This window comes from Enterococcus canis NBRC 100695, from assembly GCF_001544375.1.
Classification (GTDB): Bacteria; Bacillota; Bacilli; order Lactobacillales; family Enterococcaceae; genus Enterococcus_H; species Enterococcus_H canis.
Window position 1 is genome coordinate 1 of sequence record NZ_BCQJ01000002.1, and the last position, 57,671, is coordinate 57,671.

The window sequence follows — 57,671 nt, forward strand, 5'->3', positions numbered from 1 at the left end:
ACAACTCTTAAATCTTATCATTTAAGCAAGTGTCTGTCAACAACTCTTTTAAATTTTATTTAAGAATGTTTTTTTGCGCTTTTCGATATTTCTCAATTAGCGACCTCTTAAGGTTACCAGATTGATTGTTATTTGTCAACAACTTTTTTATTGATTTTTTCAATGTTATCAAGCAGTTGAGCGTTTGTCTCGTTCAGCGACTTTGTTATAATATCACGAGTAGTCACAGCCGTCAATACTTTTTTTCAAAGTTTTTTTCAGCTGTTCTTTCGTAAGAACAAATAATAATATAGCAATACTTCTAGGAAAAATCAACCAAAAAACCATATAAAAATTCACAAGAAATAATGCCGAACATTGTCGCGGTTTTAAGCCGGATTTCGTTCATTTTAAACTTCTTATCCTGACTATTTCACCATATAGTATTCGGAATGTTAACAAAAAAAGTAGCCGCTCAAAAGCGACTACTCTTCTGCTTCAATCATTTTAGGTGCAATCGGGATAAAGATTCGGAAAATAGTCCCTTGACCAACGACACTTTCCGCTTGAATTCGCCCCTTATAATTCTCTACTAGTTGTTTCGCAATAGATAATCCTAGACCGTTCCCACCCTTCGTACGGGCTCGGGCTTTATCAACACGGTAAAAACGATGGAAAATTCGATCAAGATCCTCTGGTGGGATTCCCTCACCGAAATCCTGGATGGCTATCTCAAATTCCTTTAGAGAAGTCGAGATTGAAATGTGCACTTCTTTTCTATTAGTAGAATACTTAACAGCATTATCCAAGATGATGATAATCAATTGTTCAAAATGATTACGATAAATGCTCAATTCTACTTCTTCAGAAATGTCATCATCTAAAGTGATCACAAAATCAGGATAGAGCAATTTAAAGTTGTTATAAACTTGATACACAACTTCTTTCGCTTTACTTGTTTTGTTAGAGTATTGCACATCTACTTGTTCCGCCCGGGAAAGGTCGAGCATTTCTTGTACGAGACTCTTCATTCGATTGATTTCCTGCAGACTAGCAGACAACGATTCATCTAAAACTTCCGGATCGTCTTTCCCCCATCTAGTTAACAGGTTTAAATGCCCTTCAATTATGGCAACTGGCGTTCGCAACTCATGAGAAACATCCTCTACAAATTGCTCCTGCTGCTCAATATAGCGGCGCATACGGTCCAGCATTTCGTTGAAGATTTCCGCCAAATCAGCCAATTCATCATTGGTATTGATTTCTGGCATATGGATCGTTGATTGCGGATCTTTACGGATAGTGTCCATCGTATCCCGTAGAATTTTCAATGGTTTTAGGAAATAGGCGGATAGGAAGAAGCCTAACACGCTACTTAGGATCAGTGACACAATTTCCAAGACAATTAGAGTCAATAATAGCTTACTACGGATATCATAAAAAGAAGATAACTCATAAAAGGCTTGGACATAACCAATCAAATTGCGATTCTCCCGAGAATATACCTCTTGAATGGCTAAAAAACCGGCTTTATTGTTCAGGGTAATGATAGCTGGTGCTTGGTTCTTTCGTTCTAGCAAATCAGCACCTTGCTTGCGTGTTTCAAAAACAAGCTGTCCTTCTGCGTTATACACAAAGAGACTCAAGGCTGGTTGTCCTAATTCTGACACAAAATTATCCATCTGGAGCATACTAGCTTCTAATGAGCTTTCATTAGAATTAGTTTCGCTGTTACCCGTGGACTCCGTTAGATTGTGGATCGTATTGAGGAGTGTCAGCTCACCTTCTGCTTTGGTCAGGCGGCTGGTTACTTCAGAAATCGTGGTTTCTAAATTTTCTCGCTCCTTGGCCACAATCAAGTTGACGGAGGATTTATAGGTAATAACTGCAAAGATGGTAAAAACGACAAATATAAAGAAAGAACTTGCAAAGGCCCACTTTACAGTTAAAGAAGGCCCCTTAAGTTCTCTACGCTCTGTTTTCTTTTGTTGGATCGATTTCACGAGCGCATCACATAACCAGTTCCGCGGACAGTTTGGATATAGCTTTCTTCCCCTGGAACGTCGATTTTATTGCGGAGGTAACGGATGTATACATCCACGACATTAGTTTCCACTTCTGTCTCGTAACCCCAAACTTTGTTAAGTAATACGTCACGCGCTAAGACAACATTGACGTTTTCCATCAAAGTCAACAGCAATTCATATTCACGTTTCGTTAATTCGATCACTTCGCTACCACGACGAACAACACGGTTCTCTTTTTCAATCGTTAAGTCGCGATAAGTAATAGTTGTTTGTTTTGCTACGTTTTTGTCGCCTTCGATGTCGATTCGGCGTAATAAAGCACGCAAACGCGCCAATAGTTCTTCGATAGCAAATGGTTTCACGATATAGTCATCGGCACCATGGTCCAAGCCAGAAACGCGGTCAATAACAGAATCCCGCGCAGTCATCATGATAATTGGGGTATTCTTAGATTGACGAACGCGACGGCAAACTTCCAAACCGTTCAATTCAGGCAACATCAAATCTAGCAAAATTGCATCCCACTCGTTATTTAATGCTGCTTCTAAGCCAGTACGGCCATTATAATGCACTTCAGTTGTATAACCTTCGTGCTTCAATTCTAATTCAACAAAGCGAGCTAAGTTCTTTTCATCTTCAATAATTAGAATATTACTCATTTATTTTGTCCTTTCTCTCGTAAAAGCGTTCTGGAAACTCCTCTATTATACAAATAAACCCGTTAAAAAGCTACAAATTATTAAAATTTGTCTCATTTCTAAAAAAAGGTCCCCGAAGAGACCTCTTTGTTATTCTTCATGATACCAACTGTAATGGAAGATACCTTCGCGATCTGTCCGTTCATACGTATGGGCACCGAAGTAATCCCGTTGTGCTTGGATCAGATTTGCTGGTAAACGTTCAGCGCGGTAAGAATCATAGTAAGCAATAGCTGAAGAGAAGGTTGGCACTGGTACACCCGCCTGAACAGCTAACCCAACGATATCACGAACAGATTGTTGATATTTCGCCGCAATATCCATAAAGTATTCATCTAAGACTAAATTATCAATGTTAGCATCTTTTTCGTAAGCGTCCGTGATTTTTTGCAAGAAACGCGCACGAATGATACAACCAGCACGCCAAATCTTAGCGATATCGCCAAATGGTAGGTTCCAATCAAATTCAGCCGATGCAGATTTCAATTGAGCAAAACCTTGTGCGTAGCTCATGATTTTACTGAAGTATAGGGCTTGGCGAATCTTTTCTTCTAATTCCTTTTTATCGCCATCGTAATTGAAGGCTGCCGGTTTAGGCAAGACTTTACTTGCTGCTACACGTTCGTCTTTGTAGGCAGAAATAAAACGTGCAAAGACAGATTCAGTAATCAATGGTAGCGGAACACCTAGGTCAAGCGCGCTTTGGCTTGTCCATTTCCCAGTACCTTTATTACCAGCAGCATCTAAAATCACATCCACGATTGGCTTACCAGAATCTAAATCATCTTTACGAGTTAAGATATCCGCTGTGATTTCGATTAAGTAGCTGTCTAATTCGCCTTCGTTCCATTCCTTAAAGACATCCGCCATTTCAGGAACAGGCAGACCTAAGATGTTTTGCATCAAGTCATAAGACTCCGCAATCAACTGCATATCGCCATATTCGATCCCGTTATGCACCATTTTTACATAGTGGCCAGCACCATTTGGTCCGATATAGGTTACACATGGTTCGCCATCTTCCGCTTTCGCAGCGATTTGTTCAAAAATCGGCGCAACTAAATCGTAAGCTTCTTTTTGACCACCCGGCATCATAGAAGGACCTTCTAAAGCGCCTTTTTCACCGCCGGAAACACCAGTACCGATAAAGTTGATACCAGAGTTGGCTAATTCTTCACTGCGGCGCATAGTATCTCTAAAGAAGGTATTTCCACCATCAATCAAGATATCGCCTTTGTCTAGGTGTGGTAATAGCTCTTGAATAGTAGCATCAGTTGCTGGTCCAGCTTTCACCATCAACATGATCCGACGTGGTTTTTCGATTGCATCAACAAATTCTTCGATCGTATAAGTTGCTTGGAATTTTTTATCTGGGTGTTCTTCCACTACTTCTTTCGTTTTAGAGCCCGTACGGTTGAATAACGCCACGGAATAGCCGCGGCTTTCAATATTCAGTGCGAGGTTTTTCCCCATGACTGCCATGCCGACAACGCCAAATTGTTGTTTTGTCATCTTATATCCTCCCATTTACTGAGAAATCATTCGTGAAATTTCTCATTTCTAATCTCTCTCATTATAACGTAAGCCCGTAAGAATGAAAACCAAATAGTGTTCACAGATTGCGCAAACCATAGGAACTACCTGTTTTCCGTTAAATTTACCTTTATTCGAATAAAAAAAGAAACCCATAGGCTCCATGGTTAGCCTATGGGTTATCACTACATTTTCTCTATTTAAAATGTAATTATGCTTCTTTAGCCATTACGTCTTTACCATCATAGTAACCACAGTTTGCACATACGTGGTGGCTTTTTTTCATTTCGCCACAGTTTGGACATTCGTTCAAACCATTGATGCTCAATTTGTAGTGAGTACGGCGTTTTGCTTTTTTCGCTTTAGAAGTCCTTCTAGCTGGTACTGCCATTGGTGTTACACCTCCTTGTTAAAAATTGCGTATTAAACGCAATATATTCCAATCCTACGCATTATCGTTTTCTTCATTGAAGAGCTCAGATAATTTTGCAAGACGAGGATCCATTGTTTCAGCTGCCGCTTGCCGGGCTAAGTGTTCTTCCTCTGTCACGACTTCCCAATCATTTCCTTTTGGTAATGATTCACTGTCACGTTCTGCTTCCGTCAATACCTGTAAAGGAATTGCCAACAGAATATTATCTGCAACAGATTCGTCGAGATCCAGTAGACCTTTTTCCAAGAGAATAATCTCTTCAGCGGCGACCATTTCATCGCGACGAGCAAATTGTTCTTCCGTCATAAAAACTTCATCAACTTGAAGTTTCATAGGAACTTGAACAGGCTCCAACGAGCGACTGGATGGTAATGTAATTGTATACTCAGCGAGATAATGGAGCAGATAGTCATTTTTTTCTACACTCAGAATCCCACTGACCGTGATGTTCGACAGATCCAAAATTTGCGGATCACGTTTTTGTAGCTCTTTTTTAAGATCTAACTGTACGTCTAGGTCGATCGTTTCATCGCGGCGTTTATTTAATTCTAATAATGACCACTTCATTTTCATCACCTCTAAGCAACAAAAGCAATTATACAAGGCAGAAAAACCTTTGTCAATGAAATTTTCTTGACAGTCTTTCAATAGTTATTGAATCGTGGTTTTTTAGGCTATTTTCTCTATCCGTTTATAAAAGCGGTGAGGCAGCAATATAATAGTAGGCTAACTCAAAAAAGCAGAAAACAGAGATTACCAGAAAGCCCCATGAAAGAAACTGAATTTCTTTGATGCCCTCTTTTTCATTGGCAGCATGGTTCACATGGCTTATCCAGAAACAAACAATAGATAATATGGGAAAAATCAATAAATGCAGGTTGTCCATCGCTACTCCTCCTTGACCTTAGTATAAGGCGGGAAGAAGGAGAAACCCACTAACAGATTCGTAAGTCCCGTAAGGCAAAACCATTAAAGTCGCTCACGTGCTTGGTAGATATGCACGCCAGCATAGAGGATAGGCAAGTAATTAAAGAAGAAGCTCACTCGTTGCCACAATCCTAGCTGACTGAAAACCGTTGTGTGTGCCAAGGCTGGTATGCGGGCGAGACCGTAAAGAATAGCCGTCAAGATACTAGCTGCTAAGAAGAGCCAATAGACGCGTCCCTCACGCGTTTTCCCCACTAATTGATAGACAAGTGCTACTACCGCTGGAAACAGCAGAAAACCCGCATAACCGACACCTGAGCCAATATTATGAACCCATGTTGAAAACGTCCAGCTGGCAGCTTCTTGGTCAATACTAAATAATCCTGTAAACATACAGTCACAAATACCATACAACGCAATACATAAGGCCGGTAGCCAACCAAACCGCGGGGCTATTTTGCGGAAGAAGGCATATAGAGCGGGAACAGCCAAAACGAAAAGGATGCCTGAAACCACTGACCAGATTTTAAATGCCTCCCGCACAGGACTGTTAACGTCGCCAAAGATGCTAATGACCATCGTCCCTTGATTCATACCAGGATAAAACAAGCCTAGTCCATAAGGTGTTAAAAAATCACTCAAAGCGCCTAAGATCAAAAAAACAGCGCCATATTTTTTCAAAAATTTCATATTGACCCCTCCTCTCTACTATTTTAATGGTTTCACCAAGGAGTTGTCTGCTTTAAACCCCTACAAAAAAAGCGAGACCTTTAACAGATCTCGCTTTTTCGCTATTAACCTTGTTCTATTAGCCGACCAACTCGTCGAATTGTGAGTTATACAATGCTGCATAGTAGCCGCCTTTAGCCAACAATTCTTCGTGAGTCCCTTGTTCTTTGATATCGCCATCTTGCATATAAAGGATCTTATCTGCATCTTTAATAGTAGAAAGACGGTGAGCGATAACGAACGAAGTACGTCCTTGCATCAAGTTGTTCATGGCATTTTGGATTTGAACTTCTGTCCGTGTATCGACAGATGAAGTTGCTTCATCCAAAATCAAGATCGGTTTATCCGCCAAGATTGCCCGTGCAATCGTCAGCAATTGTTTTTGACCTTGAGAAATATTGGAAGATTCTTCATTCAGTTCCATATTATAGCCACCAGGCAAGGTTTCAATAAAGTGATGCACGTGAGCGGCTTTCGCTGCGGCATAGACTTCTTCGTCAGTCGCATCTAAACGACCATAGCGTAAGTTGTCCATAATAGTTCCTTTGAACAACCAAGTATCTTGCAATACCATCCCGATGTTTTGTCGCAAATCCGCACGGTTAAAGTCTTTAATATTGTAACCGTCGATTTTGATTGCGCCAGAGTTAACATCATAGAAACGCATCAATAATTTAACCATGGTGGTCTTACCAGCACCAGTTGGTCCAACAATGGCCACCATTTGACCTGGATCCACATGGGTACTGAAGTCGTTAATAACGATTTTGTCTGGTGTATAACCAAAGTGTACATGTTCAAAGTCCACTTCACCTTTGACTTTGCCAATCTTCACAGGGTTTTCAACTGTTTGTGCTTCTTCTTCTTCACCAAGGAATTCAAAGACCCGTTCAGCTGCTGCTGCCATGGATTGTAGCATGTTGGATACTTGTGCTAATTGGGCGATTGGTTGCGTCAAGTTCCGAACATATTGAATGAAGGCTTGGATGTCCCCAACGGTAATTGTACCGTTATAAGCCAAGATCCCACCAATGATCGCTACTGCTACGTAACCTAAGTTACCAACAAAGTTCATGATAGGTTGCATCAAACCTGATAGAAATTGTGATTTCCAAGCTGATTTGAACAAAACATCATTTTGCTTTTTAAATTCTTTTAAGGCATTTTCTTCGTCATTGAAGAGATGCACGATGTTGTAACCACCAACAGTTTCTTCTACTTGACCATTGATTTTACCTAAATATTTTTGTTGCGTTGCAAAGTATTTTTGTGAGAACTTCACAACAATCATGATCAGAATAAAGGAAATCGGTACGATTAGAACGGAGATTCCCGTCATTTGAACCGAGATGGAAAGCATCATAATGATAACCCCGATAATCGTAAAGACCGAAGTAATCAATTGAGTCACTGATTGGTTCAATGATTGTCCTAAAGTATCCACATCATTTGTGATACGCGACAAAACTTCACCCGTTGTGCGGCTTTCAAAATAGTTCATTGGCATCCGGTTGATTTTTTCAGAAATCTCTTTCCGCATGCGGTACGTTACTTTTTGTGTCACCGTAGACATAATCCAACCTTGGATTACGCCGAACAGTGAGGCTACGAGATAAAGTCCTAGCATGAACAATAAAATCTGACCGATTTTATCGAAGTCAATGCCGCCAGTTCCTTGATACTTTTTAATCAAGCCGTTAAATAGCTCAGTAATCGCTTTTGATAAGATTTTTGGTCCCCAGATATTGAAGACAGTGGACGCTGCCGCAAAAATCATTACGAATAGAACGGCGATCTTATAATTTGCCATGTAGGAAACAAGTTTTTTGATAGTGCCTTTAAAGTCTTTGGCTTTTTCACCGGCACCCATGCCGCCTCCCATTGGGCCATGCCCGCCACGAGGACGTGCTTGTGGTTGTTTGTTGTCTGCCATGTTCTTTTCGCCTCCTAATCTTCTTCTATGCCAAGTTCGGCATTACTTAATTGTGAAGAAGCAATTTCTTGATAAACGGCAGATGTTGCCATCAGTTCTTCATGTGTTCCTTGGGCCACGATACGACCTTCGTTCAAGACGATGATGTTGTCCGCATGAAGGATTGTCGAGATTTTTTGCGCTACGATGATTTGAGTGATACCCTTGACATTTTCTGCCAAAGCCCGACGTAACGCCACATCAGTTTTATTATCCAAAGCAGATAGTGAATCATCGAAAATCAGAATCTTCGGATCTTTTGCCAAAGCTCGGGCGATGGATAACCGTTGTTTTTGTCCGCCGGAAACGTTGGTCCCACCTTGTGAAATGGCACGTTCATAACCTTGTTCGTTGGAATCAATGAATTCTTCCGCTTGGGCAATCATGGCAGCTTTCTTCATTTGTTCATCCGAAATACCGTCAACATTCCCAAACTTGATATTAGATTCAATATCACCAGAGAACAATACGCCTTTTTGCGGTACAAACCCAATTAAATCATGCAGCTTATGCAAGCTCATTTGACGAATATCGACACCATCAATGGTGATGCGGCCAGTACTTACGTCAAACAAACGAGGAATCAAGTTAACAACGGTTGATTTACCAGAACCAGTTGAACCAATCAGCGCCGTTGTTTGACCTGGTTTAGCCGTAAAATTGATATGGTGCAACACATCTTCACCAGCATCTGGATAGTGGAAAGTTACGCCTTCAAATTTCACTTCACCCTTGAAGTCATGGTCGTCTTCTGGTTTTTCTGGATCAATGATGGTTGGTGTTGTTTCTAATACTTCATCCACACGGCCTGCAGATACATTGGCACGTGGCAAGATGATGGAAACCATGGACAGCATCATGAAGGCCATGACGATTTGCATGGTGTACGTAATGAAGGCCATCATATCCCCAACTTGTAATTGACCGGCGTCCATATTATGACCACCAACCCATACGATCAAGACCGAAATACCGTTCATCAATAACATCATAACGGGCATCATAATCGACATTGCCCGGTTAACAAACATTTGGGTTTTCATTAAATCAGTGTTGGCCACGTCAAACCGTTTTTCTTCGTATTTTTCACGAGAGAATGCACGGATAACAGGAAGACCTGTGATGATTTCCCGAGAAACTAAGTTGACCCGGTCGACTAATTTTTGCAAACTCTTGAACTTCGGCATCGTGAAACCTAATAAGGTTAAAACTAAAATCAAGACTAGTCCCACAGCGACTCCGATAATCCAACCCATGCCGGTACCTGTTTTATATACCTCGTAGACGCCCCCGATACCTAAGATCGGTGCATACAAGACCATCCGAATCGTCATAACCAGACCCATTTGGATTTGTTGAATGTCGTTGGTACTACGAGTAATCAAAGAGGCAGGTGAGAATTTTTCCATCTCGGTATTCGAGAATTTCAGAATTTGGTCAAATTGACCCACACGTAAATTCTTACCAACTGAAGAGGAAACTAATGAAGCAATCAAACCAACTAGGATAGCTGCTACTGCTGAGATCAAAGTCAGCGTCAGCATTTCTGATCCTTTTTTGAACATATAATCGGTTTGAATCTTCTTCGTATCTTTCTTCAAGGCTTTGTATTCGCCTAGTGTCAATTGAATGCCCACAGTCTTCATGGAATCTTCGCCCATATCGCCTAATTCAGCTTTGGTTTCTTTACGCGCTTCTTCCAATTTAGCCGGCATTTCATCATTGGTTTTCTTAATATCGTCGCCAATTTGTTGCGCTTCAGCACCCTTAGCTTGGGCTTCTTCCCCTAGTTGTGTGGCTTCCGCACCTTTGCTTTGAGCAGTCGCCATATCACCAGTAGCTGCGGCAGCTTGGGCCTCAGCACCAGCTTCTTTGGCTTGTTCTCCTAATTGTTGGGCTTCTTCACCCAATTTTTTAGCTTTGTCGCCATCTGTGCCCATCTTTTGATAGGTGTCCAAGATCTCTTTAGCTGCACTAGCATCCTTAGAGTCTTTCGCTTGCGAAGAAGCTAGCATCATCATTGGCAAGCTGAAAATGTTGCCGAGCTTTTCTTTTGTCATGCCATTTTTTAAGTGTAATTCATAGACATCGACTTTTTTACCATCCACTGTTTGGGTGGCCTCTTTGTAATTTTCTTTGATCGTGTCCTTTTCCTCATCGGTCATGAACAGCTCGATCGCCGATAGAGTCGATTTACGGATCGTATCTGGCGTAGCTGTTTCTAGCCCGCCTTGTTGGATCCCTACGTCAACGATATCTGACGTAATACTTGGCAATGTCAAATCGCTGTGCGCTTGTACTACTAACAATACTAACGCCGCTAAGATGGCATACCAATATTTTCCTAGGTATTTGAATAATTTCACGGCTGCAACCTTCCTTATCGCTTATTTTTTACATATTTTCTTTTGGGGGCTTGGCAGCACCACTCTTGAGCCAATTCAGTTTCAAAGAAAAATCCTGCAAGACTTCTTCTACATCAAAATCTTCTTCTCCCATCAACTGACGATACCCTTCAGCAACAGTCGAGAACACGATATGCATCAACATTTTGACTAGTATCTTTAGTTCCTCCTGATTCGCCACTTTTAAAGCTGACAGATCGACCATGTCATAGAATTCGCGCATGCTCTCATGATGGGCTGGGTCTTTATGCATATGAGCATGATGTTGTTTCCCCATATGAGGCGCGACCTTATGAAACGAACGGTAGTCCATATTCATAAAAAGATTCCGATAAAACGCGGCGTCCGTCCCTTGCAAAACTTCCCTGACCATCTTTGTAAAATACAATTCAAAGCCGTCAAATAAGTTTCCTGAAGCTTGCTTGAGCGCCTCATTCAATTCTTGCTGGCTATCCCGACGCATACTTTGAAAATAGTAGAAATACAAATCTTCTTTATCTTCAAAATATTGGTAAAAACTACCTCGTGGAATCTCCGCATCCTTGATGATTTGAGCGATGGAAGCTTCTCCTAATGGCACTCTGGAAAATTCTTTTTTCGCGGCTTTCATAATCCGCTTTTGCTTCTCTTGCGACAAGTGAAAAAAGGTTTCCTTCGGCATGATGTCTCCTCCTTACTTTAAAAATTTCGCGGTCCAAAACAAATGACGCAATGTCATACGACACTGCGTCATTATACGCCCTTCTCCAGCAATTGCAAGCATTTTGACTGAATCTCTTTTTAAAAAACGGACTGTATTTTATTGTAATTCATTGCTATTTTTCACAAAGCCTTTTCTTGCAGCAATGGTAAGGATTACAAAAATATCTTGTGAAGGTCATCTTTTAATAGAAAGAATTTGCGGGACAAAATTTCCCAAAAAAGTAGTCGTAATTTTAGACCTCATCAACTAATTGCGTTTTGTTCTTCTCCATTACCTTGAAGAACGGATAGTAGATAACCACACTTAATCCAATCAAGAAAATGCAGAAGAGGACATTACGCCAATCCATACTAGATAGGTAGGCTTGTGCAAAGAGCGGTGTGAAGGATGGATCAACGATAAACCCTAAGCCAATCAAGCCAATTTTTTGAGCAAAGTAGGTCAATAAGAGAGAAACGATTGGTGTAATAATAAACGGAATCGCTAGTATAGGATTAAATACGATTGGCATACCGAAAATGACCGGTTCATTAATAGAGCAAATGCCAGGAATCAAGGACAATTTACCCAGTGTTCGGTATTCGCGAACCTTACTACACATCATTAAGATCACTAATCCTAATGTTCCACCGGCACCCCCTAAAACCGAAATACGAAACATTTGCAAATTCATCAAATGAGTCATTGCTTCGCCACTTGCGACTTGTTCAGCGTTTAAGCCTGTTTGAGCCATGCCGAGAGTAAAGACGATTGGAAAAATGATGGACGAGCCATTAATCCCGAAAAGCCATAAGATATTTCCTAAAGTAACGATTAATAGAAAACCGCCGAGACTTCCAGCAATATTAGTAGCTGGTGTTAGCACTTGCATAACCGCTTCAGGGAAGATTTTATTGGTTGTTACTAAGAAAACCACATTAATTCCGTAAAAGATAATAATATTAGTCAGTAAAGGAAACAATGTATTGATGAAAGTAGCGACCATTGGTGGCACACTATCAGGTAGTTTTAACTTAATTTCTTTTACTTCAAAAACTCTTGAAATTTCAACAACTAACAGACCCACTAGAATTGCTACAAACAAGCCGTTGGTTCCTAAATAGTCTAACGAAATTTTCCCCTCCACAACGGGTGTACAGATCATTAAGTAGACCACAGTTGCTACCATACCGTTCATTGAGGGATTCATTTTGTACTCACTAGCAAGGGCATAGGCAATGCCAAAGACACTAATCAACCCTACTACACCCATCGTTAAACTGTATGGTGCCGTAATCAAATCATAATTAGTCGTTGCAAAATCTTTCCAACCTGCCATAAATTGCATGAAAAAATTAGCAGTTTGTGGATTATACTGTTCCATATTGATGGGTGGATTAGCAAAAATCAGAAAGAATGAACCAATGACAATAAAAGGTAAACCAAACATCATCCCGCTTGAGATGGCTTTTAAATGTCGCTGATTGCCTATTTTGGCTGCCAACGGACTCAAAATATCATTAAGTTTTGTGATAATTGTCGGATTCTCCATGTCCTTCCCTCCTATACTTGCCATGGATTAAAAGTAAAGGCACTGTCAACTGTTTCATTAGGATCGTACTTTTTAATAATTTCTGCGTAAATGTCCTTATAATTATTTTCAACAGCTGCTTGTGGGACAACTTTACTTGCTTCATGTAAAAAGTGTTCTGAGCCACGTCCCATCGCTTGACCTCGAACGGTGTGCTTGTCCAAAGCAATGTCTGGAATTTCCGGAACATAGCCCATAGCAAAGCTCTTGATGACGATATTTTTCAGAAGATCTGAGGACCGGTCCTTTTCAGATTGGCAGAGATAACGAATTGCATGGATAAAATACATCGCCCGGTCTGATTCATTGTATTGAAACTGTTGACGCATCATATTTAAGTTATTGATCATGATAGCCGCCAGCGGATTTCCCATACCAATGTCTTCCACTGAGATTGCAAGCAAGCGGCGCCACAGCTTTTCTTCAAACTGGGGCGAGGTAATATACATCTCATAAGCAAACTCACAGGCAGCTTGCTCATTGCCACGGCGAATCGATTTTTGCAAAGCGGAGATTACTTCATCCCCTGCTAAATTGTTACGTGTCTTCATTTTTGCCCATGGATCTTGGATAAATTCTTTTTCTGACATGATATAATGCTCCTAACATAGTTTATTTGAGGTGAATATTTTGGATGTTGAATTTTTAATAGATAAATACCAGCTTAATGATTCTGAGTCACAGATCTTACGCTATATGGCTTTGAATCAAGACAATTTAAAAAAATTAGGGGTTCGCAAAGTAGCTAGTGATTTGTTTGTCTCGACTGCGACGATTGTGAATATGGCAAAAAAAATCGGTTTTTCTGGTTATAGCGAATTAGTCTTTGCATTCCAGAAAGATTTTACCGTTGACGCCTCCCCAGCCAGTTATAATCAAGAAGAGCAAACTGCCTTCATTCAGCTTATTTCCAAACATCGTCGACACCCTATTATGGTTTTAGGCTCTGGATTTTCTCAAAATCTTGCCAATTATTTTTCAGAGTATCTAAACTTATACGGCTTTCGTGCCACAGCCAATAGTCATTTGGAATTTTTGAGACAGTCGGCGGGAGAAGATATTCTGATTATGGTTATTTCCAATTCTGGCGATACGGTAAGACTGGCAGAGCTTACAACAATGGCTCAAGAACACGGTCATGACGTGATTGCCTTTGTAGGCTCAACCGAGTCCAAAATTGCCAAACTTGCAACATTAACGATCAGCACACAAACGTATAAATCTCAAAACTTCCGTGAATTTGCGCCCAATCTTTTCTATGGCAGTATTTTAAATCAATTTGAACTATTGATGAGCGCTTCATTAAAAACACTCTTCTAATAGAAGAACGATGCGGCCGCTGTTTCTTCATGTCTTAGTATAAAGAATTATTCAAATTAATTAAGCGTTTTCGCTACTTTCTAAACATGTTTACCTAAGTAAAAACATGTTTTTGATAAGATCAAATTTCTTTACGCTCTCACATAAAAAGGCCTCTAGGCAGTCAGATTATTCTGATTTCCTAGAGGTATTTTGTAGCATACAGCTAGCTTTATTTCTTCGGTTTGTCCTTGTCCTTGTTTTTTTGATTCCGACAATTGCCAGCAGATGTAAAAAAACTGTTAGATGATGATTCACACAAAACACTATTCGTGTATACTTAGATAGGCTATTTTGATTGCTCAGCAATGCTAAAACAAGGAGAGGTAGAATGAATAGACTATTATCATCCCATGATCGCAAAATGCTCATTCTTTTAGAGAAATTGTATGAGCAAAAAACTGAAGCCTTGATTTCTACTTTAAGTGAGGAACTTGAGATACCAGTTCGGACGATTTCTTCCTATATACAGGAGTTCAATCAATTTTCGTCTCCCATCACGATTATATCCAACAACCGCGGCGTCAAGCTCTACATCCCTGAGCGACTATCATTTAGATATGTTTACCGTATCATTTATGAACACAGTTTAGAATTTAACCTTCTAGAGCAGATTTTTCTCAAAGAAAATCAAACACTTGAATCACTGGCTTTCCAAAATTTTGTGAGCTTTTCAACCATTAAAAGAACGCTAAGTCGCATGAAAAAGGACTTGGCCAGAGACGGAATTGAACTCTGTACAGCACCGCTTTCTCTTGTAGGAAATGAAGAGCAAGTCCGGCAACTTATAAATTTTATTTTTGCGGAAAAATATGTAGCGTTAGAGTTTATTGCAGAGAAAGAACGGTTAATTTTAGAGCAGTTGATCACGCAGGTGTTCCATGCAAGAGGAATGACTCTTTATTTCAATCAAACTAGCAAGTATATTCGCTGGATATATTTGAATGTGAACCGATTGCTTCACGGCCATTCAGTCGCCTTAAAGGAACAAAAATTTTCAATTTTGCCAACCAAGGAATTCCAGAAAACCGGCAACTTGTTTCAAGAAGAATTCGGCATTCCCCTAACAGCTGCTGTTTTAAACGACATGTTTTACCAGCTGAACAATAATTATTATTTTTATTCCTATTCACAATTGGTCCAAATACTAGTAGAAGATCCGCCTCTTGAAAAGCTATTTGATAGGGTAACGCGGTGCATCCACACCATTGCCGCTGAGCTGAATATAGCACTTGAAACCACGCGAGAGCAGAGGCTAGTTTTAGACTTTGTCAATATTTTACAAATGAAAAGCGCACGAAACTTCGCTCTGTATGACCGACGAAAGATATTTATTCGTCATTTGGCGGAGAAATTCCCTTATATTGAAACCTACCTCGCCTCTCACTTAGCACAATTATCTGATGAACCGTTATCAGAGGGCTGGTTGAATGAGTTAACCTATATCTTAATCACCCATTGGGCTGAACTATACGATCAGTTGTCAAAAATCAAAGATTGTATCCATATCTATATTCGCGTGGATACAGACATTGAGCATGCGCTTTTTATCAAACAAGATATTGAAAAATACTGTCGCTATAATATCCGCTGTCAAATTCTCATGCAAAATACGGCTTCAGAGATTCCCGACGACGCCCTGTTACTTACGACCTTGTCCCTCGCCCCAGAAAATGCCAAACATTGTATTTGTTTTTCAGAATATCTTACAAATCAAGACTGGCTCGCTTTATATCAACAGTTAGATTTAATTCTATCAGAGAAAAAACAACAAGAAGGCCTTGATAACCCCCTTTAGCTTTTTCATATAAAATTCCGCCCACCAAAGGTTAGGTCACAACACTAACATTTGGTGGGCGGATGTCATGTATTCGAATAGCCTTGGCTATTTAGCGCTTAATTCTTTCTCATAGGCCATTTTATCTGCAATCTTGAAAAATAGCAGATAGACGAAATAGCTAAGAATCATCATTAACAATTGGAAAACAGCCCATTTCCAACCGCCGCCTAACAACCCACTAATAATAATTGGTGTTCCCAGTGGTGTCGACACCCCCGTTAAATAAGGCAGAATTCCTGTAACTAGTCCAATATATGCAATCAACAAGGTCAAAAGCGGCATGATAATGAATGGAATAGCCAAGGTAAAATTCATAATGATTGGTAAACCGAAAAGAACCGGTTCGTTAATCCCAAACAAATTGGGGATAATCGCTAATTTTCCTAACACGCGATGCTGGTCAGCCTTACCTCGTATCATTAATACAACCAAGCCTACAGTTCCACCGGCTCCCATAAATAGCACCATTGCGAACAAACTCATTGATACCAAATTAGGAATTGGTTCATTTGCATTAAATGCGGCTAAGTTCGCCATTTGCAATGGGTACCAGATACCTGCAAAAACACTGTAAATAACCATCGTCCCATGAACACCACAAATCCAAAGAATATGTGCCACCAAAATTGCAATAAACATTGCAACAATACTGCCACCTAGATTCGCCAATGGCGCAGCAATGATTTTGAAAATAGCTGCATGAATCGAGCCAAACGGTGTTAGGAGCATTACGAAGCGCAGCGCCAACGCACAAAAGCCAATTACAATACCTGGAACCAGGCTAGAGAAGGATTTCGATACGGTTGGCGGAACACCATCAGGCATTTTGATAGTCCAACCTTTTTGCTTGAAAGTAACATAAATTTTGGCGGTAGAAAGGGCGACGATAAAAGCACTGAATAAACCAGCGGCCCCTAGCCACTCTAACGGTAAAAAGTCAGATCCAGTTGGTACAACTCCCTCTGCTAAGGTAATATTATTGCTAGAAATGAAGGCTGAAATTGACTCAGCAACATTTCCTAAAGGCGTAATAATCAAAAAACTCATCAAAGCTAGTAGGCCCGCTGGCACGCCATCTGTTTTATGTGCTTCCGCAAATTTCATTGCAATTAAAAAAACAACATATAAGGCTAATAAGTTCGTGGTAACCATTGTTAAAATTGGTGTAACCTCTTTCAATCTTGTTGCTACTAAAAAGTCTTGGTAGCCCTGGATTGGTAGTGCGTTCAAAATCCCCCCTATCGCTCCTACGATACTAACAGGTAATGCAGCGATTAACCCGTTTGTAATAGCTGAGATATACTTGTTTTCTTGTACTTTTGATGCAATTCCTTGTAGCTTTTCTTGAATAGCTTCCGATTTTTTCATCTTTGTTCTCCCTTATTATTTTATTTAAACCAAGTTACTTGGTTTCAACCTTTTTTATTCTCTTCAACTAGGCCCTTTTCAGGCCAATTTGAGATTTTCAAAATCGCTTAATCATTCCTTATTTGTAAGCGTTTATTACTATCCTAGTTTCACGTATGTCTCCTGCTTGTTCAAGTTCACAAGGCGCATACTACTATGCAGAAATTGATCAACTTTTCGTGAAGGTATTCAGGCAGCTATTCGGACAGTCGTTATTTAAAAAGCTGCTGTTAAAGAAATTTTCAAGCTAACCGTTTTGTGACACCAACTTTCCTTTTCTTGCTTAACAGAATTAGACAATAACGAGCTAAGTGAAAAATGAATACAAAAAATAGGCCTCTAACTCTCTCCTTACAAGGTCAAGATGCCTAGCCTATTTGTGTAATACTACTTATGCTGATGAATCGAAAAATGATTCATCAACCCTCTTTTCTGCTATAACAAATATATCGTTCTCTAGCATGACTGAATCACGACAAAACTACTTGCACAGAGAACGTTGTGCTACCTGTATCCCCCCGTTTCTTCGGTTTGTCTTCATCTCATATTGATTATTGAACTTCCTTCAATAAACATTTCTTACAAATATTTTCAAATCAATTTTTTCTAAGAAGCTTTTATAGTAAATGCTATTCTAAATCCATAGTAAAGAACGAATCTTTTTTCTATTTCTCAAATTCTCTTTTTGAAATCCGTCTTATATTCAATCCTACATGGTGATTTTGGCACTCCTATGATTAAAGGCCCCCATACAGTTTTAAAAAAGCTTTGAGTCTATCCGCATCCCATAAGACTTATTACTAAATCTTAAGTTGAAATAGTATTAATATAGTAAATATAGATAATACTCGTTTTGAAATCGAACATACGAATTAAATTTGGAGGGGTTTAGGATGAAAAAATTTTGCAAATTTGGGAAATTACAAGCAACTTTGGGAAATGGGGAAAAGCTATTAAAAATACTCCTGAAAGCGTCTGAACAATTAAAAACCGTTGACTCCTGCTTTTGTTATATCGTAGGGATGAATGAAGATGAACCTGATGCTGTGTATGTCTATGAGGTATGGGAAAATAAAGAGGCGCATGCGGACTCTTTAAAGCTTGATATCGTGAAAGAATTGATTATAGAGGCTGGCCCAATATTAGCACCGTCTAAATCGGCTAATTTTCCTGACTTAACTATTTTTGGAGGAAAAGCATCTTTGTAGCTTTTAAAGTATAATTCTGACTTTCTACGTTTATATTCCAACTTGCAAATTAAAAACTCCTTTCATTGTAAAAACGTCTAAAGGACCGTTCAACATGAAAGAAGTTTTTTATTATATTCAATTAATTAGTTTCCGTTGCTAGTTAATATGTCTCTAAAATGGCGATTTATTCGATGGCTTCTATTAGTAACACCAAGCCAGCCGACATTGAAAACCAGAATTGTCCCCACCTAAATATACTGAAAATCGCTCTATCCTTTCAGTCAACTGAATGTATTAGCTCAGTAGGGAGCACATAATCAATTTTAACGCGAGCATGGACATTAATTTCAACGCTTAATTCAAAGACTGCTAATAGGATAAATTCGCTAGCATAAAATATTTTGTGTAAATGAATGGAAAAATTTGATTTAATAGGGTTTTGCACTAGAAAAAAAGTTATTTTTTCGGTTCAAGCTCATCCATTTTGGAACGGCCATGAATATGTTCACGTGACGAAAAAAATGCGAACTGAAGCTGTCGATATTTTCGCCCAACGAATAAAGAAATCTTCTATGCAATAGCTTCGTTTTCATAAAAATATCCGCCCTATTTTTTTCTAGGGCGGACATAGGGCGGACAAAGTTATGAAAGCAGTTGCTCTATTTCAATTGTTTTCAAAAGTTCCTTGCTATTTCTTCGGTTCATCCTCATCCATTTTCAGAACAGCCATGAAGGCTTCTTGAGGGACTTCCACTGAACCAATTTGTTTCATGCGTTTTTTCCCTTCTTTTTGCTTTTCAAGCAATTTCCGTTTTCGGGAAACATCCCCGCCGTAACACTTAGCCAAAACGTTTTTACGCAAAGCCTTGATATCAGAACGGGCCACGATTTTCTGACCGATAGCCGCTTGAATCGGCACTTCGAATTGTTGACGCGGAATCAATTTTCGTAATTTTTCTACGATGGCTTTCCCGCGTTCATAAGCAAAATCACGGTGAACGATAAAGCTCAAGGCATCGACTTTTTCAGCGTTCAGCAAGATATCCATCTTGACCAGCTTGCTTGTGCGGTAGCCAGCCATTTCATAATCTAACGAAGCATAGCCTTTGGTGCTGGATTTTAACTTATCAAAAAAGTCAAAGACGATTTCAGATAGCGGAATTTCGTATACCACATTGACCCGGTAATCATCCAAATAATCCATCGTAATGAACTCGCCACGTTTCCGTTGTGAAAGATCCATCACTGCACCCACATAGTCATTAGGCACCATGATTTGGGCTTTTACGTAAGGTTCTTCAACACTTTGGATCGAAACAGGTTCTGGAAAATCAGCTGGATTATCGACAACAACAACAGAGCCATCGGTTTTATTTACATGATAGATAACGGATGGTGCTGTGGTGATTAATTCAAGGTTGAATTCTCGTTCCAAACGTTCTTGGACCACGTCCATGTGCAGTAAGCCTAAGAAACCACAGCGGAAACCAAATCCTAAGGCTTGTGAAGTTTCCGGTTCAAACTGTAAAGCTGCATCATTTAATTGTAATTTTTCTAGTGCTTCCCGCAAATCATTATAGCGGGACGTATCAATTGGATATAACCCACAATAAACCATTGGATTCATTTTACGATAGCCTGGTAAGGCCTCAGTAGCTGGATTGCTGGCTAAAGTCACAGTGTCCCCGACCCGGGTATCCTGGACAGTCTTGATGCTGGCTGTGATATATCCAACATCCCCGACCATCAAGAAGTCACGCGCGATGGCTTTTGGTGAGAAGACCCCTACTTCGGTTACTTCAAAGGTTTTGCCGTTGCTCATCAATTGGATTTTATCACCAGGTTTTACAACTCCATCCATCACCCGGACGTTTAGCACAACACCGCGATAGCTGTCATAGATTGAGTCAAAAATTAGGGCTTTTAAAGGTGCATCTAAATCACCCGCTGGTGCTGGCACGTACTCAACGATTTGCTCCAAAATATCTTCGATACCAATTCCCGCTTTGGCGCTGGCTAAGACTGCTTCGCTGGCGTCGATACCAATCACGTCTTCGATTTCTTTGCGAACGCGCTCTGGATCAGCAGCTGGCAAATCAATTTTATTGATGACTGGTAAAATTTCCAGGTCATTATCAAGGGCTAAATAAACGTTGGCTAGCGTTTGCGCTTCGATTCCCTGAGCCGCATCGACTACTAGAACAGCCCCTTCACAGGCAGCTAAACTACGAGATACCTCATAAGTAAAATCGACGTGTCCTGGCGTATCAATTAAGTGGAAAATATACGTTTCTCCGTTTTTCGCTGTGTAGTTCAGCTCAACAGCATTCAATTTGATGGTGATGCCCCGTTCCCGTTCTAAATCCATCGAGTCTAGCAACTGATCTTGCATTTCCCGACTGGTCACGGTATGGGTTTGTTCTAAAATTCGATCGGCAAGGGTAGATTTCCCGTGGTCGATATGGGCGATGATTGAAAAATTACGAATCATCTCCTGCCGTTTTTTCATGTCATTTATATTCATTTGTTCTCCTACCTTTCGATTCAGCACTTCCCATTATAACAACCTTCTAGACCATTGAAAAGCACTTATTCAAAAGGTTCACTTCCGCTTTTCACCTTGGTAGCTGACCCATCCAGGTGTGTAACCGGCACCGATACCGATCTTTAGTGAAGGAATGTTACTGGACCAGGTAGAATAAAAAGGTAAAAAGCCGCGCCGTTCAATTTCCGAAGTCAGGCTGCGCACTAAATATGCCCCTAATCCCTTGCCACGATAAGGCTCATAAGTATCGACCCCCACCTTCCAAAGCTTGCCTTGATTATTAGCTCCAGCAACAGCTGCCAACTCATCGCGATAAAAAGCAGCATAAGCCAGTTGATCATGATGACGGTCTAAAGAATAGTCCAAGCCTGAGTATTCATAAAGGTCCGTGATATCCTCTTCAAAATAACGGAAATAATACCCCTGTTTTGTATAACTCTGAGCAATTTGTCCTAAGGGATTGGGGTGAATCAGGTGCATATTTTCACCGGTTAATACGCCGCCTGCCTCCACTAACATATCGCTGATTTTCCGCAAAATTGACCCGTGCATCAGTTCAGAGGATGGCGTCCCTTCGAAGATTTTCATTTTATCTAAAAGCGGCGCTTCACCAAAAAAAGCCGTCCCGCGGCCAAAGGTGACCATTTCAAAAAAGCGAGTATCACTTTCGATAAAGTGGTGCTCTTGACTACTGAAAACAGTTGGCTCTACCTCGTAAATTTTTGCAAGTTCTGTTTGGATCGCTTGTAGTTTATTTTTCATGGCGTTCCCTCCCCTTTTTATAATAAACGAGCGGCCTTGAAGGTACCAGTAGAAACACTTTTGCCAGAATCTGCTATACTAAACTAAAGGAGTGAAACTATGACATCAGATAAAATTCGTCAAGAATTAGTCTTGCGTCCGGTGGAAGAAAAGGACGTGAAACAATTCAATGAACTGCTGACGTATGTCTTTCAATTTACTGAACAAGACTTGGAAGAAAGCGGCTATGAGAGCAAACGGGAACTAATCAAATCAAAACAACCTATTTTAGAATTATCCGAGGTTTTTGGCTGGTTCCATCAAGACCAGCTGGTTTCGCAAATTGCCATTTATCCATGCGAGGTCAACATCCACGGCAGCCTTTATAAAATGGGGGGCGTCACCGGTGTTGGGACTTATCCTGAATATGCCAACATGGGCTTAATGAATGACTTAATCAAGCGGGCTTTAGCGAAGATGCGGGACAGCCAACAATGGATCTCTTATCTTTATCCTTACAGTATTCCCTACTACCGCCGCAAAGGTTGGGAGATCATGTCGGACAAGCTTTCCTTTAAAATCCGCGACACGCAATTACCAAAAACGGTGGAAGTTGGCGGCATGGTGGAACGTCAACCGGTCGATCACGAAGACGTCTTTACCGTTTATGCTAAATTTGCCCGGGAAAATCATGGTGCTTTGATTCGCAGTGAGTTTAATTGGGAGGAATATTGGCGTTTTGAAAATGAAGAAGAACGAACCGCTGCCATTTATTACGACCAAAAGGGTGTACCCCAAGGCGTATTGTTTTATTGGGTTGCCGAAGAAATCTTCCATGTAAAGGAAATGTTCTATTTAAATCAAGAGGCTCGCAATGGTCTCTGGAATTTTATTAGCGCTCACTTCTCAATGGTTTATTGGGTTGAAGGTGATATTTATAAGAACGAACCGCTGGCTTTTCTGCTAGACGACAGTCAAATCAAAGAACAAATCGAGCCTTACTTTATGGCACGCATCGTGGATGTAGAAGAATTTCTCAAAGCCTATCCTTTTGTCCCAGGCGAGCGTCCTTTCCATTTTGTTGTAACCGACTCGCAGGCCGAATGGAATAATGGCCCTTTTGCGCTAAGTTGGCAGGATGGCGCCTTACAGGTGACACGGGAGACCTTAGGGGAACCTGTTTATCTCTCGATTCAAACGCTGACTTGTCTTTTGATGAACTATCGGCGGGCCTCCTATTTAGCCCGCATCGAACGGTTACAGACCAATAAAGCTACCTTGAAACTACTGGAGGCCATCTGTCCAGATCAAGAAGCCTATTTTAGTGACTATTTTTAATCAATTGGAGGAAACATCATGCATATTTACTACGCTGCCCCATTATTTTCCCATGCTGAACAACAATACAATACTTTTTTGGTGCAAAAAATTCGCGAGCACTATCCCAATCTGACCCTCTATGCCCCACAAGAAAATGAGGCCATCAATGATAAAACAGCTTACGCTGACAGCAAAATGATCGCTAAAGCTGATACAGATGAAGTTTTAGCCAGTGATTTAATGATCGCCGTTTTAGATGGTTTAGTGATTGATCCGGGTGTTGCCAGTGAAATCGGTGTCGCCTATGCAAAGGGTATTCCGGTGATTGGGCTCTATACTGACAGCCGGCAGCAAGGAGGCCAGCATCCGCAAAAAATTGCGGCTTTGCAAGAGATAGCCGAAAATCAATTTCATTATCTGAACCTGTATACTACGGGCTTAATTAAACTGAATGGCACAATCGTAAACTCAGAAGCAGCGCTTTTGACGGCGATTGCCGATTATGTAAGGGAGTGATTTGATGGAATTTCATGACAAAATGGAAAAACGGTTTTTTCAGTTTCTTGTCGTATTTGGGATTGGCACGCTATTAGTCAATATCGTGCGCATTTTTACCTCAGAGCCTAGCAGTCAGTATCAATTACTGACTTTGGAGATGGTAGCTGGTATTCTAATCATCTTTTTGCCAATGCTTTTCACTAAAGTTACTGGCTTAGTTTTTCCCAAGATGGTTCGCCTTTATTATTGGTTTTTCTTATGGATTTCAGTTTTTTTAGGAACTGGTTTGCGAATGATCTTAATCGTCCCTTTTTGGGATAAAATTTTACATGCTGTCAGTCCGATGCTTTTAGTGGCGGTGGGCTATGCATTGATTGGCTTCTATTTGAAAAAAATCGATCAAACGCAAGTTAGTCCGTGGCTTTATATTATTTTTGGTTTTGCCTTTGCTGGGGTTTGCGGCGTCTTTTGGGAATTTTGGGAATTCACTTGCGACCAATTCTTCAATATGAACTTACAGCGCTATATGACAGAGGCTGGTCAACCCTACATCGGGCGCGCAGCCTTGATGGATACCATGGGTGACCTACTTACCAATACACTGGGAGCTTTGATTTTGACGGTTTATAGTTTTATCAAACGTAAAGACCCGAATTATTTCCCACAATATGCCTTTAAAGAAAAAGCCTAAAAATGGCCCTACAACGTAAGTTTTAACTAACGTTGTGGGGCCATTTTTCGTGTTTATTCTTCGATTGGTTCGTTTTCAAAAACCAATTGATCAGCTAATAGGGTAATCGTCACTTTCGTCTTCGGTAACACGCGACCTGAAATGATTTCTTTAGCTAATGGTGTTTCCACCTCTTTGGTTAAGAATCGTTTCAGTGGACGCGCACCATAAGCAGGATCATAGGCTTTTTCAGCAATCCAAGTCTTCGCATCCTCTGAGATTTCCAATTGGATTTCTTGTTGAGCTAGACGTTGTGATAACTGAGCGGTCATCTTCAAGATTATGTCTTTCACATTATCCAAACTTAGCGGCGTAAAGAGGATTGTATCATCAATACGATTCAAAAATTCGGGCTTGAAGTGACCCCGTAGTAGTTCTAATACTTGATCGCTAACGGCTTCTGGAATGGTGCCATCTGGGCTAACGCCTTCTAATAATAAGCTAGACCCAATGTTGCTAGTCATAATTAGGACGGTATTCTTAAAGTCTACTACGCGCCCTTTAGAATCAGTCAGACGACCATCGTCTAGAACTTGTAACAGAATATTGAAGACATCTGGATGTGCTTTTTCAATTTCATCCAGCAACACAATCGTATAAGGATTGCGACGGACGGCCTCTGTCAGTTGGCCGCCCTCTTCATAGCCAACATAACCAGGAGGTGCTCCTACCAAGCGAGAAACAGAATGTTTTTCCATGTATTCACTCATGTCGATCCGCACCATGTGATCCTCAGAATCAAAGAGGTTTTCGGCCAAAGCTTTGGCTAGTTCTGTCTTCCCGACACCGGTTGGTCCTAAGAATAAGAAAGAACCCAATGGACGATTTGGATCTTGCAGTCCTGCTCGAGAACGAATAACTGCATCACTAACGGCATCAACTGCTTCATCCTGGCCAATAACCCGTTTATGCAGCGTTTCGTTCAGCTTCATTAGTTTATCTCGTTCACCTTGCACTAGCTTAGTTACCGGAATCCCGGTCAAACGACCAACTACGCGAGCAATTTCTTCTTCTGTTACTGATTCTTGCACTAGTTTTTCTTGGCCGCCATTTTTAGCCTCTAACTCTTTCAATTCCTTTTCTAATTGTGGAATCGTGCCATGACGCAACACAGCCGCCCGTTCAAGATCATAGTTGTTTTCAGCATCTTCCAGCTCATGTTTGGCCTTATCAATTTCAGCACGTTTATTGCTAAGGGCATTAACCTCTTCTTTTTCCGTTTCCCAACGCATTTTCATGGCATTGGCTTCTTCTCGAAGTTCCGCCAACTCTTCTTGCAGAGTTGTTAAACGTTTTTTGCTGGCGTCATCTGATTCCTTTTTCAAAGCGGCTTCTTCAATCTCCAACTGCATCAAGCGACGAGTCACTTGGTCTAATTCAGTTGGCATGGAGTTCATTTCAACCCGAATCGTAGCACTAGCCTCATCCACTAAATCAATCGCTTTGTCTGGTAAAAAGCGGTCCGTAATGTAGCGATCTGATAAAGTAGCCGCAGCAACCAACGCATTGTCGTGGATATTGACACTGTGGTGAATCTCAAAGCGTTCCTTCAACCCACGCAAAATCGAAATGGTATCCTCAACGGTTGGTTCTTTAACTAATACTTTTTGGAAACGACGCTCTAATGCCTTGTCCTTTTCCATATACTGCCGATATTCGTCTAAGGTCGTAGCACCAATCAAATGCAGCTCGCCACGAGCCAACATTGGTTTTAGCAAGTTGCCGGCATCCATACTACCTTCCGTTTTACCAGCACCCACAATTGTGTGGATTTCATCAATAAATAAGATGATGCGTCCTTCACTCTTTTTGACTTCTTTTAAAACTGCTTTTAAGCGTTCTTCAAACTCACCACGGAATTTCGCCCCCGCAATCAAAGAACCCATATCTAATGAAAAAATCGTTTTATCTTTCAAGTTTTCGGGTACGTCGCGGCGGACGATTCGTTGCGCCAAACCTTCAACAATAGCAGTTTTCCCAACGCCAGGTTCCCCAATTAGAACCGGATTGTTTTTGGTTTTCCGAGATAAAATTCGGATCACGTCACGAATTTCTTCATCCCGCCCAATAATAGGGTCCATTTTCCCACTACGGACTGCTTGAACTAAGTCTGTCCCATATTTTTCTAACGCTTTATATTGTTCTTCTTGATTTTGGGAAGTCACGCGCTCGCCTCCTCGCATTGCTTCAATTGCTTGCCGAACTTCCTTAGCTGATATGCCTTGCGCAGTCAGGTATTTGGTCAAACGATAATTCTTTAGCTCCATCAATGCCAAAAGGACGATTTCAGTGGATAAGAATTCATCTTGAAATTGTCCTCGCAATTTATCGGCTTCCGCCAATAGTGAGAACAAATTTTGACTCATATTCTGACCATATTGGACATTTCCCCCCTCAATTGTCGGGTATTCATCCAAAGCACGATCTACTTCTTGTTCAAAACGCTCGGTATCTAAACCTAAATCCGTATAAAAATTACGACCAAAGTGGTTTGGTTGTAAGAAAATTTTCCATAGATGGGCAATATCAATTTCTTGGTGATGACGTGTTACCGCAATTTGTTGCGCCTCTGCCAATGCTTCCTGCAAAGTCGTCGTCATTTTTTCAATATTCATCAGGCATTCCCTCCTTGTGATAAACTTATTATAGAACTTTGGTCAAAATTGGTCAAATAATTTACTCGCATTTTCACACTTTTTTTCGAGATTCTGACTTCTACTAAAAATCTCGTTATTATTGCCTTAAGCTAAAAAAAGAAGCCAGAACATAGCGTTCAGACTTCTTTAGTCAGATTGTTTGAGATCCTTGATTTCTGCTTTTAACTGTTTTCGTTTTTCAATGGCTGAATAAACAAGGCCAATTAGAAAAGGCAATACATAGGTGGCAAAACGATATAACAGCATGGCGGCGACGGCATCTACCGTCCCTACTAGCGGCTTAAATAATAGCAGAAATACAAATTCAAACGAACCAATCCCTGCCGGTGTCGGAATAACCCCCGCCAGAATAACAGTAAAGGCTGTAAAGCTAATCGTCAAAAGCAAATCCATTTGATGATGCTCGCTTAACACCACATAAGGAATCACAAACCAGAAAAATAGCTTTAAAATATTCAACCCGATAATACGCCACATTAATACACGATCTTTGATAATCGTTAACACAGTATCCCGCAAAGAATAAATTTGAATATTGAATTGGTCCACCTTATCGCGCCAAGAAGGTTTGTGGATATGACGATGGCACCATTTTACCAACCAGACCTGTAAATTTAAGCTACTAGACAGTAGCAGCAATACACCAATGATTACCGCTGTGACCACCATGCCCAAAATAATAAACAAAATCATATTGGGCGCTGTTTCTAGCAAATGGAAGCACTGGGTTGCGAGGCCAAACAGACTAAATAGTAAAAGTCCTAGCTTATACATAATCATATGCACTGCACCAACGCCGATACCTTGGGAGGTCTTCATATAATTTCGATAATACCAAACCTCTGACAGCGCAGTGGCTGAACCAAAACTGATTACGCGGAAAAAGGCAATCGTACCTGAGGCAAAAAAACCATCTTTAGTCGTAAATTTTTGGGAAAAAGGTTGCGCAATTGTGGCGATATTGCGCCCCTCAATACCTTGATAGATCAAACCAAGCGTAATCACCAAAACGGCTACCCACGGATTAGTCGCCAATAGCTGATCAATAATCTCTCCTAATGAATTTTTCAATAGGTACAGAATCAGTCCGACGATGACCACTAAAAGCAGAATATTCAGCGCTAATTTTTGTTTCGATTGCTTCATGCTTCTCTCCTAATGGAACCAGAAAATCAGTAGGGCCGCAAACAACACACCGACGGCAAAACCGATAGTAAATTTCCGTTTCCTCGTTTTATGATGGAACACCTGCATCCCTAATAAACCACCTAGGCCACCGCCAATCACGCCAATAAACAACAGATTTGCTTCTGGCACACGCCATTTTTTCTTTTGGGCTTGTCGTTTGTCGTAACCCATCAAACAGAATTCATAGACATTGGCTAACACTAAATACGCCCATAAGGGGTTTTTGATTATTTCTTGCAAATACTTTCATCCTCTTCTATTTTGGCACCAAAATCGTCATGCCTTTTTTGATCACTTTCATTTCTAAGGGCAGCTTAGGACCTGGATCGCCGTCTATCCGACTGACCCCTTTAGGTCCAGTCACCGTCAAATGCTGACAAGTGCAATATTCAATTTCAGGAATTTCGGCGATTCTACCGGCAATGATTAACGGCAAAAAGCGCATAAGTCGGAAAAATTGCAATTTTGGTAACACGATTACATGGAACAAGCCATCGTCAATCGTTGCCTCCAAATCAAAATTGGTGAAGCCGCCGACAGAATTGGTCATAGTGACAGATACTAATTGTGTCGTCCCTTCCCAAACTTGCTCATCCATCTTTAGTTTAAGATGATATTTGCGTTTGCGTGCCAATAGCTCAATAAAACGACGCACAAAAATACTCTTACCATACTTTTGTTTGTCCCGTTGACTGATACGGGCAGCAGTATCTGCCAAAATGCCGATGGTCATGGAGCTTACCATCACTTGGCCATTCACTACGCCATAGTCAACTCCCTTGGTGCGGTCTCCCGTAACGACTTCCATCGCTTTTTCGGTATCTAAAGGCAATTCCATAGCACGTGCTAAATTATTAACCGTACCTCCAGGAATGATGCCAATGGTCAGTTGATCTAAACGATCTTTTAACGCATCGACACAATGGTTAATGGTGCCGTCTCCCCCGATGATGATAACCCGTTCCACTGGGCCTAAGGAAGCAACCCAGTTTTTTTGTAGCACATCATGAAGGTTAACCTCTTCACCAACAAATTTTTGGGCTAACTCTTCGGCTAACTGACGACTTTCATCCTTGCCAGCAGTACCGTTATAAAGGATCCCTATCTTCATATTGAGGCCTCCTTTTCTATTTTAAAAAAAGAGATGGAACGTAAATTCGTCCCATCTCTTAATTACAGCTTACGCTTGGGCGTTCATTTCGGCGATCTTCACAATGACGTCGGTCGCTTTTTCCATCGCTTGTAAAGAAACGAATTCAAAACGGCCATGCATGTTTTCGCCACCGGCAAAAATATTTGGTGTTGGGATACCCATATAAGAAATCTTAGAACCATCCGTACCACCACGAACTGGCGCTGTTAACGGCTCAATATCTAGAGCGATCATGGCATTTTTGGCTAGTTCTACAATACTCATGTCTTTTTCAATGATTTCCTTCATATTGTAGTATTGATCATACATATCCACTTTGACGCGTTCTGTATCAAAGCGGCTGTTGAGTTCATTCTGAATTTCCGTGATTTTTGCTTTGCGAGCTTCAAATTTAGCACGGTCATGGTCGCGAATAATGTAACTCATGGTTGCTTCCTCTACATTGCCATTTAAAGCCATTAAATGGAAGAATCCTTCATAACCATCTGTTTTCTCAGGTACTTCATCTTTTGGTAAATGATCATGGAAGTCAATCGCCAACTGTAAAGCATTGATCATGGTATTTTTTGCTGTCCCAGGATGGACATTCTTGCCTTGGATTGTGATATTAGCTTGCGCTGCACTGAAGGTTTCATATTGCAGTTCACCCACTGGACCACCGTCCATCGTATACGCAAAATCAACGTCAAAGGCTTTGACATCAAATTTATCAGCACCAACGCCGATTTCTTCATCGGGACCGAAAGCGACACGAATCTTCCCATGTTTGATTTCAGGATGATTGATTAAGATTTCCATTGCCGTCATGATTTCAGCAATACCTGATTTGTCATCAGCACCTAACAAGGTAGAACCGTCCGTTGTAATCAACGTTTGACCTTGATAGTTTTTCATATTAGGAAAATCTTTAGGATCCAAAAGCCATTTGCCTGCTGCATCTAACGTGATAACGGAAGAACCATCATAGTTTTCCACGATTTGTGGTTGTACATTTTCCGCATTGAAATCAGCCGTATCCATATGGGCAATAAAGCCGATACTGCGTACTTCTTTATCCGTATTAGCTGGTAAAGTAGCCATGACAAAGCCATTTTCAGCCGTATAGGTTACATCACTCATACCCAGCTCTTCTAATTCCTTTTTCAAGGTTTGTGCAAAAGCTACCTGTGTTTCAGTTGAAGGGGTTGTTTTGCTTTCAGGATTTGATCGTGTTTCGGTTTTTACATAACGTAAAAATCGAGGTAAAAGATTTTCATACATTGCGCTCGCTCCTCTTAATAAAATCGAAAGGGGTTCGTATCCACTGTTGAGGGGATAAACTCCACTTCCCAATTGTACTCTTTTTTCCATTGATTGAACAACTCTACAAGCTTCGGAATACACAATTTCTCAATATTGTGCCCTGGATCGATGGCCGTCAAGCCCCGACTCAGCATATCATGGCCGGTATGGTAGTAGATATCTCCCGTGATATAGGCATCCGCTCCACCACGAAGCGCGGCTGGATAAAATTTCTCACCACTACCACCACAGATCGCCACTCGCTTGATTTGTTTATGGGGTTCATTCGTTACTACCCGCAAGCCTTCTAAACCAAAAACAGTTTTAATCTGCTGAATAAAATCAGGCAAGCTCTGAGGTTGTGCTAATTCACCGATTCGACCTAAGCCAAAATCTTTGTGATTGTGCACTAAAGGCAGCAAATCATAGGCCGGTTCCTCATAAGGGTGATGTTCCCGCAGCGTCTGCAAAATTTTGTCTTCATCTGCTGAAAGATACAAGACCTCAATCCGTTCTTCCACCACTGTCTCTGGTTCTCCAATTTTACCAATGGCTGGCTCGGCCCCAGCTGTTGGTGTGAAACGACCAATCCCTTCCATGCTATAACTGGTCCCGCGATAATTGCCTTGCACACCCGCTCCTGCCGCTGATAAAGCGCTCCGCAGCGCATCACCCTGCGTTACCGGCACAAAAACAACGAGCTTTCGGTAAGGAATTTCATGGGTTTTTTCTAAAAAGGTGGTTTGTTCAATACCCAATGCTTCGCAAAACCAATCATTCAAGCCATTTTCAACGATATCCATATTCGTATGGGCCGCATATACGGCAATATCATGCTTAACCAGTTCCATCAACATTTTTTCTTGTGGATCATCGGAAAACAGGTGTTTGATTGGTTTGAAAATGGGTGGATGCTTGGCAATCAATAAGTCAACACCAGCCTCAATAGCTTCTGCCACGACTTCTGGCCGGACATCCAATGTGACCATCACTTTTTTGATAGGCTTGTTTAGCGTACCAATATGCAGTCCCACCGGATCGCCTTCTTCAGCTAACCACTGGGGACAATAGGCCTCAAAACGGTCAATAAAAGTTTTGCCGTCAATCATGTTGTAGGACCTCCCGGATTTTTTCGATTTCTCGTCTGATTTGTGTCAGCTTTTCACTAGGTGGTGTTTTAGCTGTTTGTAGCTGCGTCCAGACTTGTTCCCGTTGATGCAGTTCTCGTTGCCATTTTTGTTGAAAGACGGATGTTGGGTTTTGTACTAATAAAGGACCAAACATCAGCTCCTCCTCCGTATAGGTAACTGGCATGTCGCTTTTTTCAGCGGCGATTACTTCGTAAATTTTGCCTTTTTCTGCTAAAACTGTTTCAAAGTCGATTTGATAGCTGTGGTCTGCTAACCACTCCCGGACATTTCGTTCGCCTATATTTGGTTGTAAAATCAAATATTCTTTTCCAGAAAGCCGTCCTTTTTGGCGACCGTTCTCAAGAATGTCCCTGATCAAGCTGCCTCCCATTCCGGCAATCGTGATAGCATCAATTTCATCTGCTAGCGTAATAGCTTCCAAGCCATCTGCTAAACGCACTTCAATTTTCTCTGAAAGGTTATTTTTTGCTACTTGATTTTGAGCCGATTGAAAGGGTCCTTGAACCACTTCTCCGGCGATTGCATGTGAGATTTTACCGGCTAGCATTAAGGCAATCGGTAAATAGGCGTGATCTGAGCCGATATCAGCTAGGCGGCTTCCTGCTGGTACTTGTGCACCGACAATTTCTAATCTTTTGGAAAGTTGTGTCTCATTCATAGTTCTTACTCCCGCTCCTTTGCGCTTCATTATACCATTCTCGAGAAACGGACTAAAGTAAAAAAGTGAGCCTCTTCAACAGAAAGCCTTAGCTTTCATGAAGAGCACTCACCTTACTTAACTAACTCGATTTTTTGAATAGAGTTCCCCGGAATTTGCGGTGGAATTGACATGGTCATAATTGGTTGTGCCATGGTGGTAAATCGTAATTGACTACCACTTTTCAATTCTTCCAATGAGACGTTTCCTAATTGATCTTCAGCGATATTTAAGATCACGCCATCATTTGCAAAGCTTTTCGCCATATCTTCAGGATCATTGATTCCCTTCACATCAGATAACACGATACGAATTGATTTTTGATCATCATTTTTTACTGCATCTTCCACCAAACGTCCTTCAAAGCTGGCAGATGCTGATTCCGTAGAATTCGTTGTGCTCACAGCTACCGACTCCTCTGTCGTGGATTCTTTTGTGGTATCTTGGGTACCTTGGTTGCCGCCACAGCCTGTAAAAAGAAGTACCAAGCCGGACATAAAGAGTATTTTCGTTATTTTATTCATTTTCTTCCCTCCAACAAAAGGATGACATAAATCATTAAAAATGTCAATTTATCTTAAAAATCTTAAGAAATGAGACTACTTATAACTGTTATTTCATCCGTTACGGCGGTTTGGTCCAGCCATTGCAATCTCTTTGACTAGGTAACGAACGCGTTCCATGATGCGCATTGCTTTTAACGGCTCGTCATCGCCTCGTGAGCTATAAGTCAAATGATTTTCCAATTCCTTCATACTCAAATTAGAAGAAAAGAAAGTTGGTAACTGCTCTTGCATACGGTATTGTAAAATAACGCCAAGTACCTCATCTCGAATCCAAGCGCTCATGGAATCAGCTCCAATATCATCTAACATGAGGACTTGCGCTTTCTTGATTTCTTCAAGCTTTGGTCCCACCTGTTCTGTCTTGATTGCTTGTTTCATCTCAACCGCAAAGGTAGGGAAATAAACAAGGGTTGACTGGTACCCTTTCTTGGCAAGTTCATGGGCTAAAGCTCCAAGTAGATAGGTTTTGCCTACGCCAAAGCTGCCTTGTAGATAAAGTCCCTTATGATAACTGTTAGGATTTGCGGTATATGCTTCTATGAAATCAATAATTTCTCCCAATGCCTCACTTCGTTCAGTTGTCATCTCAAAACTCGCCAAGGTGGCCTCACGAATATCTTTCGGCATGTCGACAGAATTGACACGATTCCGAATCTCTTGTTCCTTTTGACGTGCTAATAAGGCATCTGTCGGGACATAAGTCACGTCAATATAATGGAAATTAAGCGCCAATTTTGGTTCATACCCCGGAGCAATCATGGTGGGATCTTTCAATTGAAATTTTCGTTTTTCTTGAACGAATTCATATAATTTGGAGTAGCTTTTCTGAATATCTTCCGCAGTTAGTTTATCCTTGTGTTCTTGAATAAAGGCCCGCACATCACTATCCGTTAAAACCTGTTCCATTAATTCACTGTAGCGTCCGCCTAAATCCCGTTGCTTGATTAGACGCGTCAATTCTTGTCCTACATCTTCCATGACTTAGTCACCTTCCTTCGTTAAACGTCTGATTCGTTCTGCTAATTTTTCTTTCTCTGCTGTTGTTAGCTCCTTGCCTTCCGCTTTGGCCACCTTACCTTGTGCCCAATCTGGCAACTTCTCTTTACGTCCTGTGCGTTTAGCAGGTTGGCGCCGTTCGGTATTGGTCCGAGCATTTTCGGCAAGCTGTTTGACTGCCTGAACGGCAGCCTCAGGCGTATGTAATTCCTTTTGTGCCCAGTCATTGGCGATTGAATTGAGATACTTGCTGTTTAAAACAGAACGATTTTGGACAACCAGCACATAGTGCGTCAAAATATTGATAACGGCATCTGGTAAGCCAGACTTGCGCTTAACTTCTTCCAAAGCCCAACGCTCATCATTGGCAATATAGCCTTTTTTTTGGTCTTTAATAGATTGTAGAAAAACCATTGGGGCCATCTGCTCACTGGCTAAAATGACAGCGACTTCGCCTTCGCCAAAGCCTTCCGCCAGCAAACTGTTTTTTCGATAGGTGCTCCGGTCTGCTGGTTTGATCTCTGCCGGCATTTCCTTGGGAACAATTTTTTGTGTACGATTTTCTTGGAAGCGTTGATAAATCTCCCGCTGCAAAGATTTTTCCGTAACTTCATTGCTTTCCAAATCTGCAGCCGCAATATAAATCTGAGCCATTGTAAGCTCATCTAACCCATACAACTGACGATAAGCACTTAATTGTTTGCGTCGCTCAGTGGAAGGTATTTGAACCTTGGCCTGTGCCACGATGGAATCAAATAGCTGCCAGTCTAGCACTTCGCCTAGAACAAGTGGTGTTTCAGGAACAAATTGATCCTTTGCTTTTTCAAGCCAACCTTCACCTGCTTGCAACCGTTCAGGATGCAGGCCATAAACTTCCGCAAAAGACGCACTGCGTTTTTCATAACCGCTCATATCTAAAGCCGGTTCCGCAAAGCGGTCAACTAGCTGCTGAAATTTCTTCTCTCCCACTCGGTCCAGTAGTAACGTACTTAATAGCGCATCTGAAAAGAAGACGGCTGCCCTGACTGGGCGTCGCAGAACATAGATCCAGTGTTGCGTATCGGTTGATTCCTGGTAGGTTTCCAGTAAACCAACACCTTCAAGACGCCGTCGACCTTCATAAAAAGCCGGCAGACCCATGTCTAATGTATTCAGTAATTCAGCATGGAGAGAGGTTTCCGTGGGTTCTCCAACCAATGTCCAGAAAATGCTAAATGCATCGCTACCAATGATTGGTTGATATAAGAATGTGATTACTTCTTGCGCTAGATTCGATAGCTTCTGGGGATACCAGACTTCATAGGAATCTTTTGGCAAAAGTTTCTTCCATGCGTCATTCAACCTGCTTACTCCTCCCGATTTGCTTTATCAACAATATCTTGTAGCTCTTTTAAGAAAACACTCATATCCTTAAACTGTCGGTATACGCTGGCAAAGCGAATATAAGCAATCTCATCCAGATCCACCAAATATTCCATGACATACTCACCAATTAAGTTAGTAGATACTTCATTTTCGCCCATTCCGCGAACGCGGTTTTCCACTTTATCAACGATTTGCTCCATCTGCTCCATTGCGACTGGCCGTTTTTCAGCCGAACGAATCAAGCCTCGCAAAATTTTATCTCGATTGAACTCTTCCCGTTCCCCATTTTTTTTGACAACTAATAAGGGAGCAGCTTCTATCCGTTCAAACGTAGTGAAACGAAAACCACAGTTTTCACATTCACGACGGCGTCGGATCGCGCGCCCATCATCCGCTTGACGGCTATCGATGACTCGCGAGTTATTATGATGACATTTAGGACAACGCATCAAATCGCTCCTTCCATTTCTATGATTGTATAAAAGCTGATCTTTCTTTTATATCAGCTAAATTTAGATAGTTATATTATAACATGAAAGCTGTAGTTGCACAGTACCAAATCTCTTGGCAAAAAGCAAGAGACGTGTGACTTAGACCTCTAGGATCCTGTCACACGTCTCTTTGATAGACAACATTTTTATAGCTTATCTTCTATACCAGTATATTTACGGACCCGTTCGGCCTCAATCCGTTCTTCGCGGGAAATCTGTTGCTCATGATGATCTTTTCGTTCCTTTTGTTCTTTGCGTTCTTTCGTAAAATCAGTATTTTGGGCTTTCTTTTCTTCATATTGATCTTCAATTTCAGAGAGACGTTCTTTGCGGCTTTGTTCTTTTGCTTCGGCTTGCTCAGCTTGTTGCTTGCCTTCTGCTTTTAGCGCTTCATTATCTGTCAGAGACGCCAGTTTTTCCTTCGTCTTCCCTACCACTTTATCTTTTGTGTCTTTTAATGATGACATGATATTCCCTCCTTTAATCAAATCATACCATTTTCGCAGGATTTGTTGAAATGAAAAGGCTATCTTCGTCTTGCAGCGACCATTCAAGCATGATACATTAGAAAAGAATGTATAAAGGAGGCAACTGCATGAGAGACGAACCTATCACCAGCCGGGCCGCACGACGAAAGCGACAACGACGCAAACGGCACTGGTGGTATTTACCTACCGGGATTCTTTTAATCGCTGCAGCATTAGGTGGCGGCTATTATGTTTACAGTCAACAAGAAGAAGTGAAGGCGCAACGTGCTGAGGAAGAACGAAAAGCCAAAGTTTACCAACAGGCCCTCGCTGCGGCAAAAGAAGAGGCTCTTACAAACATCGCGACTGATGGCTTAGAAGAACAAACCGCTCAAGATGGTAACATTGACTCTTTACTCTACCTTGATCCTAATGATGAAGAGCTGAATCAAACGCTAACCGAAACCGCGCAGCAAGCCGCTGATTTCTCTCAAGGACTCGTTGTAGGGTGGATTGATCGGCAGGATTCTGACAAATTTAAAAAATTACAACCCAAAATCGTTGCTTATCAATGGGACGAGGGCACAGAAAAGCTGAATGAGCAACCTATTCCTGCTATTGAAGGACGCTATGTCAGCAAAAAAACTGGCAAAGTACCAACACCAGCAGAAATTTTCCCTGATCAGCAGACCTTTGCTGCGGGATTTCGTTATTTGAAGCAAGCCCTTTTGGATAGTCAACAGCTTTCTTACGAGGAGGCACGACAGCTGTCCGCGCCAAAACTAGCAGACGTAGAAACTGCCGCCTTTCACCCGGAAGATATTCAATTAAAGCTACCAGGCTTTGATAAGGCTGTTGCTTTAGACCTTAACACGTTAGCGCCTTATTTAGAACCCGATTTTGTCCAAGCAAAACAGCCAAAAAAAGTAGTTGCTTTAACTTTTGATGATGGGCCTAATCCAGATACCACTACGCAACTATTAAAAACGTTGGAGGAAAAACAAGTCCATGCCACGTTCTTTATGTTGGGACGCTCGGCGGAGGCTTTCCCAGAAACAGCTAAAAAGGTCGCCGATGCAGGGCACGCTATCGCCAACCATTCCTATGACCATCCTGATCTTGCGACTCTTTCGGCTGAGCAAGTTCGCGATCAATTAGCACGCACAGATAAAATTCTCTACGACGCAACCGGAAAACTGCCAGTTGCTATGCGCCCACCCTATGGTTCTGTTGTAGAAAGTACGGTTGCCGCTATTGACCTTCCCATTATCCATTGGGATGTCGATTCTGAGGACTGGGCATCACGCAATGTAAAAAAAATCGTCAAACAAGTCAACGACACAATTGATGACCGCTCTGTCATCTTATTGCATGATATTCATCAAGAATCCGTTGATTCCGTTGGCGAACTGATTGATAGCCTGCACAAAAAAGGCTACACCTTCACTTCTTTGGAAGGCGTCTACGGTCCTTTATATGATAAGTATCAGTATTACGGTGGTATTTTCGAAACCATTCCTTATAGCTAAGTAAAACAGCGGCGAGCCTCTATTAAGAAGGCTCTACCGCTGTTTTTGTTTTTAACCAGTTTTCTACTTGGAACTTTGTTTCCTCCCGCGTACCTTGGTTGTCAATGACCCAATCTGCGCGAGCTTTTTTTTCTTCAATCGGCATTTGACTATTGATGCGTTTTGCCGCTTCTTCTCGGCTAAGCTGGTCCCGTACCTGTAACCTTTCTTGTTGAACGGCTTCTGGTACATAGACCACCATCACTTCATCCATATAACGATCATAATGGCCCTCATACATTAAAGGCAGATCTACCACCACTAATGGCACTTGTTGCGCCACTTGATTGGCAATAGCCTGATTGATGGCTTGCCGCAGATACTGGTTCAGTGTCTGATTCATTAACTGGCGCTTCTGATCGTCATGAAAAACGATATTTCCCAGTTGCTTGCGGTCGAGACTACCATCAGTCTGTAAAATACCCTCACCAAAAGCTTGGACTAAGGCCGCCAAGGCAGGCTTGCCTGGTTCTACGATTTCCCGGGCAATGATGTCGCCATCCACAATGGGAATGTCATGCTTCGCAAAAATCTTTGAAACCGTCGATTTGCCTGTGGCAATGCCGCCGGTCAAACCTAAAATCTTTGTCATTTTGGCACCTTCAATCGCTGACAGTTAGGACAAAAATGCGTTCCCCGTTGCGCTACCTTAATCTTTTGAATCGGTGTGCCGCAACGAGGACAGGGATTGCCCGTCTGCCCGTATACATTTAAAGATAGTTGGAATTTACCGGCTTCTCCTAGGGCATTTAGATAGGTGCGGATCGTCGTACCACCGGCTTCAACGGCTCTAGCTAAGACGTCAATAATGGCACTATACAATTTTTTGACTTCTTTTTCAGACAACGTGTCAGCCGGCTGTTCTGGATGAATCTCCGCCTCCCACAAGGCTTCATCAACATAAATATTGCCTAAGCCTGTAACTAATTTTTGATCAAGTAATAGTGGCTTAATCGCTTTATGATGCTTTTTCAGGCCTGCTTGAAAATCAACTAAATGAAAATCAGTTACGACAGGTTCCGGCCCCAGCTGTAAAATACCGCGGTAGTTGGCAGACTGATCTTTTGCTACTAATGTCATCCGACCAAATTTACGGACATCTAAATAGCGCAGCTGACTGCCATCAGTAAAACTAAATGTCACATGGGTATGTTTCGCCAACGGATCCGATTGTTGATGAAATTCATATTTGCCTTCCATTCGGAGATGAGAAATCAAATCCCAATGGGTCAGCTTGAAAATTAGAAACTTGCCGCGCCGTTGCACACCAGTAATGGTTTCACCAATTAGTTGGTGGCGAAAGACATCAACTTCTGGCTGTTCTATGATTTTGCCCCAAAAGACATTGACTTCCGCGATTGTTTTCCCCACTACCAGTTGTTCCAAGCCTTTGCGGACCGTTTCAACCTCAGGTAATTCTGGCATCTATTTCGCCTCACTTCTCATTCCATTTATTCCCATTTTATGATTGGTCTATTTGGCATCATACCAAGTTGGACCGTAACTGCTATCTGTAATCAGCGGTACATGCAGCGCCACCGCATTCTCCATAACTTCCTTCACTAGCTTGTCCAACTCCGCCAACTCATCTTGTGGTACTTCAAAAACTAATTCATCATGTACTTGCAGTAGCATGGTCGCTTTTAAATCGGCCTCGTCTAAACGTTTTTTCATGTCAATCATGGCAATCTTGATGATATCCGCTGCCGTGCCTTGAATTGGGGTATTGATGGCCGTCCGTTCTGCAAATGAGCGCAGATTGAAATTGCGGGAATTGATATCCGGCAAAATCCGGCGACGATGATAAAGTGTTTCAACATAGCCTTTATCCTTAGCGTCCCGCGCGATTTCTTCCATATAGCGTTTTACCCCAGGGTATTTTTCAAAATACGTGTCGATATATTGTTGCGCTTGCTTACGGGTAATGCCTAAATTTTGTGAAAGTCCGTAATCACTAATACCATAGACAATCCCGAAATTGACCGCTTTCGCTTGACGACGCATATTAGGCGTTACTTCATCAGCACTTTGTAAGCCAAAGACCCGCATTGCTGTGCTGGCATGGATGTCTTGTCCTTCCAAAAAGGCCTCTTTCAAATGTTCATCATCTGAAATATGAGCCAGTACCCGCAACTCGATTTGCGAATAGTCGGAGGAGTAAATCAGCCAATCAGCTTCCCGTGGCACAAAGGCTTTCCGGATTTTGCGCCCTTCTTCCAAACGAATCGGAATATTTTGCAAGTTAGGATCCACTGAACTCAAACGTCCAGTCTGGGTTAAAGTTTGCAAATAACGGGTATGGACTTTGCCATCCTCTTGGATTACCTTTAGCAATCCTTCCACATAGGTTGATTGAATCTTGGCAATTTGACGATAATTCAAAATGTCATCAACAATCGGGGCTTGTTCCCGTAATTGCTCAAGAACATCTACTGCGGTCGAATAACCCGTTTTGGTTTTTTTGATAACCGGTAGGCCCATTTTTTCAAACAAAATAACGCCCAGCTGCTTAGGTGAATTCAGATTGAATTCTTCCCCCGCCTCAGCATAAATTTTTTCCTCGATTTCATGCAGCCGTTCTGAAAATTCGCCTTTCATTTCTTCTAAAGTGGCAGCATTCACTTTGATGCCCGCCAACTCCATATCACCTAGTACTCGAGATAAAGGAAGTTCCATTTGATAGAACAGTTCAGTCTCGCCATTTTCTTCCAACTCCGCATCCAACTTTTCACTTAAAAACTGGATTGCCTGGATTTTACGGGCCAAATGGTCGAAGAACAGTGTTCGATCTTCTGGTAAGCCTTTTTTAGCGCCTTTACCATACACGACTTCATCTGAAGCCACTTCTGTATAGTCATATTGCTGGGCAATTTGCTGAATGTCAGATTTATTGTCGGCCTTATTTAATAAATAGGCAGCTAACAAGACATCAAATTGAATACCCTCCACATTATCTAGCCGTTTTTTCAAGCTAACATAAGTCCGCTTGGCATCAAAGACGATCTTGCGCCGATCCGAAGCTAGCCATTCTTGAAAGGCTGGTTCCGTTAAGATCGACAAATCCTCCGTTACATAAACGTTAGTCGCGCTGCCCCAGGCAAGCCCTACAATTGGTGACGTATGGTAGTTATCCTCTAACATTTCCACATAAAGAGCGGAGGCATCTTTAAATAAATCATTAGTGATTGTTTCAGGCACGTTGTACTCAACTTTTTCCAGCTCAGGCGCCGGTTCGTCTGGTGCAATTTTTTTCAAGAAGGACTGAAAATCCATTTCCTGATAGAAAGGAATCAGTTTATCTAAATCCTTGCCATGATAAACCAAGTCTTCCACTTTGATTTCCACTGGTGCATCTAAATCAATCGTCGCTAAGCGCTTCGACAAGAAAGCCTGCTCTTTATCATTTATCAGATTTTCTTTCATCTTAGAAGCCTTCATCTCGTCAATATGCTCATAGACACCTTCGACTGAACCGTATTCCTTCAAGAGTTTGATGGCGGTTTTTTCCCCGATTTTCGTCACACCGGGAATATTATCGGAGCTATCTCCCGCCAAGCCCTTCATATCAATAATTTGCAGAGGTGCTAGCCCATATTTTTCTTCAATATGAGCTGGTGTGTAAGCTTCGATGTCATTGACTCCTTTGACGGTAATATCAACCTTGACATTTTCCGTTGCCAGCTGGGTCAAATCGCGGTCTCCTGATAACACCACCACATCAAATTCGTTGGGATCTACTTTACGAGATAACGTCCCAATAATATCATCGGCTTCATAATTAGCTAATTCATAGTGCTTAACACCAAGCCCAGTTAGTAAGTCCCGTATATAAGGCATTTGTTCTTTAAATTCGCCTGGCGTTTTCGCCCGTCCCGCTTTATACTCGCTGTAAAATTCTGTTCGGAAAGTCGTTTTACCCGCATCAAAAGCCACTAGCACGTGGGTTGGCTGCTCCCGCTCCATCACATTTTCAAACATGTTGTTAAAAGCATAAATCGCATTCGTATGGAGCCCGTTCCGGTTTTTGAATTTTTCCAAAGAGTTGTGCAACGCAAAGAAGGCCCGAAATGCCACACTGTTGCCATCCACAAGTAATAATTTTTTCTTCATTTTAGTAGCTCCCATCTCGATAGTCACCTTATTTTAACAAAGAAGCGGAGACAATGGAAAAAAATTGTTCAATTGAACACGAAAAGACTGGAAACAAAACAAAAAAACAGTCCTCCGCAGAAGACTGTTTTCGCTTAATTATTTTTACCAAAGATTCGTAAAAAGGCTAAGAACAAGTTGATAAAGTCAAGGTAAAGTTGTAAGGCTAAGAAGACTGCTGTACCAGTTCCAGCTTGACCGCCTGATTGTAAATAGATGGCTTGGATTCGTTGGTTGTCGTAAGCCGTAATTCCGGCAAAAACGATTACCATCAAAATGGCAATGAACATATCCACTGGGCCACTGTGTAATACGAAAATGTTTAACAGCATCGCCACGATGATGCCCATAAGTGCACCATACATCACTCGCCCTAAAGCCGACAGGTCGCGTTTCGTGAACATACCGACAGCTGCCATACCTAAGAAGGTAGCGGCACTAGCGATAAAAGCCGTGGTGATATCCCCAACGTTGTAATAGCCTAAAGTGAAAGCCAAAACGATACCGTTCACCACTGAGTAAGCAACAAAACCAGCAGCCGCCAAGCTAGGATTTTTTTGTCCTTTGATGCCCAATAGCAGAACTAAGGCAATTTCAACCAACCAAAGTCCCATCACACCAAGCGGAAAACGACTGACGAAGTGCATAATTTGTTGTGGAAATACATTGATTGTTAGATAGGCCGTAGCGGCACTAGCACCTAGACCTAAGGCTAAAATCGCGTAGATTTTAGCGTAGAAGCGGTTAACGCCCGCTTGTGCATTTACTTGATTATTCATTTATTTCATCCTCCAATTGTTCTGCCGTCACCATGGGTGGTTGGACCATCACCACAGCATCCAATACCCGGTCTTCTTCCGAATTGACCGCCTCAACAGAAATGGTGATAACATCTTTCCGTTTGTCCACCTTAATAACTTCAAACTGGAACGTGATCGTTTCATAATGGAAAACAGGCTCAATAAAGTTGATAGAAAAGTTTACCACATGAGATCCTGGTCCCGGTAAATGTTTCGAGATGGCACTCGTTATGATCCCCATTAACATGATTGATGGTACGATTGGTTTTTGATATTCTGTCTGTTTGGCATAATCATGTTGGATATATAACGGGTTTGCGTCGTTGGTAAGTCCTAAGTATAACAATAACTGGTTGTCTTCAATAGACTCCGTTAAAGATAACGAATCGCCTTCCTCTATTTCCTCGATGGTTTTGCCAATTTTTCTCGGTTTGCCGATACTCAAAAGCTGACACCTCCATTTTTAATAAGATAATTGTACCAAACCCCCAGTAAAAGGCAAGTTTTTCTCCCTCCTACTTTAGACGGATTCTTAAAAAAACGGGCTACTCAAGGTATGCAGAAAATGATATGCTTGAAACGAGGTGATGTAAGTGTTTACAGCAAATGAAAAACGTTACGACAACATGACTTATCGACGCGTCGGCAAATCTGGTTTAAAACTACCGGCCCTTTCGTTAGGTCTATGGCACAATTTCGGCGATGTGGATCCTTTAGCAAATCAGCGGGATTTATTGTGTTACGCTTTCGATCAAGGAATCACGCATTTTGATTTAGCCAACAATTACGGTCCGCCAGCGGGATCTGCGGAAAAAAACTTCGGTCGTATTTTACGAGAAGAATTAGGGAGCTATCGCGATGAATTGATTATTTCCAGCAAAGCTGGCTATTATATGTGGCCGGGTCCCTATGGCGAATGGGGCTCTAAGAAAAATCTAATTGCTAGTTGTGATCAAAGCTTGCAACGAATGGGCCTGGATTATGTGGATATTTTTTACCACCATCGTCCCGATCCCGAAACACCAATGGTAGAAACAGCCCACGCCCTTGATTTACTGGTTCGCCAAGGTAAAGCCTTATATGTTGGGGTATCTAACTATTCGGCGGAACAGACAGCGGAGATGACGGCTTTATTGAAAGAGTCTAAGACACCATTTATTATCCATCAGCCACGTTACAACATGCTAGATCGTTGGATTGAGGATGGACTGACCGATGTATTGACGGAAGAAGGACTAGGGGCAATCGTATTTAGTCCGCTTGCTCAAGGACTTTTGACAGACCGGTATCTACACGGCATTCCAGAAGATTCTCGTGCTCACCGCGCAGATAGTCCTTTCCTATCAGAGGAAAACGTGCAAGAAACCTTGACGACGGTAAAAGCTCTGCATCAAGTGGCTGTTAACCGAGGCCAAACATTGGCAGAAATGGCGCTAGCTTGGAATTTGCGGCAGCCGACAATTGCCAGTGTTTTAATTGGTGCTTCTCGTGTCAGTCAATTAGCTGACAATTTGAAGGCTTTAAACCATTTAGATTTTTCGTCAGAGGAACTAAAAACTATTGATGATATCTTAACCAAGTAACAAACAAAAACAGAGCAACTAGCCCTTTTAGGTAGCTGCTCTGTTTATTTTTATAAAACGTTACGCGTAGTTGTGCTCAATAAATTTTCGTAAGCACGTTCGAATTTTTGAACATCCCCTGCGCCCATAAAGACCATAACGGCATCATGATGATCCAATAGTGGTGATACGTTAGTTTCAGAAATCACGGTACCGCCTTTACTGATTTTAGCGCCTAGGTCTTCAATCTTCACGTCCCCTTGTTTTTCACGAGCGGAACCAAAGATATCACACAGATAGACAACATCGGCTAAGTCCAAAGCTTCTGCAAACTCATCCATCAATGCAATCGTCCGAGTGAAAGTATGTGGTTGGAAAACGGCGATAATTTCTTTATCTGGATATTTTTGGCGAGCACCATCAATGGTCGCTTTGATTTCTGCTGGATGATGCGCGTAATCGTCGACAATCACCATGTCAGCGACTTTCTTTTCGCTAAAGCGGCGTTTAACTCCTTGGAAACTTAACATTTCCGCAGCCACTTCTTTCATATCTAACTCTTCCATATAGGCTACTGCAATAACACCTAATGCATTCAAGATATTATGTTGGCCAAAGGCTGGTAACACGAAATGACCTACAAAATCTTCACCATGATATACATCAAAGGCAGAACCTTCAGTAGTTCGTTCGATATTCCGAGCTTGGATATCATCTTCTTCAGTTAGGCCGTAATAGTAGATGGGCACATTTGCGACTAATTTGCGCAAATATTTGTCATCACCATAAGCAAAGATGCCTTTTTTAACTTGGGCAGCCATGGATTGGAAGGCATCATAAACGTCATCAATGCTCTTATAGTAATCCGGATGATCGAAATCGATATTTGTCATAATGGCATAATCAGGTGCATAAGCTAAGAAATGGCGACGATATTCGCAGGCTTCAAAGGAGAAGAATTTAGCATTCGGATCACCATGTCCGGTGCCATCTCCAATCAAAAAGCTAGTAGGAGCCACACCGCTCAATACATGTGAAAGTAAGCCTGTTGTACTAGTTTTACCGTGTGAACCAGTCACTGCGATACTCGTGAAGGGTTGGATAAATTGGCCAATAAAGTCATGATAACGAATCACGTCTAAGCCTAATTCTTTGGCGCGAACGATTTCTTCGTGGGTATCAGGAAACGCATTCCCCGCAATCACGATCATGCCTTCTTTGATATTATCTTTTGAAAACGGCAATAGTTTGATGCCGGCTTTTTCCAAATCTCGTTGTGTGAAAAAATAGTCCTCTACATCTGACCCTTGGACTTGATAACCTTTTTCATGTAATACAAGCGCTAATGAGCTCATACCAGAGCCCTTGATCCCAACAAAATGATATAACTTTTGATTTTCCATGATGATCCTCTTCTCTTAAAAATCTATATAAATACTACGTTTTTCGAAAGATGTTTCAACAACATGTTCCATTATGATATAAAATGCCCTTTTTGGCAACAAAAACTTCCCTGCCATTTTGCCAGGCAGGGAACGTTCATTTATTGAAAATACTTATTGTCATCCAGAGGGACCTGCTCATCTTCCATGATCCCACTTAAAGAACGATCAAGAATCTGACGGCCTTTGTCTGCCTGTTTTTTACCATAGGCAGTTTCTCCACGAGCGTTCTCCTTAGCCTGCTTAAAGGCTTTGCGAGAACGAGGCAGATTATCAGAATCCTCAAAACGGCCCACTTCAGGCTTGATTTGTTGATACTGACGACGTGTTACTGGTATCTCGCCTGTCCCGGGATGATTGAATTTTTTGACCGTTGGATCGCCTTCTTGTTTGACTTGAAAAGCCGCCTCAGAATCGTCGAACAACAAATAAGCAGACTGCTGCTTTTGCATAGAAGTCATTAGTTCTTCATCCGTAAAGGTAGGTTCCTGCTCATCTGGGATAATAGAGGCTGGAATATACTTAGGACGGAAATAAGAACGGCTAGGTGCTTGATAACTGCGACTAGTGGTGGTAGTTCGCGCTGGCGTTGTATGAACTTTGACATTTTTAGCGCCAAAAAGCTGCTTTTTCTTAGGTGTGTCCGTAATTCCCGAACGTCTCTTTTCACTAATACTTTTATACTCAGGCAAATGCTGTCTATGATCAGACAACTCCTCCTGATAATTCACATTCCGTTTACTTGCGGGAATGTAATCATTCTTTTTAGATGCGCCTTGTTTGGCGGTTGCTTGTTTAGGAATAACGTCGTCATGTTCAAAAAGAACACGCGCCGGTTCAGTTGTTAGTTTTACGCCGCTTTCGTCATCATATGCCGGAAAACGGAAATGCTTGCGTTTTACATTGGGAGTATTGCCCATAATGTTCAATCCTTTACCAGATTTTTCTTTTATTCTAGCACAATTCCACATGAGAAAAAAGCGAGGTTCCCTTTCTTTCTCCAAGATATAGAAAAACCTTGGTTGCGAATCCGCTCCCAAGGTTCATTTGACAGTTAGAACATAATATCGATTTTCTCAGATAAGAAATACCCGTCATAGGCTTTGATTCCCGCGCCATCCAGCAGTTGCTGCAGCTTATCTTCTGGTAACGGTAATGGTCGCGTGCTCCGTAGTTGGGCCGTTTTCAGCACTTGTTCTTGTCCCGTTGGATTTACCACGTATAAGACATAGCCATAATCCATGAAGCGGAAAATACCAAAGAGCGTATCTGTATAGAAAGGAATAAAATCACCATACTGCAAAATTGGATTTTCTTTACGAACTTTGATCCACTTTTCGACATCCTTCATGATAGTATGATCCTCATGATCCCACGGATAAAACTTGCGGTTCATAGGGTCTTTACCGCCTGTTAGACCGGCTTCATCGCCATAATAGATACACGGTATTCCCGGCAACATGCACATTAAGCCAACTGCTAGATTGACTTTAGCAGTATTGTTATCCACCATCGTTAAAATGCGCTCTGTATCATGAGACCCGATATTATTCAAATTATTGTAGAAGACTTCCTTTGGGTAGTTCTCTTGTAACGTTGTCAACTCTTCTGCCGCCGTTTGAGTAGCGTTTTTTTGCAAAATCGCCAAAATCGTTTCTCGGAAAGGATAGTTCATAACGCCCTGCAATTTTTTGCCTAAAATATAGCTGCGCCGCTCATCATAAGCAATTTTTTTAGAAGCATCTTCCCATACTTCACCGATTAAGATTTTCCCAGGCTGCTGCTCCAAGCGCTGACGAATCCCTGCTATAAATGCATCGGGTAGTTCATCAGCCACATCGAGACGCCAACCGTCGATTTGAAAATCAGACCAGTAATCGATCACACCGTCTTTTCCGTAGATAAACTCTTGAAAATTGGGATTGTATTTATCCACTTCGGGTAAATCAGTGACCCCCCACCAAGACTTGTACTCAGTTGGGTAATGATCAAACTTGAACCACGAGCGGTAAGGACTTTCGGGATCCCGATAAGCCCCCTCATGCTGGCCGTACTCGCCATCAAAATTGAAATAGCGACTATTTTTACCGACGTGGCTGAAGACACCATCCAAAATCACCGCAATCCCTTCTTGGTGCAAACGCGCAACAAGCTCACGGAACATTTCCTTATCCCCAAGAACTGGATCGATCTCAAAATAATCAGCTGTATCATAGCGATGATTACTGCGTGCTTCGAAAATCGGATTCAAGTAGAGGCATGTGATCCCTAATTTTTTTAAATAGGGAATTTTTTTGATGATTCCTTCCAAATTCCCTCCGTGAAAGTCCCAGCGAACAATTTCTCCTTTAGCGTCCTTCACATAGTAAGGCTCATCTTGACGATTTCCATAGAGAAAAGTATTGGGTTTTGGATTTAAGACCCGATCAAAGGGATCCCCATTATAAAAGCGGTCGGGAAAGATTTGATAAACCACTGCTTCTCGGTACCATTCTGGTGCTGCCTCTGACTGTGAAAAGCAAGTAACTTGATAAGAGACCACGGCTTTTTCTTCTGAATAGACCCGGCCTTGGCCACCCCGACCATCCTTCGAGCCGTAATATTGTGTATAGACTCCGCCATTTTCTTCCTGAGAGATTTTAAAATAGTAAAAATATAAACCTTCTCCTTGATTGAAAATATAGGTAAAGCTATAACGTCCCGGCTCGACTTCTGTCATGGGATAAGATTCAACCCCCCGTTCGCCGCCCTCTTTCCGAATGATAAAGCGGACTTCCTTCACATGCTCGTAAGGTGCGTCAATTGTGAAGGTGCCTCGTTTATTTTGCCGAATAGCGCCGAAAGGATGCTTATAGCCGCGTTCCCAAGAGTTGTAGTTGATTGGCATCCTATCACTCCTCCGTTGCCACCGCTTCAATGTGCCAAATATCCTCAGCGTAGCGTTCCACAGTTTGGTCAGCTGAGAAACGACCTGCATTGGCAATATTCATTAAGCACATTTCGCCCCAACGTTCTGTATCTTGATAAGCCGCCGCAATCGTTTCTTGGCCTTTAACATAATCATTAAAGTCTCGCAGTGTGAAATATTCATCATTATATTTTACTAATGAATCAAAAATTTCTTGGCCTTCGCGACTGATGTTTGGAATTGTGCCATCAATAAAGGCATTCAGTACTCGATGGATAGTTGGATCGTTTTCATAAATTTCGCGAGCATTGTAATTATTGTTACGATAATATTGATAGACCTCTTCTGTCGTTAAGCCAAAGATCACGATATTCTCTTCTCCAACCGCATCCTTGATCTCAATATTCGCCCCATCCAAGGTTGCCAAGGTAACCGCACCATTTAGCATCAATTTCATATTACTAGTCCCCGAGGCTTCTTTGGATGCTAAGGAAATTTGTTCACTAACGTCGGCAGCTGGAATAATTTTTTCTGCTAAGGAAACATTGTAGTTTGGCAAGAAAGCAATTTTCAGCTTTCCTTTGATGTCTGGATCGTGATTCACCATAGCAGCTACTTCATTGATACACTTAATGATGGTTTTAGCGTAATCATAACTTGGTGCAGCTTTAGCGCCAAAGATGAAGACACGCGCTTGCTCATGACGATCTGGATTCTCTTTTAAGTCTAGATATAATTTAACGATGTGCAACAGGTTTAATAGTTGACGCTTATAAGCATGGAGACGCTTGATTTGAACATCAAAAATCGCATCACTGCTAACTTCAATGTCATATTCCTGTTTGATAAAGGCTGCTAGATTTTTCTTATTATGCTGTTTTGCTTGCGCAATCTTCTTCAAGACTTTTTTATCTTTGCGATAGGCTTCTAAAAGCTTCAATGCGCCGGGATCTTTACGCCAGGTTTTGCCGATAGTTTCATCTAGTACACCTGACAGTTCTTCATTAGAAAGCTGCAGCCAACGACGTTCCGCAATGCCATTAGTTTTATTATTAAAGCGTTCCGGATAAAGTAAATAGAAATCATGTAGGACAACATTTTTCAACAAATCAGAGTGAATCTTGGCTACCCCATTAGTACTATGTGAGCCGATGATGGCTAAATGTGCCATATGAACATGATCATTTTGAATGATCCGCGTTCGGTTAGCAATATCACAGCCCACCTGCTCAGAGACATCTGCGACAAAGCGTCGGTCGATTTCTTGAATGATTTGATAAATTCGAGGTACGATTTCTTCTACCATTTGCGTTGGCCATTTTTCCAAAGCCTCCGCCATCAATGTGTGGTTAGTATAGCTCATGACTTTTACGGTAATGTTCCACGCTTTTTCCCAACTCAAATGAGCCTCATCAAGAAGAATCCGCATCAATTCAGGGACACACATGGCTGGGTGGGTATCATTGATATGTACCGCTACTTTTTCGGGTAGTTCTTCGATTGCTTGGCCTGAGCGTAAATAATAATTTACGATACTTTGTAATCCAGCAGAAACAAAGAAGTATTCTTGTTTCAGACGCAGCTGTCGACCATCATAGTTAGAATCATCTGGGTAAAGAACTGCCGTGATGTTTTCTACTTCTTGGCGTTCCTCTAAAGTTAGATAGTTTCCTTCCTCCGTCACGGGAATCTCAACCGACCAAAGACGCAGATTGTTGACGACACCATTTTCATAGCCCACCATATGAGTATCATAAGGAATCGCCCGCAAGACTTTGGCATTATAGTAACGAGGAATCAAATTGCCGCTATTGTCAGGAACTAATGCAATCGTTCCGCCCATGCGGACTTCCACTGCTTTGTTTTCCCGGCGGACTTCCCATGGATTGCCGCCTTGTAGCCAGCTATCTGGTAGTTCAACTTGGTAGCCATCCACGAAGCGCTGTTTGAACAAGCCGTAGTCATAACGAATTCCGTTGCCATGCACAGGTAAAGCACAAGAAGCCGCAGAGTCCATAAAACAAGAAGCTAGTCTACCAAGACCACCATTTCCTAGCGCCATATCTGGTTCAGCTTCCATAACATCTTCTAATTCAATAGACATGCTTTTTAGACCATCACGAACGACGTCTAAAATACCTAGATTCAGCAGGTTGCTTTTCAGCATTTTGCCCGGTAAAAATTCAATCGAGAAATAGTAGGCTTGTTTTGTTTCTTCCTCAATATATTGTTTATGGGTTTTTCGTAATGATTTTGAATAATAGGCCTTCACCAGTGAGCCAAGGGCACCATACCACTCGACATTGGAGGCATCTTCTACTTCGATTGCATATTTTTCATGAAGTCGTTTCTTAAAATCTTTTTTAAATTGGGTTACTGTTAAACTCATCCTTCTACTCCTTACAACAAAGGAGTGGTCAATGTTTGGCCACTCCCTCCTCTTTTTTTAAACCAACTGTTGATATAAAGTTAAATATTGTTCGCTAGAAGTGGTCCAGCTAAAATCTTTTTCCATTGCTCGCTGCTGCATTTCCTGCCAGCCAGAGCGGTCGTGCCAATAGAAACGCAGTGCCTTTTCAATTGCGTCCATTAGATAATAGGAATCGAACTGCGCAAAACCAAAACCAGTTCCTTCGTGAGTCAATGGATTGAAAGGAATAACCGTGTCTTTTAAGCCGCCGATCTCATGAACAACTGGCAATGTGCCGTAACGCATCGAAATCATTTGAGACAAACCACATGGTTCAAAGGCAGACGGCATCAAGAATAAATCAGCGCCTGCATAAAATAGTTGCGCTAAACCAACATCAAAGGAAATACTTGCGGAAAATTTATCCGGATACTTCTCGGCAAAATAGCGGAAACTATTTTCAAAATTGGGGTCCCCTGTGCCTAAAAGAACGAGCTGCACATTATGCTGTAATAAATTTTCCATTTCAGCCAAAACTAAGTGGAAGCCCTTTTGATAAGTCAGACGGCTAACGATTGCTAACAGAGGGATATCGGGATTTTCCGGCAAGCCCATTTTCTGCTGTACCGCTCGTTTATTTACGGTTTTACCACTTAAATCAGTCGCGGAGAAATGACCCGGAATCAATGGGTCTGTTTCTGGATCGTTGGTATCATAATCGATGCCATTGACGATGCCGCTTAATTTATACTGCTGTGTTCGTAAAATACCGTCCAAGCCTTTCCCAAATTCTGGCGTTTGAATCTCTGCCGCATAGGATGGGCTGACTGTATTCACTTTGCCAGCGTAAAGAATCCCCGCCTTTAGATAGTTGATGCCATCGCCATAGCGAGCAGCACCGTCATAGTAACGCTCCATGCCCATGCCGAAAAGGTCTGGTAAGACATCTGGTGCGTATTGACCTTGAAACTCAATATTGTGGATGGTGAGCACCGTTTGGATATCTTTGTAAGCATTGATCCAGCGGTATTTTTCTTTCAATAGAAACGGCACCATTGCAGTATGAAAATCATTGACATGGACGATATCGGGAACGAAATCAACCCGCTCCATCATTTCAATAATCGCCATTGAGAACCAAGCAAAGCGTTCACCATCATCATAGTAGCCATATAAATTATCACGGGCACCAAAGTAATAGAGATTATCTAAAAAGTAATAGGTGACGTCATCTAAAACAAGACGTTTTACGCCACAATACTGTTCGCGCCAACCTACCTGAACATTAAAGTTTAAAATATCTTCACATTGCTCTTGGTATTTTTGCGGCATTTGTTTAGGAAAAGGCAACACGACACGAATGTCTTCGCCTTTTTTCCTTAACTCTTTCGGTAATGCGCCAGCGACATCCCCTAGTCCGCCGGTTTTAAAAAATGGCGCGCATTCTGAGGAGGCGAATAAGATTTTCATACGCCGACACCTCGCGTCAGGTCCTCCGTCACCACAGTTCCTTTTTCAATTACCAATGGTTCCTCTGGCGTTCCTTGGATATGCACACCTGCTTGAACCTCGACATTTTTATCTAAGATGGCATATTCCACTTGAGCATCTTCTGCGATACGGGCATTTGGCATCACAATCGCATTGCTTACTTTAGCATTTTTGGCAATATGAGTATTCCGAGAGATCAAGGAACGTTCCACGTGCCCTTCAATAATGCTTCCTGTGGCAAATTGACTGCTCTTCACGTCAGAAGTCGGTGCATAATAGGTTGGCACTTCATTCTTAACTTTTGTGTAGATTTTTTGACTTGTATAAAGTAATGAGTTGAATTTTGCAGAATCCAGCATGTCCATATTGGCCTCATAGTAAGATTTCACATCATGCACATTGCTTAAATAGCCAGTATATTCATAGGTAGAGGCTTTAACCTCATTGATTTTGCTAGTCAATAATTCATGTAAGACAAAAGAATCACCATTTTGGGGAGCTTTTTCCATGGTCTCAATCAGCCAATCTGTCCGAACAATGTAAATATCCATGGAAAGATTCTCTAAATCATTGGTATCGCTCTTTTGATTGTAAGCATGCGCCCCATTGACGCGGCCGCCTTCGCCAATTTCTAAAATCATATCTTCTTGATAGATTTTTTCTTTCGGCATCCGTTTGTAGACGATTGTCATGTCATTTTGTTGTACTTTATGGATTTGGAGTACTGCCCGTAAGTCGATATTGCACAACATTTTGTTGGACATAAAAACAGTATATTCGGATTTTGATTTTTGTAGATAATCGATACAAGCTTCATACGGATTCCCTTGCTTATCTAGCTTGCGTAGGAAATCTTGGTAAAAATACACAAAATAACGATTTTGCAGCGAATCTAAATTCCATTCCTTGCCGCTGCCAATATGGTCAAATACCGATTGTGTTTCACCCTCGTTAAAGACCATAAAGATCGTGCGGATATTCGCATTGACGATATTCGAAAGCGGAAAATCAATCAACCGATATTTACAGTCAAAAGGCAATGTTGCTAAGGGACGGTTTTCCGTCAATGGCAGCAACCCTTCGTAGCGATTTACATTGCCAAGAATGGCACACATTTTATTAGTCCTCATCTACAGTCACTCCAATCACTTCTGAATAACCCACCACAGCGATTTCTTCTTCACCAATCACTGTTGCGTTGTCGCCAACGATCGCATTTTCACCAATAATGGCGCGCTTGATCGTCACATTTTTACCAATAGTTGCGCCCGGCATAATCACACTTTCTTCCACCGTCGCTCCTTCTTTAATCTGTACATTGCTGGAAAGAATTGATTGCTCAATATTTCCGGCAACATAACAACCATCCACTACTAATGAATCCTTAACCGCAGCACTTTCCGTTAAGAAGTGTGGTGGTGTAATTGTATTTTTAGAATAAATGCGCCAAGATTTATCACGAATATCTAACTCCATTTTAGGATCAATGAATTCCATATTCGCTTCCCATAAGCTGTCGATTGTCCCAACATCTTTCCAGTAGCCGCTAAAACGATAAGCAAAGACATTCTCACCCGCTTCTAAATAAGAAGGAATCACATGTTTACCAAAGTCCAACATTTGTCCGTCTTTTGAGTAGCTGTTAAGTAATACAGAGCGCAAGCGTCCCCAGTTGAAGATGTAGATCCCCATAGAAGCCAAGTTGTTTTTTGGTTCCGCTGGTTTTTCTTCAAATTCGATAATGCGATCGCTATCGTCGGTATTCATAATGCCGAAACGCGAAGCTTCCTTCATTGGAACTTCGATAACAGCAACGGTTAGAGAGGCATTGTTTTCTTTGTGCTGTTGCAGCATTTCTTCATAGTCCATTTTGTAAATATGGTCACCAGACAAAATCAAGACATATTGCGGATCCATCTTATCGATATAATCAATGTTTTGGTAAATCGCATGGGCCGTTCCCTGGAACCATTTTTCCCCATCTGAACTAGAATACGGTTGTAAAATCGTTACACCAGAATCAATGCCATCTAAGCCCCAGCTGGCGCCATTGCCAATATGATGGTTTAATTCTAATGGTTGATACTGTGTGACCACACCCACATTGTTGATGCCTGAGTTAACACAGTTGCTTAAAGTAAAGTCGATAATGCGGTAACGTCCCCCAAACGGAACGGCTGGTTTCGCAATATTCTTGGTCAGCTTTCCTAAACGGGTCCCCTGCCCTCCAGCTAAAATCATTGCTAACATTTCTGTACTCATACACATTGGTGAATTACTCACCGCGCCCCCCTTCTGTTGTCTTCGCTTTTGCTTTATTTTTTGTCGCAAGCGACTTTTTCCCACTTTTTGCTCGTAAATTAATATCTTTTGGCTTGATGATCACCGCGCCTAATGCCGGCACAATCGTTTCAAGCTGATAACCAAATTGTTTGTAGGGTATTTCCTTCGTTTGCATGGCTTCATTATGATTCGTCCAAGTGCCACCGAACTCCGCCATTTCTGTGTTCCAGATTTCTTCATACTCACCGGCATAAGGAACCCCCACATGGAAGTGCTGCCGCTCAACGGGTGTCATATTCAAAATGACAATGACAAAATCTTTTTTCGTCTTTCCTTTACGAATATAGCTGAGAACCGTTTCTTCAGTATTATCCGCGTCGATGATTTCAATTGTTTCCTGCACATCTTCCAATTCCCAAAGCGCTTTTTCCTGTTTGTAAAGCGTGTTGAGTTCTTTAGTGAAGTGTTGCATTTTCACATTCATCTCATCTTCTAAATCGACCCATTCCAGACCTTCGTCATATTTCCACTCCAAGAACTGTCCCCATTCGCTTCCCATGAAAAGTAGTTTTTTCCCGGGATGTGTCATCATATACGTATACATATTACGCAACTGGGCAAATTGTTTATAGCGGTCGCCCCACATTTTATGCATCAGGCTCTTCTTCCCATGAACGACCTCATCATGAGAAAACGGCAGAATAAAATGCTCGTTAAACATATACATAAAGGAGAAGGTTAGTAAGTTAAAGTTGAATTTTCGATAAATAGGATCCATCTCATAAAAGCGGAGTGTGTCATTCATCCAGCCCATATTCCATTTGTAATCAAACCCTAACGCACCAGTCTCAATCATTCCTGTTACCTTAATGTCAGAAGAGCTTTCCTCGGCCACCATAATGGCTTGTGGATGCGCCAACTTAATGACAGCATTCATCTTTTGCAGGAAATAAAAACCTTCCAAGTTTGTGTTACCGCCTTCGTGATTTGGTGTCCACGGCCCATCATCATAGTCGCGGTAAATCATATTAGAAACAGCATCTACCCGAATCCCATCAATGTGGTAGTTTTCCAGCCAGAACAATGCACTGGAAATCAAGAAGCTTTGGACTTGAGGCTTGCCCAGATCAAAGTTGACAGCGCCCCAGCGATAATTGGCAGCCCGGTTATGATCGGCATATTCAAACTGTGGTGTACCATCGTAAAGAGGCAGCGTATCTTCATTGGCACAAAAATGACCTGGCACCCAATCGACTAACACACCAATATTATTCAAGTGACAGCTTTCCACAAAATCCATGAAATCTTCCGGCTGACCATAATAAGAACTTAGGGCAAAGTAACCAATCAGCTGATAGCCCCATGAAGCGCCTAATGGATGTTCCATCAAAGGCATAAATTCAATATGGGTATAGCCCATCTCTTTGACATAAGGAATCAATTCTGCGGTCAGTTCCTTAAAGGTATACGGGCGACCATCCGCATGATGTTTCCATGAACTCGCATGAACTTCGTAAATATTCATGGGGCGTTTAAAATAATCGGAACGTTTTTTGCGTCCTTGCCACAGTCCATCTTTCCATTTTTTCTCAGGTATTTCTTTGATTACGGCCGCATCTCCTGGACGCGTTTCAAACTGGATAGCATAAGGATCAATTTTAAAAATCTCACGACCATCTGCTTGCCGCACTTTGTATTTGTAGAAATCCCCTTCCTTTGGTGAAGTTGTAAAGACTTCCCAAACTCCGCTGGTTTCTTCTTTTACCATTGGTAAGCCCTCTGACCAGTCGCTAAAGTCTCCTACCACCGATACAGCTTGGGCATTAGGTGCCCAGACACGGAAGAAATACCCTTCTTGGCCCGCGTGTTCGCCTTTATGAAAACCAAGAAAGTGATGACTATAAAAGTTTTCACCTGATGAAAACTTTTCCATTGCTTCTTTCAAAGCCAGCGTTTGACTTTCTGTCATATAATTTCTCCACTCCTTATAAAAAAACAGCTTCAATCGAGCCGCAAACAACTACCGTCAAAAAACAAAAAAATTGAAAAAATAACCTCTTTTTGCCAGTTGATTTGCTGTGAATTGCTTGTTGCTCGTTTTTCTAATTTAATAATAACACAATTCTCATTTAATACGAGAGAAAAAATGGACTTTTTGAAAAAAATTTTTCCATTTTATATATAACGCATGGTATAAAAGCTGACAACATTAAGATAAATACGCTTTTTTCACAATTATTTACATTTTATCAAGTAGTTTTCTGCAAATAACGAAAATTAGAAGAAAATGAAAACATAATTGTTTTGCTTTTTCATCGGCACTATTTTTTCATAATAAAAAGCCTCGAAACAAAAAACAGGCAATAATCTTCTAATAATTGAAGATTATTGCCTGCTTACTTCCACTTCTATTATGCTTTTTCTGTATTAGAAAAAGAAC

General features: G+C 41.6%; 48 protein-coding genes. 8 read left to right on the forward strand and 40 right to left on the reverse strand.

Annotated elements, in window-relative coordinates:
* Positions 1-464 precede the first annotated feature (464 nt).
* From ECA01S_RS03400 to ECA01S_RS03455, 12 genes are all read right to left on the reverse strand, one after another.
* Positions 465-1,982 carry a sensor histidine kinase gene (locus ECA01S_RS03400; RefSeq protein ID WP_082703241.1) on the reverse strand — a complete coding sequence of 506 codons (1,518 nt, stop codon included), beginning with the start codon at positions 1,980-1,982 and terminating at the stop codon, positions 465-467.
* Entirely contained in the window at positions 1,979-2,665 is a 687-nt protein-coding gene (locus tag ECA01S_RS03405; RefSeq protein WP_067391143.1) for a response regulator transcription factor, read from the reverse strand. Before ECA01S_RS03405 ends, ECA01S_RS03400 begins: the two co-directional genes overlap by 4 nt.
* Positions 2,666-2,794: 129 nt before the next feature.
* On the reverse strand, positions 2,795-4,216 hold the full coding sequence (gene gnd / locus ECA01S_RS03410; RefSeq protein ID WP_067391146.1) for an NADP-dependent phosphogluconate dehydrogenase: 1,422 nt from the start codon (positions 4,214-4,216) through the stop codon (positions 2,795-2,797).
* Positions 4,217-4,448: 232 nt separating this feature from the next.
* Positions 4,449-4,628, reverse strand: coding sequence for a 50S ribosomal protein L32 (gene rpmF / locus ECA01S_RS03415; protein WP_067391149.1), 180 nt, complete (start codon positions 4,626-4,628; stop codon positions 4,449-4,451).
* 54 nt (positions 4,629-4,682) lie between these two features.
* Complete coding sequence (locus ECA01S_RS03420) at positions 4,683-5,237, reverse strand: YceD family protein (RefSeq protein WP_067391151.1); 555 nt, start codon at positions 5,235-5,237, stop codon at positions 4,683-4,685.
* Between the two features lie 124 nt (positions 5,238-5,361).
* The gene (locus ECA01S_RS03425; RefSeq protein WP_067391154.1) at positions 5,362-5,556 is read right to left on the reverse strand and encodes a hypothetical protein; all 195 of its coding nucleotides are present in this window, start codon (positions 5,554-5,556) and stop codon (positions 5,362-5,364) included.
* A gap of 83 nt (positions 5,557-5,639) precedes the next feature.
* Entirely contained in the window at positions 5,640-6,287 is a 648-nt protein-coding gene (locus tag ECA01S_RS03430; protein ID WP_067391157.1) for a DUF998 domain-containing protein, read from the reverse strand.
* 118 nt (positions 6,288-6,405) lie between these two features.
* Positions 6,406-8,259 carry an ABC transporter ATP-binding protein gene (locus ECA01S_RS03435; RefSeq protein WP_067391160.1) on the reverse strand — a complete coding sequence of 618 codons (1,854 nt, stop codon included), beginning with the start codon at positions 8,257-8,259 and terminating at the stop codon, positions 6,406-6,408.
* Between the two features lie 14 nt (positions 8,260-8,273).
* A complete protein-coding gene (locus ECA01S_RS03440) occupies positions 8,274-10,664 on the reverse strand; it encodes an ABC transporter ATP-binding protein (protein WP_067391163.1) in 2,391 nt (796 codons plus the stop codon).
* Between the two features lie 28 nt (positions 10,665-10,692).
* The gene (locus tag ECA01S_RS03445) at positions 10,693-11,364 is read right to left on the reverse strand and encodes a TetR/AcrR family transcriptional regulator (RefSeq protein ID WP_067391166.1); all 672 of its coding nucleotides are present in this window, start codon (positions 11,362-11,364) and stop codon (positions 10,693-10,695) included.
* Between the two features lie 274 nt (positions 11,365-11,638).
* Complete coding sequence (locus ECA01S_RS03450; protein WP_067391169.1) at positions 11,639-12,937, reverse strand: PTS sugar transporter subunit IIC; 1,299 nt, start codon at positions 12,935-12,937, stop codon at positions 11,639-11,641.
* An 11-nt stretch (positions 12,938-12,948) separates the two neighbouring features.
* Entirely contained in the window at positions 12,949-13,566 is a 618-nt protein-coding gene (locus tag ECA01S_RS03455) for an AAA family ATPase (protein WP_067391172.1), read from the reverse strand.
* A gap of 40 nt (positions 13,567-13,606) precedes the next feature.
* On the opposite strand from ECA01S_RS03455, the gene ECA01S_RS03460 reads away from it, so the two are divergent.
* Together ECA01S_RS03460 and ECA01S_RS03465 are read left to right on the forward strand one after the other, a co-directional pair.
* Positions 13,607-14,296, forward strand: coding sequence for a MurR/RpiR family transcriptional regulator (locus tag ECA01S_RS03460; RefSeq protein ID WP_067391175.1), 690 nt, complete (start codon positions 13,607-13,609; stop codon positions 14,294-14,296).
* Positions 14,297-14,666: 370 nt separating this feature from the next.
* Positions 14,667-16,133 (forward strand): AcpB/EbpR/MafR family transcriptional regulator, encoded by a 1,467-nt coding sequence (locus ECA01S_RS03465; RefSeq protein ID WP_067391178.1) that lies wholly within the window; start codon positions 14,667-14,669, stop codon positions 16,131-16,133.
* Positions 16,134-16,220: 87 nt separating this feature from the next.
* Here ECA01S_RS03465 and ECA01S_RS03470 read toward each other — a convergent pair whose 3' ends face one another.
* Positions 16,221-17,543: a PTS sugar transporter subunit IIC gene (locus tag ECA01S_RS03470; RefSeq protein ID WP_067391181.1), complete on the reverse strand. Its 1,323-nt coding sequence runs from the start codon at positions 17,541-17,543 to the stop codon at positions 16,221-16,223.
* A 932-nt stretch (positions 17,544-18,475) separates the two neighbouring features.
* On the opposite strand from ECA01S_RS03470, the gene ECA01S_RS03475 reads away from it, so the two are divergent.
* Positions 18,476-18,790, forward strand: a complete 315-nt coding sequence (locus ECA01S_RS03475) for a putative quinol monooxygenase (protein ID WP_067391184.1) — start codon at positions 18,476-18,478, stop codon at positions 18,788-18,790.
* Positions 18,791-19,460: 670 nt separating this feature from the next.
* Here the strand turns inward: ECA01S_RS03475 and lepA are convergent.
* Both lepA and ECA01S_RS03485 read right to left on the reverse strand, forming a co-directional pair.
* A complete protein-coding gene (gene lepA / locus ECA01S_RS03480) occupies positions 19,461-21,296 on the reverse strand; it encodes a translation elongation factor 4 (RefSeq protein ID WP_067391187.1) in 1,836 nt (611 codons plus the stop codon).
* 78 nt (positions 21,297-21,374) lie between these two features.
* The gene (locus ECA01S_RS03485) at positions 21,375-22,079 is read right to left on the reverse strand and encodes a GNAT family N-acetyltransferase (protein WP_067391191.1); all 705 of its coding nucleotides are present in this window, start codon (positions 22,077-22,079) and stop codon (positions 21,375-21,377) included.
* Between the two features lie 99 nt (positions 22,080-22,178).
* On the opposite strand from ECA01S_RS03485, the gene ECA01S_RS03490 reads away from it, so the two are divergent.
* Genes ECA01S_RS03490 through ECA01S_RS03500 form a run of 3 tightly spaced genes read left to right on the forward strand, consistent with a single transcriptional unit; the run spans position 22,179 to position 24,567 of the window.
* Positions 22,179-23,396, forward strand: a complete 1,218-nt coding sequence (locus ECA01S_RS03490; protein ID WP_067391194.1) for a GNAT family N-acetyltransferase — start codon at positions 22,179-22,181, stop codon at positions 23,394-23,396.
* A gap of 18 nt (positions 23,397-23,414) precedes the next feature.
* Positions 23,415-23,894, forward strand: a complete 480-nt coding sequence (locus ECA01S_RS03495) for a nucleoside 2-deoxyribosyltransferase (RefSeq protein WP_067391197.1) — start codon at positions 23,415-23,417, stop codon at positions 23,892-23,894.
* Positions 23,895-23,898: 4 nt separating this feature from the next.
* Entirely contained in the window at positions 23,899-24,567 is a 669-nt protein-coding gene (locus tag ECA01S_RS03500) for a DUF2238 domain-containing protein (protein WP_082703242.1), read from the forward strand.
* A gap of 53 nt (positions 24,568-24,620) precedes the next feature.
* Here the strand turns inward: ECA01S_RS03500 and clpB are convergent, their stop codons facing one another.
* The 12 genes from clpB to ECA01S_RS03560 all read right to left on the reverse strand — a co-directional run bounded on the left by clpB (position 24,621) and on the right by ECA01S_RS03560 (position 36,618).
* On the reverse strand, positions 24,621-27,221 hold the full coding sequence (gene clpB, locus ECA01S_RS03505; RefSeq protein WP_067391200.1) for an ATP-dependent chaperone ClpB: 2,601 nt from the start codon (positions 27,219-27,221) through the stop codon (positions 24,621-24,623).
* Between the two features lie 168 nt (positions 27,222-27,389).
* Positions 27,390-28,409, reverse strand: coding sequence for a lysylphosphatidylglycerol synthase transmembrane domain-containing protein (locus tag ECA01S_RS03510; RefSeq protein ID WP_067391205.1), 1,020 nt, complete (start codon positions 28,407-28,409; stop codon positions 27,390-27,392).
* Positions 28,410-28,418: 9 nt separating this feature from the next.
* On the reverse strand, positions 28,419-28,691 hold the full coding sequence (locus ECA01S_RS03515; RefSeq protein WP_067391208.1) for a DUF1294 domain-containing protein: 273 nt from the start codon (positions 28,689-28,691) through the stop codon (positions 28,419-28,421).
* Positions 28,692-28,707: 16 nt separating this feature from the next.
* On the reverse strand, positions 28,708-29,562 hold the full coding sequence (locus ECA01S_RS03520) for a diacylglycerol/lipid kinase family protein (RefSeq protein ID WP_067391211.1): 855 nt from the start codon (positions 29,560-29,562) through the stop codon (positions 28,708-28,710).
* Positions 29,563-29,631: 69 nt separating this feature from the next.
* Positions 29,632-30,864, reverse strand: a complete 1,233-nt coding sequence (gene pepT / locus ECA01S_RS03525) for a peptidase T (RefSeq protein ID WP_067391214.1) — start codon at positions 30,862-30,864, stop codon at positions 29,632-29,634.
* A 14-nt stretch (positions 30,865-30,878) separates the two neighbouring features.
* Positions 30,879-31,994 carry a Nif3-like dinuclear metal center hexameric protein gene (locus ECA01S_RS03530; RefSeq protein WP_067391217.1) on the reverse strand — a complete coding sequence of 372 codons (1,116 nt, stop codon included), beginning with the start codon at positions 31,992-31,994 and terminating at the stop codon, positions 30,879-30,881.
* A complete protein-coding gene (locus ECA01S_RS03535) occupies positions 31,987-32,694 on the reverse strand; it encodes a tRNA (adenine(22)-N(1))-methyltransferase (RefSeq protein ID WP_067391220.1) in 708 nt (235 codons plus the stop codon). The genes ECA01S_RS03530 and ECA01S_RS03535 overlap by 8 nt, the downstream gene beginning before the upstream one ends.
* Positions 32,695-32,807: 113 nt before the next feature.
* Complete coding sequence (locus tag ECA01S_RS03540) at positions 32,808-33,257, reverse strand: hypothetical protein (RefSeq protein WP_071858901.1); 450 nt, start codon at positions 33,255-33,257, stop codon at positions 32,808-32,810.
* A gap of 93 nt (positions 33,258-33,350) precedes the next feature.
* Positions 33,351-34,277: a primosomal protein DnaI gene (dnaI, locus tag ECA01S_RS03545; protein WP_067391226.1), complete on the reverse strand. Its 927-nt coding sequence runs from the start codon at positions 34,275-34,277 to the stop codon at positions 33,351-33,353.
* 3 nt (positions 34,278-34,280) lie between these two features.
* Positions 34,281-35,636 carry a replication initiation and membrane attachment family protein gene (locus tag ECA01S_RS03550; RefSeq protein WP_067391229.1) on the reverse strand — a complete coding sequence of 452 codons (1,356 nt, stop codon included), beginning with the start codon at positions 35,634-35,636 and terminating at the stop codon, positions 34,281-34,283.
* A 5-nt stretch (positions 35,637-35,641) separates the two neighbouring features.
* Positions 35,642-36,109 carry a transcriptional regulator NrdR gene (nrdR, locus tag ECA01S_RS03555; RefSeq protein WP_067391231.1) on the reverse strand — a complete coding sequence of 156 codons (468 nt, stop codon included), beginning with the start codon at positions 36,107-36,109 and terminating at the stop codon, positions 35,642-35,644.
* 188 nt (positions 36,110-36,297) lie between these two features.
* Positions 36,298-36,618 (reverse strand): hypothetical protein, encoded by a 321-nt coding sequence (locus ECA01S_RS03560; protein ID WP_067391234.1) that lies wholly within the window; start codon positions 36,616-36,618, stop codon positions 36,298-36,300.
* Between the two features lie 128 nt (positions 36,619-36,746).
* Here ECA01S_RS03560 and ECA01S_RS03565 point away from each other — a divergent pair, with 128 nt between their 5' ends.
* Entirely contained in the window at positions 36,747-38,147 is a 1,401-nt protein-coding gene (locus ECA01S_RS03565) for a polysaccharide deacetylase family protein (protein ID WP_067391236.1), read from the forward strand.
* A 22-nt stretch (positions 38,148-38,169) separates the two neighbouring features.
* On the opposite strand, the gene coaE is transcribed toward ECA01S_RS03565, so the two are convergent.
* From coaE to ECA01S_RS03590, 5 genes are all read right to left on the reverse strand, one after another.
* Entirely contained in the window at positions 38,170-38,778 is a 609-nt protein-coding gene (gene coaE / locus ECA01S_RS03570; RefSeq protein ID WP_067391240.1) for a dephospho-CoA kinase, read from the reverse strand.
* The gene (gene mutM, locus ECA01S_RS03575; protein WP_067391243.1) at positions 38,775-39,611 is read right to left on the reverse strand and encodes a DNA-formamidopyrimidine glycosylase; all 837 of its coding nucleotides are present in this window, start codon (positions 39,609-39,611) and stop codon (positions 38,775-38,777) included. The genes coaE and mutM overlap by 4 nt, the downstream gene beginning before the upstream one ends.
* A gap of 48 nt (positions 39,612-39,659) precedes the next feature.
* Complete coding sequence (polA, locus tag ECA01S_RS03580; RefSeq protein ID WP_067392226.1) at positions 39,660-42,296, reverse strand: DNA polymerase I; 2,637 nt, start codon at positions 42,294-42,296, stop codon at positions 39,660-39,662.
* A gap of 134 nt (positions 42,297-42,430) precedes the next feature.
* On the reverse strand, positions 42,431-43,114 hold the full coding sequence (locus ECA01S_RS03585; protein ID WP_067391246.1) for a Bax inhibitor-1/YccA family protein: 684 nt from the start codon (positions 43,112-43,114) through the stop codon (positions 42,431-42,433).
* On the reverse strand, positions 43,107-43,580 hold the full coding sequence (locus ECA01S_RS03590; RefSeq protein ID WP_067391249.1) for a MaoC/PaaZ C-terminal domain-containing protein: 474 nt from the start codon (positions 43,578-43,580) through the stop codon (positions 43,107-43,109). The genes ECA01S_RS03585 and ECA01S_RS03590 overlap by 8 nt, the downstream gene beginning before the upstream one ends.
* A gap of 148 nt (positions 43,581-43,728) precedes the next feature.
* Between ECA01S_RS03590 and mgrA the strand changes: the two genes are divergently transcribed.
* The gene (gene mgrA / locus ECA01S_RS03595; protein ID WP_067391251.1) at positions 43,729-44,718 is read left to right on the forward strand and encodes an L-glyceraldehyde 3-phosphate reductase; all 990 of its coding nucleotides are present in this window, start codon (positions 43,729-43,731) and stop codon (positions 44,716-44,718) included.
* Positions 44,719-44,768: 50 nt separating this feature from the next.
* On the opposite strand, the gene murC is transcribed toward mgrA, so the two are convergent.
* The 8 genes from murC to glgB all read right to left on the reverse strand — a co-directional run bounded on the left by murC (position 44,769) and on the right by glgB (position 57,200).
* Positions 44,769-46,100 carry a UDP-N-acetylmuramate--L-alanine ligase gene (murC, locus tag ECA01S_RS03600; protein WP_067391253.1) on the reverse strand — a complete coding sequence of 444 codons (1,332 nt, stop codon included), beginning with the start codon at positions 46,098-46,100 and terminating at the stop codon, positions 44,769-44,771.
* Between the two features lie 140 nt (positions 46,101-46,240).
* Complete coding sequence (locus ECA01S_RS03605) at positions 46,241-47,110, reverse strand: hypothetical protein (protein ID WP_306304203.1); 870 nt, start codon at positions 47,108-47,110, stop codon at positions 46,241-46,243.
* A gap of 83 nt (positions 47,111-47,193) precedes the next feature.
* Positions 47,194-49,026: a glycoside hydrolase family 13 protein gene (locus ECA01S_RS03610; protein ID WP_067391258.1), complete on the reverse strand. Its 1,833-nt coding sequence runs from the start codon at positions 49,024-49,026 to the stop codon at positions 47,194-47,196.
* A gap of 4 nt (positions 49,027-49,030) precedes the next feature.
* Complete coding sequence (locus tag ECA01S_RS03615) at positions 49,031-51,436, reverse strand: glycogen/starch/alpha-glucan phosphorylase (RefSeq protein WP_067391261.1); 2,406 nt, start codon at positions 51,434-51,436, stop codon at positions 49,031-49,033.
* A gap of 57 nt (positions 51,437-51,493) precedes the next feature.
* Positions 51,494-52,927, reverse strand: a complete 1,434-nt coding sequence (glgA, locus tag ECA01S_RS03620; RefSeq protein ID WP_067391264.1) for a glycogen synthase GlgA — start codon at positions 52,925-52,927, stop codon at positions 51,494-51,496.
* Entirely contained in the window at positions 52,924-54,078 is a 1,155-nt protein-coding gene (glgD, locus tag ECA01S_RS03625) for a glucose-1-phosphate adenylyltransferase subunit GlgD (protein ID WP_067391267.1), read from the reverse strand. The genes glgA and glgD overlap by 4 nt, the downstream gene beginning before the upstream one ends.
* Positions 54,068-55,210, reverse strand: a complete 1,143-nt coding sequence (locus ECA01S_RS03630) for a glucose-1-phosphate adenylyltransferase (protein WP_067391270.1) — start codon at positions 55,208-55,210, stop codon at positions 54,068-54,070. The genes glgD and ECA01S_RS03630 overlap by 11 nt, the downstream gene beginning before the upstream one ends.
* A gap of 13 nt (positions 55,211-55,223) precedes the next feature.
* Complete coding sequence (gene glgB, locus ECA01S_RS03635; RefSeq protein ID WP_067391273.1) at positions 55,224-57,200, reverse strand: 1,4-alpha-glucan branching protein GlgB; 1,977 nt, start codon at positions 57,198-57,200, stop codon at positions 55,224-55,226.
* Positions 57,201-57,671 lie beyond the last annotated feature (471 nt).

Excerpts from the sequence above, each read along its gene's own strand:
- glgD (WP_067391267.1), bottom strand. The coding sequence starts at position 54,078 with ATGAGGACTAATAAAATGTGTGCCATTCTTGGCAATGTAAATCGCTAC.
- ECA01S_RS03520 (WP_067391211.1), bottom strand. The coding sequence starts at position 29,562 with ATGAAGATAGGGATCCTTTATAACGGTACTGCTGGCAAGGATGAAAGT.
- ECA01S_RS03585 (WP_067391246.1), bottom strand. The coding sequence starts at position 43,114 with ATGAATAATCAAGTAAATGCACAAGCGGGCGTTAACCGCTTCTACGCT.
- ECA01S_RS03445 (WP_067391166.1), bottom strand. The coding sequence starts at position 11,364 with ATGCCGAAGGAAACCTTTTTTCACTTGTCGCAAGAGAAGCAAAAGCGG.
- ECA01S_RS03615 (WP_067391261.1), bottom strand. The coding sequence starts at position 51,436 with ATGAGTTTAACAGTAACCCAATTTAAAAAAGATTTTAAGAAACGACTT.
- mutM (WP_067391243.1), bottom strand. The coding sequence starts at position 39,611 with ATGCCAGAATTACCTGAGGTTGAAACGGTCCGCAAAGGCTTGGAACAA.
- ECA01S_RS03510 (WP_067391205.1), bottom strand. The coding sequence starts at position 28,409 with ATGAAGCAATCGAAACAAAAATTAGCGCTGAATATTCTGCTTTTAGTG.
- lepA (WP_067391187.1), bottom strand. The coding sequence starts at position 21,296 with ATGAATATAAATGACATGAAAAAACGGCAGGAGATGATTCGTAATTTT.
- ECA01S_RS03605 (WP_306304203.1), bottom strand. The coding sequence starts at position 47,110 with ATGTGGAATTGTGCTAGAATAAAAGAAAAATCTGGTAAAGGATTGAAC.
- ECA01S_RS03465 (WP_067391178.1), top strand. The coding sequence starts at position 14,667 with ATGAATAGACTATTATCATCCCATGATCGCAAAATGCTCATTCTTTTA.
- murC (WP_067391253.1), bottom strand. The coding sequence starts at position 46,100 with ATGGAAAATCAAAAGTTATATCATTTTGTTGGGATCAAGGGCTCTGGT.
- polA (WP_067392226.1), bottom strand. The coding sequence starts at position 42,296 with ATGAAGAAAAAATTATTACTTGTGGATGGCAACAGTGTGGCATTTCGG.
- ECA01S_RS03425 (WP_067391154.1), bottom strand. The coding sequence starts at position 5,556 with ATGGACAACCTGCATTTATTGATTTTTCCCATATTATCTATTGTTTGT.
- glgA (WP_067391264.1), bottom strand. The coding sequence starts at position 52,927 with ATGAAAATCTTATTCGCCTCCTCAGAATGCGCGCCATTTTTTAAAACC.
- ECA01S_RS03450 (WP_067391169.1), bottom strand. The coding sequence starts at position 12,937 with ATGGAGAATCCGACAATTATCACAAAACTTAATGATATTTTGAGTCCG.
- gnd (WP_067391146.1), bottom strand. The coding sequence starts at position 4,216 with ATGACAAAACAACAATTTGGCGTTGTCGGCATGGCAGTCATGGGGAAA.
- ECA01S_RS03490 (WP_067391194.1), top strand. The coding sequence starts at position 22,179 with ATGACATCAGATAAAATTCGTCAAGAATTAGTCTTGCGTCCGGTGGAA.
- ECA01S_RS03500 (WP_082703242.1), top strand. The coding sequence starts at position 23,899 with ATGGAATTTCATGACAAAATGGAAAAACGGTTTTTTCAGTTTCTTGTC.
- ECA01S_RS03455 (WP_067391172.1), bottom strand. The coding sequence starts at position 13,566 with ATGTCAGAAAAAGAATTTATCCAAGATCCATGGGCAAAAATGAAGACA.
- ECA01S_RS03630 (WP_067391270.1), bottom strand. The coding sequence starts at position 55,210 with ATGAGTACAGAAATGTTAGCAATGATTTTAGCTGGAGGGCAGGGGACC.
- glgB (WP_067391273.1), bottom strand. The coding sequence starts at position 57,200 with ATGACAGAAAGTCAAACGCTGGCTTTGAAAGAAGCAATGGAAAAGTTT.
- ECA01S_RS03405 (WP_067391143.1), bottom strand. The coding sequence starts at position 2,665 with ATGAGTAATATTCTAATTATTGAAGATGAAAAGAACTTAGCTCGCTTT.
- ECA01S_RS03470 (WP_067391181.1), bottom strand. The coding sequence starts at position 17,543 with ATGAAAAAATCGGAAGCTATTCAAGAAAAGCTACAAGGAATTGCATCA.
- ECA01S_RS03475 (WP_067391184.1), top strand. The coding sequence starts at position 18,476 with ATGAAAAAATTTTGCAAATTTGGGAAATTACAAGCAACTTTGGGAAAT.
- ECA01S_RS03485 (WP_067391191.1), bottom strand. The coding sequence starts at position 22,079 with ATGAAAAATAAACTACAAGCGATCCAAACAGAACTTGCAAAAATTTAC.
- pepT (WP_067391214.1), bottom strand. The coding sequence starts at position 30,864 with ATGTATGAAAATCTTTTACCTCGATTTTTACGTTATGTAAAAACCGAA.
- nrdR (WP_067391231.1), bottom strand. The coding sequence starts at position 36,109 with ATGCGTTGTCCTAAATGTCATCATAATAACTCGCGAGTCATCGATAGC.
- ECA01S_RS03610 (WP_067391258.1), bottom strand. The coding sequence starts at position 49,026 with ATGCCAATCAACTACAACTCTTGGGAACGCGGCTATAAGCATCCTTTC.
- dnaI (WP_067391226.1), bottom strand. The coding sequence starts at position 34,277 with ATGGAAGATGTAGGACAAGAATTGACGCGTCTAATCAAGCAACGGGAT.
- ECA01S_RS03435 (WP_067391160.1), bottom strand. The coding sequence starts at position 8,259 with ATGGCAGACAACAAACAACCACAAGCACGTCCTCGTGGCGGGCATGGC.
- ECA01S_RS03430 (WP_067391157.1), bottom strand. The coding sequence starts at position 6,287 with ATGAAATTTTTGAAAAAATATGGCGCTGTTTTTTTGATCTTAGGCGCT.
- ECA01S_RS03495 (WP_067391197.1), top strand. The coding sequence starts at position 23,415 with ATGCATATTTACTACGCTGCCCCATTATTTTCCCATGCTGAACAACAA.
- ECA01S_RS03560 (WP_067391234.1), bottom strand. The coding sequence starts at position 36,618 with ATGTCATCATTAAAAGACACAAAAGATAAAGTGGTAGGGAAGACGAAG.
- rpmF (WP_067391149.1), bottom strand. The coding sequence starts at position 4,628 with ATGGCAGTACCAGCTAGAAGGACTTCTAAAGCGAAAAAAGCAAAACGC.
- ECA01S_RS03565 (WP_067391236.1), top strand. The coding sequence starts at position 36,747 with ATGAGAGACGAACCTATCACCAGCCGGGCCGCACGACGAAAGCGACAA.
- ECA01S_RS03540 (WP_071858901.1), bottom strand. The coding sequence starts at position 33,257 with ATGAATAAAATAACGAAAATACTCTTTATGTCCGGCTTGGTACTTCTT.
- coaE (WP_067391240.1), bottom strand. The coding sequence starts at position 38,778 with ATGACAAAGATTTTAGGTTTGACCGGCGGCATTGCCACAGGCAAATCG.
- ECA01S_RS03530 (WP_067391217.1), bottom strand. The coding sequence starts at position 31,994 with ATGATTGACGGCAAAACTTTTATTGACCGTTTTGAGGCCTATTGTCCC.
- ECA01S_RS03420 (WP_067391151.1), bottom strand. The coding sequence starts at position 5,237 with ATGAAGTGGTCATTATTAGAATTAAATAAACGCCGCGATGAAACGATC.
- clpB (WP_067391200.1), bottom strand. The coding sequence starts at position 27,221 with ATGAATATTGAAAAAATGACGACGACTTTGCAGGAAGCATTGGCAGAG.
- ECA01S_RS03535 (WP_067391220.1), bottom strand. The coding sequence starts at position 32,694 with ATGAATGAGACACAACTTTCCAAAAGATTAGAAATTGTCGGTGCACAA.